We start from the raw sequence: 57,671 nt of genomic DNA, 5'->3' as shown, positions 1-57,671 counted from the left end.
TAATTGTGTTTGAGATTTTCTGGCGGTAGCGTCCTGCACCATTTCCAAAATCTTACTCAGCTTGCTATCTTTAAACAGTGCCGTAACTTTAACTTCGGACACGGTATTAAGATTAATCATTCCGGCAAAGATAGGTTCGCCTTTATATTTTGTATCCGGCTTGCTCTCGCCCGTGAGGGCAGCGGTGTTAAAAGAAGCAGTTTCCGAAATCAGTTCGCCATCCAAAGCTACTTTTTCGCCTGACTTTATCTGTATGGTTTCTCCTAACTCAATTTCGGAAGGACTAATCACTGATGTTTTTCCATCCCGGATAACCGTTACTTCATCCGGTCTGATATCAAGCAATGCCTTGATACTTGCTTTTGCTCTTCGCACAGCGGAATCCTGGAACCATTCTCCAATTGAATAAAACACCATTACGGCAACGCCTTCGGTGTACTCACCAATATAAAATGCGCCCAATGTTGCCACACTCATCAATACAAACTCATTAAAAACGTCTCCGCGTTTCGCTTTACGGAACCCCATTGCCAAAACCCCCCAGCCAGCCAGCAGGTAAGCTATGGCATTTACTATTAAAGCGTAAGGGTCAGGAAGTTTATAGTCAAAGGCATATTCCAGCACTAAAAGAGCCGCAAGGATTAATAGAGACGCTAGTAAATCCCAGTGCTCAATCCACCATGGCTTATCTGATGCGTCCTCAGAACCTTGATTGCGACCATCAACACCATGTTCATCACCGTGGTCATTGTGATTATGGCCCTCATGCCCGCTAGATTTCTGGTATATGCCCACTTTATCATGTGTGGTTTCAATCTCGGCATCTTTCTGTTCGAAGGGCATGCCTTTTTCTTTGTTGTTCATAATAACTGTAGATTATCAAGTGATACTAGTTTTCCTATGTTATTCATTTTTTGGTGCTTTTCGGGTCATCAAATACTACCTTTTCCGGCGGAAGTGCTAGTGGGCAGCTCCAATTCCGATTTTATCCTCCATATTTAGCTCCCGATTAACTTACTGGTGTCCAACATCTAAGCTACGGAATTCGCTACATCCAGGTGCGCTACCGTTTCGTAAAAGATCTTCATCGTTCCTATCTGACAAGAGCATAGCTTTACCGACAGCAGGTTTTATTTTTGATTAATTAAGCCAATATCTCCTTCTGTCATTTCATCTATAACGATACCTAGTACGCTATGGTTTAAATGCCCCCATAAAACTACCAATTAATAAATAAAAAAGAAAGCACACAGTTAAAAATCAACTTGATAACCGGGACGATAGCTGCAGATATTCAAAGGGTGTGCCAGTTAATTTTGATGCCGCTGAAATGTAATCTAACTAATAAAATCCTATCATACATGTAATTATAGACATATTAGCAATGCAAGGCTGTGGGAAAAAGTCCTTCCCGCAAGAAATAAGTTCAATTTTCCATACAGAAAAAACCAGGGCAATAGCAAGAAAGGTCTTGTCAAGAATTAGCTTGATAGATTACATTTTTGTTGAATCAAGCGCTTAGTTTCCGTAGTAACCGAAACTGTCGCTATCGTTTCATTGTTGATCTTCAGTTCATCTGGTGGAAGAATAACAAGCTCCTTATGTAGGATATCCTCCGTGGGTATTCTTTTATCATCTCAGGCATCGGATGGAACGTATAAGTATTCGGGAAGTACAAGCTATGGCGCAGATTGGTTAATGACAGACGTTTTTTGCGTGTTCAGAGCAGAAGCGCCTTATACTCTATTTGTATAATTAATTTAAATCCGTGAAACAGAAAATATCTAGCAGGGTGTATTTTGCATTTTCTCAAACAAATTAGTTTTGTAGTTGTCTTTAAAAGACTAATGATCAGTTTGGGTATGAAAAATTTAACAGCTGCTTTTTTTGCTACGCTTTCTCTTTTTGTTATGGGTGGATTCGACAGCATAGATAGTAGCCGCCCGCGAGCATTAAGGGTCGCAGAGTTGAGTTTACTACATTTTCTCCTTAGGCTAATCCCATATAACAGTGATCGTTTAAAGCCTTTTATTGCCTAAAAATACTGCGAAAACTTCGCGGACACAATCAAATTAATTTTTAACCACTAAATTCTGAAGTTATGAACACTGAAAATTCGAAAAAAGAGACGCACAAACATCCAGAACACCATGAGCACGAGGAACACCATCCTCACAAAGAGCATCATGAAGGACCAGAACATGCAGATGAAATGGAGCATCACAAAGAAAAAGAACACCATTCAGAGGCGGAACATCATGATGAGGACGAACATCACGATCCAAAGAAAAGTTGATATGTATATCTGGATTGGACTAGGCTTAGGGTCGAGTCCAATCCATTTTAACTCATTAGCAACAATGAGTTTTGCGAAACAAGATTGATCGTTATGTTTGTAAAATAGAGACAAAGCTTCAAATTCTAAAGAGCCTTCAGCTATTTTCATTAGGTTTACCACAGGCGGTTGTTCGTTTGATAAGTTGTCCAGGTATTTATTATTTAACGTTGTCCGGGTCCATAGATTTGACCTTCCCCCTAAAATTGCACACTTCTGGTTCATGCCGGTCAGGACATTGGACAGTGGTCATTTTCCGGTCTTTGGATTGCCGATCGGGGGCAACTTTATGATCAGTTTGCACTTGTTTCATATCTGTAGTCTTAACAAGAGAATGCTTGGGCTATTGGATAACCAAATTATTATTTATTGGGCAGAGTTATATTAGTTTTTTGTCTATGCCCTATATTAAAATGTTTTAACCATCCAGAAACCGGTCGCACCTTTGTTGTAGGTTGGCGATATCAACACAGTATTTTTGGATTTACCTTGAAATATTTTTTTGATTTTCGGATATAGCCAATATGAAGCCTTGGTTGACAGAACGCCAACACCAGCGCCAGCTATGACATCACTGAGCCAGTGCCGGTTGTTATACATCCTTAACACCCCCACCGAAACCGCGGCGGTATAGCCGGATATCGTATACCATAACGACTGTTCACCGTATTCCCTGCGAAGGAACTCTGCCGATGCAAACCCTTCGGCAGCGTGGCCGGAAGGAAATGCATTTGGGGTGCCGTCAGGTCTGGTCACGGCCGTGATCCGCTTAAGGCTTTGGGTGGTACCATTTAAGATGATGTTAGAAAGCAAATAAATGCCGCTCTGATCGGAAACGTTGTTTTTCCCCTTGACAGCCAGGCCATTTAGGACGAATACTGCTGCCCCGGGGGCAAATTGCAGGTAATCGTCTACTATGAATTGCCGATGGGGGTGTCCGCTGTAAAATTCATGTTTAGCTTCCTGGTCAAGCCTTGTGAGGGCGTTGTTGTCCAATTTTATAAAGCCATAGGCAATAGCTGCCCCTGGGATGATGAACGCCGATCCCGAGTAAGCCTTCTGGAATTTGTGCTTTGAGATTTTAGATTTCATTCCCGGCGTATCGGACTGTACCTTTATAGTATCAACGGCCTGCTGGGCAAAAGTGCTAACCGTAAATAATATTTGTAATATATACATAAAACACCGGAGGCAGTTTTTCATTTCTGTAGTTCTAAAGCGTCATTTATGTGGTCAATCATCTGGGTTTTCAATTTTATGCTCTTTCTGCATTTTGGTTTTCCACCTTAAATACCATTTGTGGTGATGGAGACTTAACAGAAAATAGACAGCCGCCGCCGCAACTACGGCAATGATCAGCATTTTCAGCCCAACTGCCACACCGATCCCTGCCGTGCACCATACCGTTGCCGCCGTGGTCAGTCCCTGCGAATTGCCAGTCTTGTCGTTTTTGTATATGATCCCTGCGCCAAGGAAACCTATTCCCACAAGGATATTGGCAATTATCCTTGATGCAGCGGCCGTATCGCCCATATGCTCACCGATCGCCGTGTAGAGCGTTGCCCCAAGGCATACCGCGGCATAGGTCCTGATGCCCGCACTGCTGCCATGTTTCTCGCGGTCAAAACCAATCCATGCGCCCAGGGCAAAAGCGATGATTAATCTCAGCACAACACTCAGTTCACTGTCAAGGTCCATTGAATTGATCAGTTCCATTCCTAGCCCTCCATTTCCTGGAACCATTCTATTGCCTGTTTTATAGCTTCATCCACGATGGAAAGCTCCTTGACCCTGCCCTCCTGTTTCAGCTGGTTGGCAATCTCGATCGCCTTTTCCCTCACCTTTGGTTCAAGCCCCTCCATTTCAAGGGGAAAATTCTTTGATGTCCATTTCATAATAACTATTTTAATTAATTAAATTATTGGTGCAAACTATTGTTGATGCGTCCAGTGATGATATCGATGTTCCTTTGTTTTCCGGCCTGAAGGCGCTGCTTACAGTAGGACGTAAAAAACCGGTGGCAGCTTAGAAATAGAAGCGTACTCTCGTCCCAACCTTCCCTTGTTGCAACACCACGAAGGGAGAGCTCCTCCCTAAGCTGGTCATCGGTCCTAAGGAATTCCTCGGTGCCCAGATTGTAGGTATCTGCGTCACAGAGGATTTCCTGTAGGAAAGTCTCAGGCCTGTGCGGAATTTTGGTGGCCAGTATACAGCCCTCAATCAGACCCACAATTTCCATCGCTGAACCATGTCCGTACATAAATTCCTCCATGATCGCAATGCTCTTTTGTTCATGCTCTTCGGGTACGGTAAACAGCTGGCCGGTATCATGGAACCAAGCGGAAGAAAAAAGAACAAAGATTTCCTTCTGGTCAAGGCCATAGTGGCCTCCGATCTCCATCGCCCTTGAGACAACGCTTTTTGTATGTTCAAGGTTGTGGTACATCAATGCAGGGTTACCGTTATGCTGGAAAAGCAGCGTAACGTATTTTGGGATCTCTTTGTACAACAGAGGAATATTTACCTTCATAATGTTTATAGCTACCAGTGTTTTACTAAATAGTGGCGAAGCTTAAATGCAATGGTCAGCAACAGCAGGGCTGCTACTACCACAAAGAAAACAATCCGTAAAATTTTCTTCCCCATTGAACGTGGCGGACTTACCTTCTCCCGTGGAACCAAAGGTTCCTTTTTGATATATTTTTTGTTGCGTTTGACAGGTATTTTATTTTTCATCTTTCAGAAGTTCTATTTTGAAATCAGCCCAGAGACAACGTTGATTGCAAAGGCCACGATAAAAGTGTTGAATGCAAAGGAAAGCAGTCCATGCATCCAGACCAGGCGCCTAATTCTCCTGGAGGTGATCTGTACATCGGAAACCTGGAAAGTCGTACCCACTACAAAAGCGAAATAGGCGAAATCAAGATAGTCCGGCTGCTTTTCCGCAGGAAATTCAAGCCCACCAGGTTTTTGGCTTCCACCCTTGACATCGTTGTCGATGTCGCAATAATAGAAATGCGCATATCGCAACGTAAAAACGGTATGCACCAGCCACCAGGAACCAACAACTGCCGTCAAGGGCACCAATACCAGCGCCGAAGGGCCATTATCACCAGCAAATCCCCGTAGCAGCAGCAGAATGGCAAAAAGACTGGCAAAAGCGGCCACCACCACAAAAAGGAACACTAGCGAACGGCTGGAATCCTGGGCATGGGCCTCATGCTTAACCTCTGATGGATGTGAACTGAGTATAGTGATCCATCCAAGGGCCAAGCTCGAAAAGAGGTACGACAGCCAGGTTGCCATCAGGCGCAACTCCAGTTCCATCCCTCCATTTGATATAAAGTTTGATATAATGAATGCCAATATTGCGATGCCCAAAGAGATATAGAGCTTGTGGTGGGCATCCATCCGATTGATCTTGGCGATTAACGTATAATTTTTTACTTTCATTTTTTAAATTTTAAATAAGCATGCCGTTTAACAAAAAAGCAAAAAGCCAGTAAAAAAGGCATGGTTAACGCTGTTTCCTTTCAGGGGCGGTTCCACCGGCAGTCCTTCGAATACCGTGGTAGCGTATCGGCACCAACTAACCCGCATAATGCCTCATTAGCTGATATCTGTATAGCCTAAAAAAAAGGTAGGCAGTTCCCAGTGCAATTGCTGCGCCCGAAAGTACCTCTTGCGGATAGTTCCAACCGTTATAGATACGATTGTATAAAAGCAGTGCGGCCCACAGCGCAAGCGCAACCTTCATGGGCCAATAGCTTCTTCGCAGGTACATCAATAGAAAGGCCCAAACACCCACAGCAATGCAAGGCATTGGAAGACAGCCATAGGCACTTCCCCTACCACCACTCCCTACCTTAAGCAACAAAGCAAGTGGACGCTGATAAAGAGGGCGAAGGTGCTCCAACTGGCTGTTTAGTGCAGTGATCAATACCAGTTGCATCACCAGCAGTAATATCAGGAATATTCCTGCACGGGCAAACCTTACCCTGTCACTGGCAAGGACAAACAGAACCATCGCACAGTAGAACGGTATCCAGAAATAAAGGCTTCCCACCTTTGCCATCAGCCCATCCAGCCAGGCGCTGCGATGGGTATTTGCCATTATAAGTAGCTGCCTGTCAGCCAATTCAAGGGCGTCTTCCCATTTATAAAAAGAAGAAAGATACAGGACAGCAATCCCGCAGAACACCACCAGCATTACTGTTACCGGAAGAGGCACCTTCAACATTGCCCTGTCACTTTTTTTTGTGGATATTTCCCGCTTATTCATGCCCTTTTGAGATCAACTGGTGAACTGGAGATAGATCAGAAAAACTGCTGATACCGCCATCAATAAAAAAGCAGCCACGCCAAGGATATTGGACCAGCGGCCATTAGTATAATCGCCCATTATCTTTTTGTTATTGGCAATGTGCAGCAATATTGCAATGATCACAGGGGAGGTCAGCCCATAGAGGATTGCGGTATACAGTAGGGCATCCACGGGACTGATGCCAATATAGTTCATCAATAGCCCGATGGTCACCGAAACGATGATCACTCCATAAAAGGGTTTTGCCTGATTGAATTTTTTGTCCAGGCTTCCCTTCCAGCCAAATGTTTCCGATATGATATAGGACAGGCTGCCGCTCAGCACCGGGATCGCCAAAAAGCCCGTACCGATCACTCCAAGGGCAAACAGCAGGTAGGATGCTTTTCCCGCGACAGGTTCCAGCGCCTTGGCAGCCTGTTCGACAGTATCGATCTGCCTGATGCCCTGACTGTAGAGTGCAGTACCGGTTGCAAGGATGGTAAAGAACATGATCAGGTTGGAAAGCAGCATACCAAGGTTCACGTCCAGTCCCATCTTTTTGATCAATAGGCCCATCATCCTGTTTTCCCGCTTCTTCTTTTCCTCGCTGCTCTTTTTTTCACCGTTAAGGGTAACTAAACGCTTGTTGACCATGATCTGCCGCTTTACGTCCTTGACGTCTTCAGCCTCCATGGCCGTCTGCCAAAAGAAAAGGTACGGGGATATTGTGGTGCCAAGGATGGCGACCAGCATACCAATAAAGTCCTTGTCCCATTTTATGGTTGGGATGAAGGTCGCCTTCATCACCTCACCCCAGTCCGGCTTGGTAAAAAAGGGCACGATAATATATAACAGCAGGGTAAGGCAGAGGTACTTGAGGACCGACACGAACTTTGAATAGGGCAGATAGATGATGAAAAACAGCAATATCACCGTAAATATGATGCTAAAGACCATGGCGTGTATCCCGGGGAATATCAGGTGTGCCACTGCACCCATGCCCGCGATGTCCGCCCCAATATTAAGGGTTATTGCAGGAACACTGAACAGGATCATCAGGTAGAGCACAGGTTTTGAGTAGTGCTGCCTGAGCGTGGTGGTGAGCCCCACCGAGGTGACAAGGCCGATCCTTGCACAGATCTCCTGGATCGCAGCCATTAAAGGGAACGTGATCAGCACCGTCCAGAGTGTGGCAAGTCCATATTTTGCACCCGCCTGGGAATAGGTCGCTATTCCAGAGGGATCATCATCACTGGCCCCGGTTACAATTCCGGGACCTAGGGCAGAAAATATTTTTTTGAGCCTTTTAAGCATTGCTTTTCCTTTTTGTTTTTACCGAAGTTTTTTTAAGTCCACCATCATAGGCCAAGAGGCGCAGCGCATTGAACACCACGATCAGCGTCGAGCCTTCGTGTGCGATAACCGCGGGACCGATGGTTGCTATGCCAAGTACGGTCAACGGGATGAGGGCCGCGACTACGCCAAGACTGATCCAAAGGTTTTGTTTGATGATACCCCTTGCCTTACGGCTAAGGCCGATCGCAAAGGGCAGGCTTTCCAGTTTATCGCCCATCAGTGCAATGTCCGCTGTTTCCAGCGCAACATCACTTCCAGCAGCGCCCATGGCAATCCCGACGGTACTCTTGGCCATTGCCGGTGCATCGTTCACCCCGTCTCCGACCATCGCCACCATCTTTTCCGACTTATCAAGTTTCTGCACCGCCTTCACCTTGTCCTCTGGCATCAGGTCGCCCCATGCCTCGGTGATCCCGATCTGTTTCGCCACCGCATCGGCAACCTTCTGGTTATCCCCGGTGAGCATGATCATCTTTTTGATGCCAAGCGCAGCAAGTTCCTTCAGTACGTTTTTTGCTTCCTTCCTTGGCACGTCCATCAGGGTCAATATCCCGATGAACTCCCCATCGCGTTTGACCAGCATGGAGGTATGCCCGCCCTTCTCGAATTCCTCGACCTGGGAGATAATTTCTGCCGGCACTTTGTCCTTTTCAAATAGTGCCTTGTTGCCGATCAGCACCTTCTTGCCGCCAACTTCCGCCTGCACGCCACGTCCGGTGATCCCCTTCACGTTTTTGGCGTCGGGAATGTTCTGTTTTTTCATACGTTCCCTGGCACCGTTTACGATTGCCTCGGCCAGCGGGTGATCGCTTAGCTGCTCGACCGCAACAGCTGTATTCAAAAGATCTTCTTCGGTTGTATCGCCCAGGGGCACAACATTGGTAAGTTCCGGCCTTCCCTCGGTCAAGGTACCTGTCTTATCAAATGCGATGGCATTGAGCGAACCGAGATCTTCCAGTGGCCTTCCGCCCTTGATCAGTACGCCAGCACGTGCAGCACGTGCCACTCCGCTGAGCACCGCACTTGGCGTAGAGATCGCCAGTGCACACGGGCTTGCGGCGACAAGCACCGACATTGCACGATAGAAGCTCTTTGCAAACGGTTCATCGATCACCAGAAATGCAAAGCAGAGCAGTGTCACCAGCACCAGTACGGAAGGAACAAAGTATTTCTCGAACCTGTCGGTAAAAAGCTGTGTCGGGGATTTCTGCTTTTCTGCCTCGTTCACCATTTTGATCAGCCTTGAGATGGTCGAATCCTTCGCCTCCCTGATCACCTTGACCTCTAGGGCAGAGGCGCCGTTGATCGTTCCGGCAAATACACGGTGCTGTGGCTTGATCGTCTTTTCGGCAGCATAGTCCCTTGAGGCATCGGGTACCGGCGACTTGTCCACCGGAACACTTTCCCCGGTGATTGGTGCCTGGTTCACGCTGCCCTCGCCTTTTACCACGACCCCATCGGCAGGGATCTTGCTGTTTGGTTTGATAACGATGACATCTCCCAGAACGAGTTCTGCAATACCGATCTCCGATTGCTTTCCTTCCCTTACCACCAGTGCAGTAGGTGGTGCAAGGGTGGTCAGGGCGGCAATTGATTTCCTGGCCTTGCCCATCGCATAATGTTCAAGTGCATGGCCCAGGCTGAAAAGGAACAACAACAGCGTACCTTCCATCCACGAGCCAAGGACAGCTGCGCCGATAGCGGCCACCAGCATTAGGAAATCGATCTCAAAACCGCCCTTTGCAATGGTCTGTACAGCTTCCTTTGCGGTATAGAACCCGCCAAAGAAATAGCCTGCAACATAGATCGCAATGCCCACCCACGAAGGAATGCCCTCTAGATAGGAAAGTCCGAAGCCCGTGCCCAGGAGCGCCCCGCAGATCAGCGAAAAGATCAGTTCTGTATTGGCACCGAAGATCCCGCCATGCGCATGTTCGTGCCCATCGCCTTCGGAATGTGCCTCAACCTTTGGGTCATTATGTTTATGTCCATCACCTTTCGAATGCGCCTCGGGCCTAGATTTCTTACCAGCCTCCAATTCCTTTTCATCTGTATTTTTAACGGTAGGTTTTTCGCCCACCCGCTCTTTTTTGGCATCCGACTGTTTATCGGTGGCTTTTTTCACTGGTTGTTTTTCTTCGTCTTTTTTCATAGCTGATATATTATGGGTTAGGATTTGCTCTGGTTGATCTGCCCTCTTTTGGCTTTGGTTTCTGGGGCCTATATTTCAGACCTCCATTTTTGAAAAGATAATACGCTGTCTGGTAGTTGGCAATCGCCTCATCGGACAGTGCGGCGGAGAGCTTTGCGGTCCGCTGACTGTTGGTAGCCTGGTCATAGACAAAGGTTTCGGTCGTTTTTTTCGGGCTAAGTATTACCAGGCTGTCGTTTTTCAGAAAGCCCAGTTTTTGATAGGTTGCCAGCAGCGCCCTTGGAACATAGCCCTTGTCCATGATATCCTGGCCGTAGTTGTTGCTTTCGTAGCTCCACCCCAAAAGCCCGAACAATGTGGGGTATAGGTCGATCTGTGAGCACATCTGGTCCAACTTCATTGCGGGATTGCCCTGCAGATTATAGATGATCGCCGGAACATGGTACTTGGCAATATCAATCTCATTTTTGCCCGCACTGCTGGCGCAATGGTCTCCAACAAATATAAAGACCGTATTTTTGAACCATGGCCTCTTGGCCGCACTGGCCAAAAATTCGCCGATGGCATGATCAGAATATTTCACCGCTCCCTCGCGTCCACTGCCCGAGGGGATATCGATCTTACCAGCTGGATAGGTAAAAGGCCGATGGTTGGAAGTGGTCATCACAAAGTCGTAGAAGCGTTCCCCCCTGAGGGCCCTGCTATCGGCATCCCTGATCACGCTGGAAAAAAGGTCACCATCGCTCACCCCCCAGGCATTCTCAAAGCTGACCTCGCTGTCCTTGAGCACGGTCCTGTTGGTGTTATAGCTGTCACCAGCCGTAATCCTTCCGCCACGATCGACAATGTCAAATCCATTGCTGCCGAAATACTGGTTCATGTTGTCAAAATAACCGTCCCCACCATAGAAAAAGGAAGTTTGATAGCCCTGTTGGCGAAATATGCTACCAATGGTACTCAGCCCATCGTTGTTCTTCCTCCTAACGATACTGTTGCCAGGTGTCGGTGGAACGGCCAGGCTAAGCGCCTCCATCCCGCGGACCGTGCGGGTTCCGGTAGCGTACATACGCGAGAACACGATACCATTTCCGGCCAGGGAGTCCAGCACCGGCGTAATCCCCTGTTTGCTTCCGAACCGTGCCATGAAATCCGCGCTAAGGCTTTCCACCACGACCATGACCACATTGGGCCGCTGCGGGGTTCCTGAATGGGCGATCTTTCTTCTGATCGAAGTACCACTTTGCGTAAACTCGGTCCCTCCCCCACCAAGTTCATTCCTGATGAGCGAGAAGGCCTGCTGGACATCGACCATCGGATAAAACTGGTCATAGGCAAGCTCGTTGTTCCTGAAGGCGGAGAAAAAGGAATAGATACCTGCCTTTGAAAGTTCGCCCTGGTACCTGTTTGCAGTTTTTTCCGCCCAGGAATTGTCTATGGCAAAGCTATAGACGAAGATGAGCAGCACCAGAGGTGCAAAATGCAACAGGCGTTCCTTGAACCGGGTCCTGGAAACGAAGCTCTCGTGAAAATATCCCCTTCGCTTAAATACATAGATGGTCGAGATCGTGATGAGCAGTACCCCCGAGATCAGATAGGGCAAGGGATAGGACTGGTTGATATTGTTGACCACCTCAAAAGTATAGACCAGGTAGTCTACGGCAATGAAATTGAACCTGCTCTGGAATTCCTGCCAGAAGGTAAATTCCGCAAAAAAGGAGAATATCGATACCATGACCATCACCGAAACGATGAAGTAGCTACTGGCATAGTTGAAATAGGTCTTCACGGCCCGCTGTGGCAATACCAGCAGATAGGCAGAGTAAAAAAGCACAAGGAACAGCGCAACCCCCAGATCATACACAAAGCCCTTGGCGAATATACCCGCTAGCGCCAAAGGTGAAAGGTCAGCCTGATGGACCGAAAGGTACAGTACCAGGCGCATGACTAGGGATGCCAGCAGAAAAAAAAGCACAAAGGCATGCAGCATGGCGTACCTGCCCCTTAAATGGAATATGTCCATAAACCGGTTTTTAATTAAACAATAAAAAAAGAGGCATGCACCCCTAACCGGGCGCATACCGGCATAGCATTCAATCTATGCATTCACAATCGGCCATGTATGTCTAATGGCCTTCATGCTCTTCACTGTTTTTTAGTTTCGATAGCAAATCGTAAGCTCCCGTAAGTACCACTTTTCCCTTCAGCTCCATTCCTTTCGGCAATTTTACTTGGATATACCCTCCGTCACTGGTACCGGTAGTTACTTCCATGATCTCAAAATGAAAGGACTCACCTTCAGCTTCTTTTTCATTTTCTGATTCCTTTGCATCATGGGCATGTCCGGCTTCTTCTGCTGCACCGTCTTTATGTCCGTTCTCTTTTCCGGCTGCCTTTGCGATAAATATGTATTTCTTGTTCTGAAAATCTACCACTGCGCCTAATGGCAACGCCATTGCCTGGGTAGTGCCTGCTTCAATGTATGCTTTGAGATAGGTGCCCGGAATAAAGCCTTTGCTTCCTTTAGCGATTGCATGTACTGTTATGGTTTTGTCTGCTGCAATCTCTTTACCCACCAACTGAACAACTGCACGCTGCTGTACTGTGTCGCGGTCATTGGCAAGCACAAATCTTACCCCTTGACCAGGTTTTACCTTATCCACGTCTTTTTCGAATACCTTTAACTCAACGTGCAGGTTGGAATTGTCAACAATTTCAAACATGATATCATTCGGATTAACGAATTTGCCGTTGTTCACATTCACCTTGGTCACATAGCCACTAATGGGCGCATAGATATTGATCTCGCTCCTGATGTTTGTAGCTGTTAAGCTAGCTGCACTGATATTGATCAGGCGCAAACGCTGTTTCAATGCGTTTTCCTTCGCGTGGATGATCTGATACTGGGATTTTGACTGTTGCAGGGTCTTTTGTGAATTTACATTCTGACTGGCCAATGTCTGCTGACGTTTGTATTCTGAATCTGCAAGTTCTAGCTGGCTTTTACTTTCCAGGTAATCTTGCTGAAGTTGTACATATTCCTGATTTTGCAGTACGGCAATCACTTGTCCCTTGCTTACGTTGCTACCTTGTAAAAGTGGGGTAGATTTTACAATTCCTCCCATTTGAGTAGTCACACTCACTAAATTCTGGGGCGGAACATCTATAAAGCCGTTAACTTTCAATAGGCCGCTCAAGGATTTCATTTCCGGTGAGCCTAAAGTAACACCAATCGCCTTATATTGTGAAGCAGTGATTTCTACCGAATTTTCACTTTCCTCATGGGCTTCTTCTGCTGGAGCAGCTTCTGCTTTTCCTGCTTCTTTCTTATCTCCACCGCAGGCCGTCATAAAAATGGCCAATAACATTATTGAGGTGGTTTTAACTATATTTTGAATTGTCTTTCTCATTTCTGTATTGATTATAAACCCATAAGGTATTGAAGTGTGTAAACTGATTGGTTATACTGATTGATGGCCTGAAGGTAATTAAAGCGGATCTCCGAGTAAGTACGTAAAGCTTGCAGATATTCCACATAACCAATTTCTCCGTTCTGAAATGCGATCTGCGATTGCTTTAGGATCAGGTTTACATTGGGAAGGGCACTCTTTTTATAGTATTCAATGCTTCTAGCATTTTTCTGAAGATCTTGATACGCTTGTTTATATTGACCCTGAAGATTGGTTTCGAATAAGCCAAATTGGCTTTCGGCAACTTGCTTCTCTATCTTTGCCGCCTTTATCCGTGAGGAAAACGGCTTGAAGAAGATTGGAAGGGCAATGCCGGCCTGTACGCCCTGGAATCTCTTGCTTCCGCTAAAAAACTGGTCGCTGCCGTTTACATTTTGTGTCCCTATGATAGACTGGTTAAAGTAACCAACTGTAAAATCAGGTCCTGAACGCGCCTTTTCCAAACTAAGCGCTTTGTCTGCAATCACAACCTGTTGCTGCTGTAATGCAAGCAGCGGATTTGCGGATACGGCACCATCGAAGGCAGGCATGTTAAACTCCTCCTGTCGAAACTGACCCATGGTAACTTCAACCGCCTGCTGGGTATTGAGCAATCGTTGTAATTCTGCTGTGTAAGCAAGAATATCAGACCGGTTCTTACTCATCTGGTTCAAAACCTCATTGTATTGGGTTTCTGCTGTCGTGCTTTCCAATAGATTGGTTTCACCAGCCTGATATCTTAATCTGGCTGCTTTTACAAAGTTGCTGTATACCGAATCCTGGCTTTTATAGAGCTCTTGCAACGCAACGTAATAAGCTAGCTGAGTATAAGTGCTTTTAACCTGATAGCTCAGTTCCTTTTGGGTAACAGACAAATTGATCTCTGCACTTTTAATCCTTGCATCATAAAGACTCCGCTGGTTTCTGAACAATCCCGGGTTGGGGATGCTCTGGGAAATACTGAAATTATTGTCTCTCCTGATGCTATTGAACTGGCCATACTGGACGTCGATATTTGTTTTACCCAAATCCGTTGAACTCCCTCTTAAGGCTTGTTGCTGGCCAATTTGTAAACCAGATGTTCTTATCGCCTGGTTGTTCTTAACTGCTGTCTCGATCGCCTGGCCCATGGTGATGGGAATCCCAGGTGTCTGCGCTCTAGCAGCAGGACTGGAAAACAACAGACCAGATATGATTAATGCAGTAGCAACGGCGGGAACAGACTTGGTTTTGCCTTTCCACTTTTCAAAATAAGTATAGAGCACGGGTAGTACGATTAAGGTTAAAATGGTTGAGGTAAGAAGACCGCCGATGACAACGGTTGCAAGTGGCTTCTGAACTTCTGCGCCTGCGGCCGTAGAAATTGCCATAGGTAAAAACCCGAGAGATGCTACTGTAGCAGTCATCAAAACGGGCCTTAACCTCAGTTCAGTTCCTTTCAATACAATTTCGTTCAAAGTGTACCTACCCAATTTCTTGAGCCTGTTAAACTCTGTGATCAGTACAATCCCGTTAAGTACAGCAACGCCGAAAAGTGCGATAAATCCTACACCTGCAGAAATACTGAAGGGCATGCCACGCAGCAGCAAGGCAAAAATACCACCGATTGCTGCCATTGGAATAGCAGAGAAAATCAGCAGCGATTGTTTAACCGAGCCAAAAGAGAAATATAACAACAACAAGATCAATAGTAGCGCTACCGGTACTGCCACAGAAAGTCTTTTGGTTGCTTCCCTTAAGTTCTCGAACTGACCGCCATAGGTAATGTAGTAACCAGCCGGCAACTTGATCTGCTTTTCTATTTTACCTTGGATTTCCTCCACCACGCTGGCAATATCCCTTCCTCTAACATTTAGTCCTACAATGATACGTCGCTTGGTATCTTCACGCTGGATCTGGTTTGGCCCAATCTTGAATTCTACATCGGCTAGCTGTTCCAATGGAACCTGGTTTCCATTAGGCGTACTAACAAACACATTTTTTACATCATCTATTCCCTGGCGGTTCTCCTGGGATAAACGAACAACCATATCGTAACGCTGTTCACCTTCATATACCAGTCCGGCAGACTGTCCGGCAAAAGCAGCATTAAGTGCCTGATTGACCGTTTCTATACTCAGACCATATTGTGCAATACGATCCCGGTTAATCTTGACCACTATCTGAGGCAAACCTTCAGCCTGTTCCAGATAGACATCCTTGGCCCCTTCAACTGAGGAAACAATGCCACCTATCTTCTTAGAAAAGTCAGTCAGGGTGGTGAGGTCGTCCCCGAATATTTTAATACCGATATCCTGTCTAACGCCCGATATCAGCTCATTGGAACGTAGTTGAATGGGCTGGGAAAAGCCAAAACTTACGCCTGGGACTTCTTTCAGTGCATCACTCATCATTTCGGTAAGCTCTTCACGGGTCTTTGCACTTGTCCAATCTTTTTTGTCCTTTAAGATGATGGTCAAATCACAGGCTTCCATGGGCATCGGATCGGTTGGAATCTCCGCGGCACCAATTTTACCGACCACTTCTTTCACCTCTGGGAATTTCTTGACCAGAATAGCCGACGCCTGATTTACCTTGTCAATTGTCTGCGAAAGCGAACTTCCGGTCAACAACCTGGTCTCCACCGCAAAATCTCCTTCTTCAAGGTTGGGAATGAACTCTCCACCCATGCGGCTGAAGACAAACAAGCTAACTGCTAATAAAGCGACAGAGGTAAAGGTTACGGCTTTCCTCCAATTCAGGGCTCCTTTGATCATCGGATAGTAGTACTTATGAAAGAAGTCCATCATACGATCAGAGAAATTACGCTTATGTGTTGGGTTTTTGCTCAAAAACAAAGCAGACACCATTGGCACATAAGTCATAGAAAGTAAAAATGCACCCAGGATGGCAAAGGAAACGGTCTGTGCCATCGGGCCAAACATTTTACCTTCGATACCTACTAGGGCAAGTATTGGTAAGTAAACGATCAAGATAATGATCTCTCCGAATGCGGCGGCAGACCTGATTTTCACAGCAGACTCAAATACCTCCGCGTCCATTTCTTCCTGGGTCATCCTTCCACCTTTACGCATTCCCAGATGGTGCATGGTGGCTTCCACTATAATTACAGCGCCATCCACAATCAGTCCGAAATCTATCGCGCCAAGGCTCATCAGGTTTCCTGATACCCCAAAAAGGTTCATCATTGCTATAGCAAACAACATCGCCAGTGGAATCACCGAAGCGACAACCAGTCCAGCACGGAAGTTTCCGAGGAATAGCACCAATACAAAAATAACAATCAATGCTCCCTCAATCAGGTTTTTGGCTACTGTGCCAATTGCCCTGTCTACTAAGGCACTTCGGTCAAGGAATGGTTCTATCACAACGCCTTCCGGCAAAGTTTTACTGATCCTGTCAATCTTTATTTTTACCTGTTTTACTACATTATTTGCATTGGCCCCTTTCAGCATCATAACAATGCCTCCAACAGCCTCACCCTGGGCTTCAGGGGTGGCGCGGGTCAATGCACCATACCGGATAGAGCTGCCAATCTGTACATTGGCGATATCCCTGATGAGTACTGGTATACCACTTTCGTTATTTTTGACAACAATTTTCCGGATATCGTCTATATTTCCAACAAACCCTTCACTTCTGATAAAATAGGCTGTTGGTTTTTTGTCGATATAAGCGCCACCGGTATTTTGGTTATTTTGCTCTAATGAATTAAAGACATCGTTGATACTTAAATTAAAGCTTCTTAATTTATCGGGGTCCAGAGCGATTTCATACTGTTTTAACAAGCCTCCGAAACTATTTACCTCGGCAATTCCGGGTGTACCCAGCAGTTGCCTGCGGACAACCCAATCCTGTATGCTTCGCAGTTCACGGGCAGTGTATTTTTTTTCAAATCCGGGCTTGGCGTGAACCACATACTGGTAAATCTCACCTAATCCGGTAGAAATAGGTGATATCTCCGGGTTGCCTAAACCGTCCGGAATATTGTTTTTTGCTTCTGCCAACTTCTCGTTGACCTGCTGACGGGCCCAATAAATATCCACATCATCGTGAAAAACTATGGTTACCACCGATAAACCGAACCTTGATATGGAGCGAACTTGCTCTATTTCAGGGATGGTGGCCATGGTCTGTTCCACCGGATAGGAAATTAAACGTTCTACTTCCTGACTGGCAAGGGAAGGACTGAGGGTAATAACTTGTACCTGATTATTTGTAATATCAGGCACGGCATCTATAGGAAGTTGTTTTAGGGAATAGACACCCCATGCTATCAAAGCAAGGGTAAATAATCCTATAACAAGCTTATTGTGTATAGAAAACTGAATGATCTTTTTCAGCATTGAATTAAAATTACGTTAGATAAAAAACTGATTAATGCATAGGCAGGATACATTTCAAAAGAAATGATCCCCAGGCAAAAACATAATGATTTAACTAACCTAATTTGGGCGGCTGCCAAACAGAGATTTCGGCACCTATAGCTATTCCAAAAGCTTTCTGGGTATATTCTGCCAATGTCTGTTGTGGAACTTCAACCGATATGGATGTATCCTGAACAAAGGTAGGGACACTGCAACAGGCGCAGGTACAGAATGGAGAACAGCCATCCTTAACGGCGGTGTGGTCCTGGGTTGGGGAAGAAGTTTGAAAGCTGGCAGACTGCATGGGAACGGCAGCAGCAGAATCCATGCACGGAGCACACATCACCACTACTATCAATACCGAAACAAACCAGGTCAGAAACTTCACGTCCTATAATTTTTTGTAAATATAAAGCAAACTATTTTGATAATCCAATTATTATTTTAAGTTATTATTCAAAAATTACTTTTACGGGTGATTACCCATTGCGAATATCTAGGTATTTCTGGGTCAAATCATAATCCGAATAACCGCTTAAATGCCCAAAAATCGGAAAAAAAATTTGGGTGCGCCCCTACATTATATAGTAGGAATCCTGGCTGTTCTCCCCTAGCTCAACCTCCCTTCCAATCATTTCCATCAGGTTTTTCTCTATCGTTACCGATAAAGCGGTCATTGGGGTATCAGTTGGTGCATTCTCAAAGGGATCCTGCATGATGATCGCCGTGCGTTCGATGGCAATAAAAAGTACGGGCACCAGAAAGGTCAGCAGGATTTCAACTGCCTTAGTCTCGTCTTCCAGCCCAAAGGGCATGATGGTCATCAGCACATAGATCAGAAAATGGATCAGCACGCTATAAGACCTGGGAAATACCGTATTCTTGATTCGCTCGCATCTTCCCATCGAATCACAGAGCCTGCCAATGGTCGCATCGATCTGTACCTGTTTATTGGCATCAAGGGAAAATTGTTCACTTGCCACCGCGAGTTCCACGGCGTGGATGTTCAGCAGCAGGTTGGCACGGTTATCGCTCTTTAGCCCATGCACCTGGAAATAGTCTTCTACTTTCTTGGAAAAGGGCACCTTTCTCAGGCCCTGCGAAAGTGCAAAGCACCAGATCGCCTGCCTATATGCAAAAGCCTCCACGACTTTCCTACCCTCGGGGCTTTTAGGCATAAACTGCCCCAGCTGACGGACAAGCGTACGGCTATCGTTGACGATACCTCCCCATACCACCCTTGCCTCCCACCACCTCTCGTAGGACTGGGAGGTCCTGAATGTCAATAGCAGTGAAAGTGTGGTGCCAACAAATGCAGAAAGTGCCAGTGGAATATCGATCTGCTCCATAAACCCATAATGGTCGAACGTACCGGCAAGGATGGCATAAATGGCAATAAAGAAGATATCCCATTTGATCAGGCGGATAAAATAAAGTACCGAAATCTTTTTGTTGGTCAACATAGGCTATTTTTTTTAAAGCTAATAATTTTTTGAAAACATGCAGAAATTGCTTCGGATATAGTACTTTGCACACTATCCGTAAGGTAACTCGTAAGAAAAAAAGCTGAGCGATACTGCATACAGCAAAAGAAGTTTTATCTTTTTCTGTATTTTCATAGATTTGGAAAAAGCAAACTTAGCATGTCATTTTTCCTTAGCGAACTTCTTTTATCATTAAAAAGTACCTACCCAGAGCTTTCCTGCATTGCAGTCGATTTGGCGACTATTATCCTTACACTAGCATTAGCACGCAGAATATTCCGCTACATGGGTTTTTCGGCATCGCTTTAAATTGTCCTGCCCGACAATTTCCTGGATAGCCTAATCCCTTACCGATCCTGTCTGACTGAATATGGCACGTATCGACATATCCATAAATATCACTGCACTAAAGAAATACCAAGAATATGCATTATGATGCATTTAGGTAGCTGCTTGACATAAAAACAATAATAATCTACTAGGCCCATTCAACTGGAAAACCTCATTTTTTAGCCCCGGCATTTATCGCAAAGGGATGACGGCGGTTCTCGGGTTTGACATAAAGCCTGCGCCAACCAACAGTGTCTTGGCTTGTTGACCCTTCAGGATTAGGTGAGATTTGTTAAAATGGTGCGTACCCTACCTTCAGGATACACACCATAATACCAAAAAAATAACTCTGATTTTTTTTAGCTTAGGGAGTAGATTTCATTCGACAGAAGATTGTTATGGGAATTTGATCCTTTGCTATTTGGCCGGATGATCCTGAACCGTTTGCGCATAGGAAGCTGGATTTTTTTTGAAACCTGTCTTGCACATCGCCGAACAAAAACCGAATACCTTTCCCTTGTAGGCAGTTGTGTCCGCATAGCCTGCCGATAGGGACATGCCACAAACCGGATCCCTACCGTTATCGATCTTTATTTTGGCTGCCGCACTTTGAACACCTATTAGCGGTGCAATGGCACCATTATACATCGAACGCATTTCCTCTACGATATTTTTATCTGTGTTCTTTTCACTGCCACCTTTAACGGGTGGCCTAGGATCATACTCCAGATCCAGCATCACCATCTGTGTATACTTTTCGCCCATGATATCATTGATCACAGCCAGGCTCATGTCAATCCCGGCTGAAACTCCCGCACTTGTCCAGTATTTACCGCTTTTCACATAACGCCTATTCTCCGAAGATACCCCAAACCGATCCTTCAGTAGCTGCTTTGCGAACCAATGGGTAGTGGCCTTTTGGTCTTTCAATAGACCTGTCGCAGCTAGTATCCAGGCACCTGTGCACACACTTGTAGTGTACTTGGACTGCTTGTCGATTACTCTGATCCAGTTGAGCAGCGTGGTATCTTTTGTTGCCGTGAAGGTTTCATTCAATCCCCCAGGGATAACTAGAATATCCAATTGCTTCACATCGGCAATCGATGAATCACACTGTACCTTCATTCCATTTCCCGTAGTAATCAGCCCCTTATGCCGTCCCACAAAAAAGACCTTTATCCCCATGAGCTCGCTGAACAAATGATAAGGTCCCATTGCATCCAAAATGGCATAATTGTCGTAAAGCAGGATCCCAACGGTCTTAATGTTCACCTTAGGCTCGGGAAAGGCCATTGGCCGAGGTTGCGTCTGGCCCACCGTTATTGCTGCCGTATCTTCAGTCTTGCTTTTGCAGGCTGCAACCATCAATTGGATAGATGCAGCAAAAATCAGTTTTTTCATGGTTTAAAATTTAGCGATCAAGGTTGTTCCGTATGTTCTTGGTGTTCCCAAAAGGAATGTTCCGAATGAACCATAAGGGATATATTTTTTATCCGTAATATTCCGTGCCCAAAAATTAAGCTCAAAGTTTTTACTGGCCAACCCAGCTTTGGCATTGATCAGCGTGTGGGCAGGCTGGCTTAAGTCGTTCACAAAATCAAAATAATATCTGCCAAGATAACGGTACTCACCTCTTGCAAATACGGCAAGTTTCTGTTTGCTTTCTGCGAAATCATAAGTGTACTGCGCTGCCAACATTGAACTGATCGGAGGCGTATTGATGGGCTGACCGCCCCTGTAGTCTACCACCGCATTTGCATCGGCACTGTACAATAGCAGCGAAGCATAACGGGCGTAGGAGTAACTTGCATTCCAATCGATCTGGAAGCCCTTCAACGGTAGAGCAGTCACTTCCAGCTCCAGCCCTTTATTGTGCATTTCCCCTACGTTCAGGATCAGTGCATTCACTCCGTCCATGGCCGTACTGATCTGTTGGTTGTGCTGCTGAAGGTAGAATGCGGTCAGGTTCAATTTCAGCTTATTGTTAAAAAACATATTTTTCCAACCGATCTCCCAATTGTCCGAATATTCCGGCTCATAGGGAACCTGTGCAGGATCGGTCGCATTTGAATTTAACCCGCCGGCACGGAACCCGCGTGCGTAGCTACCGTAAAGCAGCATGTTATCCTTCAGTTTATAGCGCAGCACAAATTTTCGTGTCACTGCGCTAAAGTTTGCCTGATAGGCTTGGTTGGGGGTCAGCAAGATTGCAGGATCGGGATCTTTCTGGTAATTGGTGTACTGGTCAAGTCTTCGGCTTTCGTAATCATATCGGATCCCTGCTGTCAAATCCAGCTTTGCGCTGAACGAGTAGGTAGCCTGCCCAAAAAATGCATAGCCCCTATTGTTCTCCCTACCGATATTGGTACTGGTAAACGGAGCGCCAGAAGTTGGATCGAGCAGTAGATAATCGGGGCCAAAATAGGTCGGTGAATTGATATCATTATGCTGCAAAAATCCATATGCGCCGCCAACCCATTTTAATCTGCCAGCACTTGCCGATGGTGAGCTCAAGCGTAGTTCCTGGGCATAGACCTTTCGTTTTATGTTCGGAGCGGTACTAAGCGCATTCAGCGGACTGAAATCATAATCAACACCAGCCCCCTGGTAATACCCGTTGAACTTGGTATAGGACGATACAGAAGTGAAGTTGAAATCCTTGCCATAGTAATTGGCAGCCAGCGAGGTATTGAAATTTTTCCGGCGTTCCACATTGGTATTGTTCGTGTTCACCTGGTAAGGTTTGGAGTAGACTTCTTCGTAAGAGGTTACCCATGGAAAGCTCCCACGGTCATTGTCGTTTTCAGCTTTTACGTTCAGCGAAAGCGACCATTGGGCCGAAGGCAGATAGCGCAGGTTAAAGTTGCCAGAGTAATCTTCACGTCTATCGAAACCGCTTTGGGTAAACTCGTTGTAGTAGATCGCGCCACGATGATTATAGGTAAGTGAACCGCTGGCGAACAGCTTATCTTTGAAGATAGGTGATGAAAGTCCGGCTGTATAACGTTGCTGTCCGAAATTTCCGAACGTAATTTCGGCGTAGCCCGAAGCGATATTGGTGGGCTGCCTGGTTGTGATATTGACCACACCGCCAAAGGCATTGCGGCCGTAAAGTGTTCCCTGCGGCCCACGCAGAATTTCGATACTTTGTATATCATTGAATAAAGGTGGCGCAGAAAAGTAATCAGATTGATAAACCCCATCGACGTAGGTAGCTACCGCCTGTTCATTGGAAAACCCCATTACCCCGCGAATATTCAGGAAATTGGAACTGGTGCTGTTTCCATGTTCTACGGTAAATAGATTAGGTGCAATCGCCGTCAGGTTTGTAATATCCCATAAACGGTAGTCCCTGATCTGTTTTGCATCCAGAAAAGTTATTGCGCCCGGTATTTTTTGCACGCTTTCCTGACGCCTTTCCGATGACACCGCAACCTCATTTAGCTGCTGGTTGCTCTCTGTAAGCTTAAAATCGATGGCCAACGACTGGCCCTTGGCCAGGGCAATTGTTTTCAGCTGGGTTGCATAGCCAATGGCCGAAACGCTGATGGTGTATAGTCCCCCCCTGCTAATTTGTGGATGCCAAATCTGCCCTGGCCATCTGTTACGCTTCCATAATTGGTATTTAGCAGGACAACGGTTGCTTTTTCAATGGCCTGTGCGTCAGTTGTAACAATGGTGCCCTGTATGTTCCCGGACTGGGAAAAGGCCGGTAGGCTAAGTATAGTGATAATTAGGGTATATAAAAATTTCATGTGTTTTTGATTAAAGGTATTTGCCTGTTCTTGCCAGGTTCATGCACAGTGAATCATAAATTCCAATCGTTTGTTACGATAGGATTTAGGATCATAAAAAATTGAGGATGAATATTCCCGCTAAAAATTCCAATAGAAATCCATGCAGCAGAGCTGAACCATAGATTGAAATAGCAAGAATTTGGTTTTAAACCGTTTTGGGCGGTTGGAAGACAGCAGTAACCCTAGCCTTTGGCTTTTGTAGTAGATAAAAGCTCGGTGTCAGCTTAAGGTTTGTTTCAAATACTTGGGGCAGAAGGTTTGCATAAGCTGGCGCTGATGTCTCTACCATTCTTTTTAAAGTATCTTGCTGTTGTTTGTTTTTCTGTTCCAACTCTTTAAGCTTGATGTCCAAAAAACATTTTCCCTCGCAATGTAGATGGGGTTTGTCTTTGTTGGAACAAAGCACCGTAGAAATATATTCCTTATTGATAGAATAGGAAGAAAATAGCAGCAACTGATTGAAACTACTGGTTACAATTCCGAATAATAAAAAAATCGCTATAATTCTTTTAAATGCTGTCATTTCTGCAAATGTAGCCAATGCACTTTAATTTTGGTTCAATACTTGTATATTAAATTTTAGATTGCTAATCTATTTGCTGCCAAAGTGAAATCTTATTGAATTTGTTGGTAATTTTTTTCTTCAGGGACAGTCGCTTTATTGCATCATCAACATTGGTGCGTTGACTAAATATTTTGCTTTGCTAACCAACTTTGGAACTACCTATTTCTTACTAGAAATGGCAATTACTGCGGACTTGGTTCTGTTGAACCCCAAGTGTCAAGAGCAGGAAATAAATTCCTGGGATTTAACAAAATGATAGCCGCTATTCCGCTAAAAAAGAAACGTCACTTTATTATAAAAAGTGACGCTTCTAGGCGAGCATCGAAATCAGCCCCAAAACTCGTCTTCAGCAGCTTGGTCCTCTGAAAACAACCAAACCTGGACAATTTTCCCGTTAACCACTTCGAACAGATCAACCCCGTTCATATCAACTGTTCTCTCGCCAAGTTTAGCGGAAAAATGTACCTGGAATGAAACCAGGTCTCCATTAGCCATCAAAGCTCCGGTAGGATTGATAACCAATGAACCTTGGGTTGCGCCCATCATATCGCCCAACATTTTTCCGATGGCCTCAAGTCCTGCTTTTGTTCCCGAAAAGCGATGGTTTCCCGGTTGGTGCCATTTTGCATCTGGACTAAAATGTGAAAATGCCTTAGGAATATCTCCCTGAGAAAGGGCTACCGAATAGGCCGTTACTACTTCTATTGCTGTCATAATATTTGATTCAAATGATTGTCTGTTTTTTATTGGTTTAAAAAAATCTCTTGTTATCGCTTGCCCAATCTTCCAGAGAGGTCATTTTTACGGGAAGTTTCTCTAATACTTCGCTCATGTTAGGATTGAATTTTGACGGGTATTCAGTTGCGTTTTGCAAACTTTCGTAATAAGCAGCAACACTGTTTGCTCCCGCCTCTCCTACCATTGGCTTTAAAATATCACCAAATTCTTGGGGTTTTTGCGGATAATAAACGATTTCTTCTCCTACACCATTCGAAAATGCTGAGGCTAAATCATTCCCTTTTAGATTTTCCAATCCACTTATCTTGAAATTATCTGCTTTTAAATCTTCATTATAGATAGCTTCAACCACAAACGCACTTACATCTCTGGTAGCGATCCAACCAGTCGGCATCGCTTCTGGAGTAGGATAAGCCAGTTTCTTTTCATTTGTGATAAAAGGTGCACAGAATGGTCCCATCATATTTTCCATATAAATAGTTGGTTCGATAATCACGTAATCTACTCCGCTATCTTTCAAATAATCTTGGACATCCAATTTTAAGGCATCTAAGGGAGAACCAATTTTTTGTGATTCCAACCAAGCGCTTGTATTCCAAACCAATTTTTTTACACCGTTTACTTTAGCAGCATCAATAACATTTTTAGCATATTGCAAACCATCAAAAGGATTGGGTAATGATACTGGGATAATAAACGCAATAGCATCAATGCCTTTGGTAATTTCATTGATTTTATCGGCATCCGCTAAGTTTGCGAAAACAGGGGTTGCTCCAGCCTGAGTCAATTTCTCAAAACTATTTTCCGAGCTGGTTGCAGCAATTACTTCTGCACCTTTTTTCTTTGCTTCGCCTATAATATTAAATTGTTGTGAGCCTGTTGCTCCGAATACTAATATTTTCATTTTATATTTTATTTTGATAACAAACTTGCACAAAGGTATTCAAGCACTTACCTTTGCACAAGTACTTACCAAGAAGTTATGTACCTACCAAATGGTTAGAATTACTGATTATCAATGGAAAATAAAATAAAAATAAATCCACCATGCGACAACAGTTGTCCAGTTAGAGCTTCCTTATCGCTTCTTAGCGGCAAATGGACATTGATGATATTGTTTCAGATCAATGAAAATGTGGTGCGATATGGCGAACTAAAAAGAGCCGTAACCGGCATTAGCGAAAAAATGCTGATACAAGAACTGAATATGCTGGTAGAAAATAAACTGGTCAGCAAAAAAGTCTATCCGGAAATCCCTCCAAAAGTAGAATATACTTTAACTGAATTGGGATTGAAAACCTTGCCTATTGTAGATAAACTGGCCGAGTTTGGGCTTGAAAATTTAGTTTGACATCAATAGCATTTGAAGAATCAAATGCTATTTAGAATTAACTATAGTTATATTTTCAAAATAATAAAAAATGAAGACCCAGAAATTTCATAAAACAGAATGTGGGGTAGATTTTCTGATTAATATCTTGCCATCTGATGAAGTAAAAGAGGGCTACCTAAAAAAAGAAACTTACGATACAGATTATCTGGAAATCATCTTCTTCAGGAAAGGGAGTGGTCATATTATTCTGAATCATGATAAGATAACTATTGATGACAATAGTGTCATATTCATTTCACCATTCCAAAAACGGGAATGGAACCTTGATCCCGAGGGGCTGGATTTTATAGTCTTGGTTTTTCAGGAAGACTTTTTGAATGAATTTTTTTCCGATAAATTATTCACTTATCGCCTGTTGTACTTTTACCAATTGGCCTACCCTTTGAATATGCTACTCGACCAGCCACTTATCGGTCGGTATTATTCCCTTCTTGCTGAAATAAAACTGGAACTGATCATGACAAGACCTGACAGTGTACACATTATCCGTTCACTGATCTATTACCTGCTCCAAAAGCTCAACCGGGAATATGCGGAGAAACATCACTTGGCAATCGAAAAAAATCAGCATAACGATGCTTTTCAGTTCAAGCAATTGATAGAGACCCACATCAAAGAAAAGCAACGCATCAATGATTACACCGAGCTCCTAAACATTAACCGTATTGCACTCAACAAAGCGGTAAAAGAACAATTTAATGTCACCGCGTCACACTTGCTGAAACAGCGCCTACTTGTCGCCATTAAGGATTACCTTATCCATTCCAACCTCACAGTTGGGGAGATTGCATTTCAGCTCAACTTTTCCGAACCTAACCATTTGATGCGATTTTTCAAAAATCAGACTGGAATTACCACGACTGAATTCTTGTATGAATTTCAAAATGGTATCAACCCATAGTGTTTTGGTATAGAACAAGAGATTAAACCTATCTAACTTTGTTTCTAATTAGAAACAATAAAATACGATAGATATGAGCAAAAAAGCATTGATTTTAATCGACATCCAGAATGATTATTTCGGAGACGGAGCTATTGAATTGGTAAACCCTATAGAAGCGAGTTTAAACGCAGGTAAAGTATTGGAACATTTCCGAGCAAACAATTTACCAATTGCCCATATACAGCACGTATCGGCCAACCCAGAAGTAATGCCTATTTTTGTTGAGGGAACGAATGGCGTGAAAATCCACAAAAACGTGCAACCACTTGATGGAGAAAATGTTTTTCAGAAATTCTACCCAAATAGTTTTAGGGATACAGGACTTTTAGCTTATCTAAAAGAAAACGACGTAACAGAAGTGATCATTACCGGAATGATGACGCACATGTGTGTAGATGCAACTACACGTGCCGCATTTGACTTTGGCTATAAATGCACCGTTATCGGTGATGCCTGTGCATCAAGAGACTTGGAAATTAGCGGCAAAACGGTAAAAGCGGATGATGTGCACCATGCATTTTTAGCTGCGCTAGCATTTTTCTACGCAGAGATAAAAAGTAGTGGGGAATTTTTGTCTGCATAAAACTAAATTGAAAGTTAAAGAGCCTGGCTGAACGATTGTTAAGCCAGGCTCTTTTATTTATACGCTTTTCATCTGATGTTCAATGATGTATTGGGCTCTAAAATACAATAGAGCGGAAGAGGTTAACAAGCCAAGAGTTAATCCGTACCAAATTCCCTCCACACCAATATTAAGCTTAATTCCTAAAAGATAAGCTACGGGCAGACCCACAACCCAATAGGCAAAAAAAGTAATGGATGTTGGAATTTTCACATCGCCCATACCTCTCAATGTACCCAAGCCAACTACCTGTGTACCATCAAATAACTGAAAAATACCGGCTATAATCAATAATTGTGCGGCCAATGAAACAACATCTGGGTCATTGGTTATCAGATAGGGCAGATATTGGTTAAACAAAGTAAAAAAAACAGCAAAAAACAACATAAAAATTATCACCAAATGATAAGAAACCAGAGCAAATTTCTGGATTCTAAAATAATTTTGGCTCCCAAAATTATTACCAACTTTAATAGTAGCCGCCGAAGCTATGCCACTGGCCATCATATAGGTCATCGCTACGAAAGTGATTGCAGTCTGGTGCGCTGCCTGCTCTATTGCACCAATTTTACCGGCCATTAATGCTGCAACAGCAAATGCACCAATTTCAAAGATATATTGCATGGCAACAGGAATGCCAATTTTTACCATCCTTGAAATTCTTGAAAAATCTACAAACCGTAAAGAAAAATGCTGGATGTAGGCTTTAAAATTTCTTGATTTCATAATGTACCATCCCATTACCACCATCATCAATACCCTGTCGATCAAGGTTGCGATGCCTATTCCCTTCACTCCCATCGGATGGACTCCAAACATTCCCTTTACCAAAACCACGGCTAATACCAAGTTGAGCACATTTCCCCAGATGGTGATATTCATCGCTTGTTTGGTATAACCTAATCCCTCTGCAAATTGCTTTAATGTCTGGAATATCATTAAAGGCAAAATAGAAATGCCCAAAAGCAGCAGATATGGTTTTGCCCTTTCCACAACACGAGAATCTTGATCTACGTGATACATTGCAAACATGGAGCCGTAATACACCACTAGAAAAAGCAGAATGGCAGCTATTGTATTTATTCATAAACTATTGGAAAGCAGTTTAGCACATTCCTGATGGTTTGATTTTTCATTTTCCTGTGCAATTAATGGAGTTAAGCCGTAGGCTATACCCATTCCCAGCACCAATACCACCATGAAAACCGAATGAACAAGCGATACTGCTGCTAGGGATATCGTACCTGCATAATGTCCTACGATAATGGAATCTACTGCCAATACCAAGGTGTGTCCAAGCTGCGAAACTACAACAGGACCTGCCAGCATTATTGTACTTTGATAATAGGCTTTATTTGATTTGTATTTTTGTATCATGATAAATGATTTGTCCGCCCAAAGTTGATTAAGCTTAAAATACCTTTCTCGAGTATTTACCAAAAGGCTAAAAATTGAGCCAATTGGTCTTTATACTGCAAAACTAGCTATTCGCACATATCATCTTGCTACCAAAATCCCAAAGTACGCTACCATTTTGATAAACGATAGATAACCAAATTTTACAGCAATTACACAAAACAATTGTGGAGATTGTTGAAAAGATAAATGCAATCAGCAGAGAACTTTTACACTTCAAAGAAATTTCCAAGCTGATAACCGAAATTCACAAGCTTCATTTCCCAAAGATGAATTAGAAAGGAAATAACAATTTGAGAGATAAATTCCTGACTGAAATCATATTAGGTATCCCAAGAAATAGGAAAAAAAATCTTTGATTAAAAGGCTACATTAACTTATAATTGAGTAACCGACTTCTAATTATAGATATTACCTTTAAAAAAAGTTTAATATCAAAATAATAGCTATATTGTAATCAATAACAAATTGTTCTTTCAAACCTAGTCATATCATATCAAAATAACTGGTGCCCAATTTGGTGCCCACATTGAAATGATGATTATATAATTTCCACAACTTGCTCATTTTGTACCAATTGGATTAATAAGTCATTATCCCAGCGGGATCACAGAAAGCCCTTAACGAAAGTTGAGGGCTTTTTTGTCTCTTTTTTTTTTGTTATTAAGTAAAGCTTACCATTGCTTTAATCACTCCGTTTTTAGGAACTAACCAACTTGCAAATTCATCTTTTACACCATCAAAATCAACTTTATGTGTAATGTAATTAGTTGGATTAACCAAACCAGCTTTCATCGATTTAATCACATGCTCAAAATCTTCAATTGTGGCATTTCTACTACTCATTAATGTAGATTCACGTTTATGAAATTCAGGATGATTAAAAATTAAATCGCCTTTTTGCAAGCCAATTAATACAAATCTGGCGCCATGAGCCATATAATTAATGGCGTTATTAATCGCTTTTTGATTACCTGTTGCATCAATTACAACTGTAGGCATATCGCCATTGGTTATATCGCTCAGTTGAGCTAAAACATCATCAGCTAAGGCATTTACTACATAATCGACCTTTAGTTTATCTTTACAAAAAGCTAAACGGTTATCGTTAATATCTAAAGCAATTACTTTTGCACCAGCTATTCTGGCAAATTCCATTGTACCTAAACCAATCGGACCAGCGCCAATTACAAGTACAAATTCACCTGCCTGTATATCCGCCCTGCGTACACCATGAGCGCCAATGGCTAACGGCTCAACTAAGGCTAATTCATCATAACTTAGATCGTTACCGTGCAGTAAAGTTTTAGAAGGTACTGAAAGATATTCACGCATACCTCCATCTACATGTACGCCACAAACCTGCATTTTAACACAGCAGTTTGGTTTATTCATTCGGCATGCAATGCATTCGCCACAATTAAAATAGGGTATAAAAGTAACCTTCTCGCCTACTTTAAAATCATCATTTCCATCAACTTCAACCAATTCACCAGCTAATTCGTGTCCTAAAACTCTTGGATAGTTAAAGAAAGGTTGTGTACCTTCAAAAGCATGTAAGTCTGTGCCGCAAATACCAATACGTTTGATTTTGATGATCGCTTGACCTTTTTGTAGTTGAGGCTTTTCTGTTTCTGAATATTCGAAGGTTCCGGGCGTAGTGCAGGTAAGGGTTTTCATGTTATTAATTATTGAATGAGAGAAGGATTGAAGGATTGAATGAGGGGATTATTGAATGAGTGAATTATTGAATGATAGAATGTAGGAATTATGGAATGATTGAAGGATAGGATGATTGAATTTTGAATGTTGCTTATTATTCTCTCATTCAAAATTTAATCCTTAAAAATTATTTAAGCATTAGCTAATGCCCTGTCTAAGTGAACATAACCACCATCTACATGAATAATTTGTCCAGTTGTGTGACTTGATTTATTAGACATTAAAAAGGCAGCCATATTGGCAATTTCTTCCGCAGTTGTCATTCTATTTTCTAACGGAATTTTTGATGTAATTTCTGTTAATTTCTCTTGGGCATTTGGCAAAGTTTCAATCCAAGTTTCATAAGCTGGTGTCCAACATTCTGCTACCATTATGGCGTTAACACGAATACCATATTTCAGCAATTCAACTGCCCATTCTCTTGTTAAAGCATTTCTGCCACCATTTGCAGCGGCATAGGCCGATGTATTTCCTTGTCCGGTTTCGCCAGTTTTAGAAGTGATGTTAACAATTGCTCCTTTACTTTTAATTAACTCTGGTAAAGCGTAATGTGCCATTAAATAATAGTGAACTACATTTTTATGTAGCGAAGACATAAAATCTTCATAATTGCCGTTTTCTAAGCCAACACCATCATTTACGCCAGCATTATTTATCAAACCATCAATTCTTCCGAACTGAGCAATAATTTCTTTTACCACTTTTTCGCAATCTGCTGGTTCTGCCAACTCAGCCACAAACTGAAAGGCTTTACCTCCATTGGCGTTAATTGCATCGGTAACTTTTAAATTATCTTCTGCTTTGCGGCCAACAACAACGGCTACGGCTTCTTCTTTCGCAAAAAGCTCTGCCATTGCTTTTCCAATACCTTTTGCACCACCTGTGATGATGATTACTTTATCTTTTAAATTTAAATTCATAATATTTAATTATTGAATGAGAGAATGACTGAATGAGAGAATTTAGAAATCACGCTGTTTATTCATTCCTTCAAAACTCAATCCTTCTATCATTATTTTTATATCTTCTTTTCTTTCTTCTGGTATAACCTTTAGGCTTTCTATTTTTCCATTTTTCAAAACACCTTCAACTGTGGTTTGGTACGGTGCATAAAGCTTAAAATGTACATCCCAGTTTTTCGGCCATGCCGGAAATAAAATGATTTTTTTTCCATCGCATTGCATTAACATTTCTTGCAAACCTATCATTCCAGATCCGCCCCAATTATGATCTGGTGTCCAATCGAAACCTGGCCCCCAAAATGCTGGAAATCTTCTACCTGAATTTTGAAGTTTTAACTTCGTTAATCTAGCTGCTTCATCTGTTAAACCTAATCTAGCTGCAAAAATATTGTCTTGTTTCCAACCAACGTGACTTCTAAATTTCAAAACATCAGGATCTAACTGATAAGTATTTATGGCAGTATCTAAACCTGGTTTTCCAACTCCATATATCCCCCAAGGGTAAACCGGGTACAACTGCGGACTTTCGGTATTGTTAATACGCTCCCAAAGTTTAGCAGGTGAAATGGTTGGTTTTTTCCCATCCTCGCCATTAAATTCTCTAAAACTAATTGGCGGAATGGTTTTTAACATCGCTTGCCAATTCTTTTTCTGATCTTCAGAAGCTGATTTTAACGCTAATAATCTTTGTAAAACTGTTTGTAGAGCAGCGATTGTTGATGTAGAATTATAAGTCATTTTATACGTTTCGGCAGCCGAGCCCGGATACAAAACTAAATGACCATTGGCATCTAAAGCTTTGCTGCCCCTTTGTTTAGCTAAGTAAGTATAATGCTCTTTAAAAAAGTTTAGCGAACTTTCTATCAACGGCATGTATGCTGTAATGTCTTGCGCATTGTAGCGTTCCGTTTCCAAAATCATCATGCAAAATTCTAAAATGGTATCCCATTCATATTCGAGCCAAGCATTGTATTCCATGCCTTTATCGTAACCTTCTGGGCGTTTCCAACCATACTCTGCCGGATTGGGTAAGCCGAAATTTTCTATTTGTTCAGTGAAACTAGCACCAGCATGTCCCCAAGCATTTTTTGTCCTTAATTCTGCATTCGTTAAAATACGTTTGTAAAACTCAAATTGTGGTTTCATCATTTCGAAATCGCCACTTTTTAGCATTGGCCAATATACCAAGCGCTGGTTTTGAGCAGTATGTGTTCCTCCACCCCAATTTCTAAAATCAGGTGTGTAGTTTAAAGTCGTATCTGTTAATTGAGGATCAAAAGTAAATAAGCCACCATTAAATTTTGTTGGCCAATTACCTTTGGCATTTGCGCCTAGCATGTAGCGAAACAATTGGTAATTTTGACTTACTTGATTTGCTAAAGTATCAGCAGAATTGATGTAAATGAAACTTTTATTCCAATAGTTGTTCCACCAATTTTTAGTTGCTGCAAATGATTGCTGTGGATTGTAAACTGCTAAATCAACTAATTTTTCATCAGTGTTGCTGTCTAATGAAATTGTTATTTGATGAGATTTTGTGGGTTTTTCGCTTTTTATAACCCAAGATTTAAAAGGTGTGTTAAGATACTTGTCTGTATAATTTCCGCTAGCAAGCATGTTTTTACCTTGCATTATACCGCCAAACCTTAAATTTTTGAGAGGGTTATACATTGAAGATTTATAATTATCTAAACCTTGTTGTTTAACCACAACATCAAAAACTGTTTCATCTTTATTTTGATGTAAAAACGCTATCGAATTTCCTTTAAAAGCAATATCATCTTTATGGGTTTTAACAATTCCTTGTGGTGCCCACTTATAAGAATTTTGGTTATTTTCTTTGCCTTTTGTAATGCTGTCTTCGAAACGCCAGCTTTCATAACTAGCTTCTGCAATTAGTTTTTGGTTTGAATTAACTTCTAGATTTACAATAGGTTTAAACACATCAACCCAAATATTTACTTTAGTTTTGCCTGATGATATTTCTACATATCCATCTTTTAAAAGCAATTCTTGTTTAAAGTTTTTTCCTTCAAATGGATTTGGACTTAACTTCAGTCTTACCCTACCTAATTTTAATAAAGTGTTATTTTCATCGAACGTTCCACTCCGTGACAAATAGAGATAAATTTCTCCTTTTTCTACCCACACATTTACACCAATATCACCACCACCAACAGGCATAGACTCTGATGAATTTTTGCTTTGGGTTGTCCAGACTATATTTTTTTGCTGAGCATGTGTATTAATTGACCACAAAGACACAAAGACCACGAAGAAAAATCTAACTAATGTAAACCACGAATAAGCAAAGCATGCAATTAAAAATCTAGGCATATCAGTTTTAGACCATATAAGGAATTTAAGGAAGCATAAGATATAATTTCCCAAACTTTGTGTTCTTTGTGTTTCTGTGGTTTCCATTTTCACCAATTATCTGTTCTAAATGATGAAACTGGCAAACCATCGTTACCAAATAAATCGCCAACCACAAAATCTTTAAAAGCATAATGTACAGCTACCGGATTTTTAACTTCTTGGGCTGTTACAGTAACACTGCTTCCGGTTATTACCGCTTTTGCGGGGTAAAATTTTTGATCCTCGCCAGCTATTTCAAATAAGCTCAAATCTTTACCAAAAGAAGTTAATCCGTTAACAACATTTGTAAATTTAATGATTGCTTTATCTTTATCAATGGAAATTGATTCGTAATTTGGACTAGCGAAACCAAAACCTTTAATGCCGTAAGTTTGAGCTAAAGCCAAATACGCTAACCGCTCACCACCTTGTTTTTTATTTGCTGGATGAATACTTTTAAATTCGCCAACATCCATTAAAACAGCCATTCCGCTATTTGGAATTTTGGCCAATGATTTTCTTTGGGCATCTCTTAAATAGGCAGAATTGTATTCAGTTTTTGGCTTTTCGTGAAATGAAGCATAATTAAATGGCGCTATTTGAGCATAATAAAACGGAAATTCGCCATTATCCCATGCTTTTCTCCAGCTCGCAACCATTAGCGGAAATAAATCTAAATATTGTGCTGGTCGCTCATAATTCGATTCACCTTGATACCAGATAGCGCCACGAATTCCATATCCGATAACTGGATAAAGCATGCCGTTGTAAAGTGTTGTTGGAGTTCTGCTCACTTCCTTAATGGTATCAGTAGCTTTAGGTATAATGACTTCTGGAAATTCTTGTAAATCTTCTGGTGACATCCAAGCTTCTATAGTTGAACCTCCATAACTGTCATTAATTATCCCGATAGGTACATTTAACATTTCGTTTAATAAAGCGCCAAAATAATATCCAGTTGCACTAAAATTAGCTACAGTCTCTGGCCCAGCTAGTTTCCAATCTGATGGTTTACTATTCTCTTGCTTAGTGGTAATTGATGAACGAGGGACTGTATACAACCTAATGTTTGGATTTTTTGATTTTAAAATTGCTTCATTTGAGCCAATAACAGGTTGAGATTTAAAACCTTTCATCGGCATTTCCATATTAGATTGGCCACCACAAAACCAAACTTCGCCAATTAAAATATCTTTTAAAACGAGTAATTCTCCATCATTAAAACTGATTTCAAACGGTCCGCCAGCAACTGGTGTTGCTACTTTTATTTTAAATTTTCCTCTAGCATCAGCTGATGTTGTATATGTTTTTTTATTCCACGATGTGGTGATTTTTATAGCTGATGAAGGATTTGCCCAGCCCAAAAGTGCAACATTACTTTGCTGCTGCAACACCATATGGTCAGTAAAAATGGAAGCTGGTTTTACTTTCGCAAATGCACTTGTACATATGGCTATAGAAAAAAATAGAAGAAGTTTTAATTTCATTTTTTATTAATTATTAAAGTCCAATTTTGTCATTCCGAGGCACGAGGAATCTCATTTTTGAATTTCTTATTGAGATTCTTCACTTTGTTCAGAACGACAAAGCGTCATCTACTCAAAGGCAACCAAACCGACATTTCTGAATGACCTCTATTGCCCCATGCAAAATAAGGAACTAATTTAATTGCTGTATTTTCATTTGATTTTGAAATTGGATGATAAAGGGTATTTGCCCAATCCGTTTTCTGCCTCAATTTTGCTGCACCTTCTAAACTCATCATTTGTGCACCATCAATTGTAATGGCCACGGGTTTTAATGAAATTGATGAAGGAATAACCGCATTAAAGATGTTTTCCCCTTTAAAATCTTTAGATTCTAAACAATAAACAATTGGTCCTCTTTTAACGGCAATTTGATTTCTGTTTTCTTCTACTAGCGGATTTGATTCAATCAGCTGTGCTTCCATTGGTAAAATTAATTCTACAACATCACCAGCCTTCCACGTTCTATTCAATTCCGCATAAGTTCCAGATTTGGTAATAGCATTAATTTGCTTTCCATTTATCATGATTTTTGCATCTGAAGCCCATCCCGGGATCCGGAAAAACATGCTATATGCTTTTTTAACAGTTTCGTTTACGGTAACTTTTACATTTCCATCCCATGGGTAATTTGTAGCTTGATTAAGACTGATTTTTGACCCATCACTCAGTTGAGTTTTTATGTTATTTGCCCCGTATAAATTAAACCAAATACCCTTTTCAGCTATGCTGTAGGCATAATTGCTTACCTCTGCAATAGTGCGCACTACATTCGGCGGACAGCAATTCGATAAGCCAATATATGGAACCCGATCTTTGCTCCAACGTTGTTTAAATGGTAAATTATCGCTTTGCGCTAATGGGTTGGTGTATAAAAAGTTTTTGCCATTTAGGCTGATGCCCGATAATACGCTATTGTATAAAGCCAGTTCCATTACGTCTGCGTATTTTGCATCGCCTGTTACTTGAAGCATTCTGTAATTCCAAAGCACGTTACCGATATTTGCGCAAGTTTCATTGTGAGCTGTAAAATTTGGGAGTTGGTAATCCCTTCCAAATGCTTGATGAATTTTCTGTACCTCGCTCGGATTGTAAGATGTGCCATCCGGCGATGTACCATCATATAAAGATCCAAGACCACCTGTAATGTACATTTTTCGATTAGCTACATCATTCCACATCAAATTTAGAGCGTTCAATAAGCTATCATTTCCAGTTTCTGCATATAAATCGGCTACCCCAGCATATAAATAACTTGCTCTAACTGCATGGCCGGTTGCTTTTGTTTGCTGTAAAAAAGGAATTCGATCTTGGTTATCGTCTGTGCCATCGTCTATTTTACCCTTAATGGCGATGAGATGTTTGGCCAATTCTAAATATCTAGGTTCTTTGGTAGTTCTGTACATCTCGATAGTACCCATGTAATGCGATGGACAAATGGCGTTACGAGCTAATGTTGGTGATGCAGTTTTATAGAATTTGTATAAATATTCTGTCGCTTTTTTGGCTACATCCAATAAATTAGTTTTGCCTGTAGCGCGGTAATGGATGCAAGCAGCAGTCATTAAATGCCCAATGTTGTAAGCTTCGAAACTTAAACGATCTTGAAATTGGTTGTTAGAACCAGTTTTTCGTTGTTCAATTATGGCTTTAGTGTAGATATAACCATCTGCACGTTGTGATTTAGCAATTACTGCAATGGCTTTATCCATTGTTTCTAGCAATTTTGCATTTCCGGTTGAAGCGTATAAACTTGCCATCGCTTCCAATGTTTTGTAATAATCTCCATCATGAAAAGATGGTCCTTTATGCCTTCCTGTATCTAATCCTGCAGCAATCTCGAAATTTTTAAAAGCATGGCTGATTTTAGGGTCGTTATAAATCGCCCACATATTTGGCACCATCGCTTCGGTTGCTACTTTAAAACGATCTGCCCAAAAGCCATTTGTCCATTTAACGGCAGTCATATCTACACTTTTTAATTTAGCGTACGGACTGTTGGAGTTATTCGTTAAAGCATTTTGTTGGGCTTTAGAGGTTATTGTTAGAAAGAGTGAGATGAATAGTCCGAAAGTCCGTAAGTCGGGAAGTCGGAAAGTCCGAAAGTCGGGAAGTCGGAAAGTTGGGAAGTCCGAAAGTCGGAAAGTCAGATGTCCGAAAATATGGCGATTTAGCAGAGCAACGATAACCGACAAAAGGTAAACGAATTTAAGTCCGAGAATCAGGAAGATTGAAAGTCGGAAAGTAGAAAAATATGTCTTTGCGTTCTTCGTGTCTTTGCGGTTAGAGGAGAAAGGTCGGGAAGTTAGATGTCCGAAGATATTGCGTTTTAGTTGAGCAACCATAGCCGACAAAAGGTAAACGAATTTAAGTCCGAGAGTCGGGAAGATTGAAAGTCGGAAAGTAGAAAAATACATCTTTGCGTTCTTCGTGTCTTTGCGGTTAAAGGAGATAGGTCGGGAAGTTAGATGTCCGAAGATATGGCGATTTAGCAGAGCAACGAAAAACGAACAGCGGACAACCAGATTTTTAATTATTTTTCTCATCATTTCTTTTCAATTTTAAGTGTAACGGGGCCAAATAAACCAGCAGAATTTAATGGTTTACCTTCTAAACGAAATGGTGCAGTTGTATTTGTAATTCGTTTTTCTATAGGTAGTTTACTATCGCCAACTAAACGGTTAGCCCAAGTATTGGTCACTTGTATTTCGATTTTATTTTCGCCTTGTTTTAAGGCTTTGCTAACTTCCAATTCAAAAGGTGCAGTCCATAATGTACCACAATCAACACCATTTATCTTTACTTCAGCTATGCTAGAGAAAGCGCCTAAATCAATCCAAACTTTATCTTTATTTTCACCAACAAAGTTGAAGGTTTTCGTATAAATTGCTGTACCAGAATAATATTTGATAGTGCTATCTTGATTCAAAGTCCAATCTGTTAAAGTTTTAAATTCAACAGGTTTTGATGGACCACCATATTCAGGATTGAATTGAACTTGCCAATCGGATGAAATATTCAAACTATCCTTTTTGAAAGGTTTTCTTTTGTTAGAGAGGTTAGAAATAAAATAATAGGTGTCTTTAGAATCTAATATTATAAAAATAGATTGGTTAGAGTTAAGAACTAAATAAATCTCTGTCTCATTGTTATGTGAATTACTTATTTTATCGGGTTCAGAATATAAATCTGATACTGCATCATATATTTTTACCGATTTACCACCAATTCTCAAGGTTAGTTTGATTTCTCTTTTTCTCTTCTCTTGGTTAGATATAAAGTAAATCTCTTTAATTCCATTGCTTCTATGCGCATAAGCGATATTTTTTGCGTAATCATCGGTCTCGCGATTATTAATAATATCATAAAACTCTATATCCCTTTTCAGATTTAAAACATCAAAAGTTTCACCATCAAACGGAGCCTTAAAAATCTGTCCTAATCCTAGTTTTTTTGAATAATATAGCTTTCCGCCTTTTTTATAATTTTGAAATTCCAAACTCCAAATCTCATTAACCAACTTATTAAACTCAATATCAATAACTTTTTGTAAACCAATTTGATATAATGGTTTTTCTCCAATAATAATCGTTGCTCCATTTTTTACCAGTTCAAGCAATTTCTTTACTACTTGATAACTCATGTATTGGTAATTTGGGTTCATTTTCATATCACCCGGAATAACCAAAATCTTATAGCTTGCGCCACTTTCAAAAACAACTTCTTTATTGATAACTTTTGCTGTGCTTAAAACATCTGGATTAAAACTATCATAAGCATAACCACGTAACGGGTTTACCCAATTCTCTGGATCTGCCATGTTAGCTGAGTGAGAAACACCTGAGGGAATTGACCTCAAAGGTTCGCCTACATTAGCTAATCTTTTCTTTTCCGCTTCTACTACATCTGGACCAAATAAACCGGGTAAGGTTGTAACCAATCGATCTGGCAAAACCGAGCGACGAGGCAATTCTTCTCCTATAAAAACTGCGATATCTACCACAGGTTTGCCTTGTTGTAATAATTCCTGTGTTCTGGTTGCATAATCAACCCAAGCTTTACTGGCTTTCCACCAAGTTTGGTCACGCTGAAAGTATAAACCGACGCCGTCTAAAGTCATTCCGGGTTTACGATCCATCCAAGGGTTATGCGTAAAAACATGGTAAGACAGTTTGTTAATGCCTAAAGCATAATTTCTGTCTTGCAAGGTTTTCATGTTCATCGGACTTTCATTCCAGTCCATTCTTACTGTTGTAAAAGCCTCAGCTTGGATAATGTTTTTGCCATAAATATGAGCGCCAGAAATGGCATCCAGCATATCGTTAGGTTTATCATGGGTAGGACTATTTAACCAAAATTCGCCCATTGGCACGTCCACCGTTTTATAATGCAATAAACCATCGCTCATCATGGTTGGCGCAATACTTTCGGCAGTAAAGGTCACCCCTTTTTCTTTGGCCAAGGCAGCTAATGTTTTGTAAAATTTATCAACCACTAATTCAGAAATGGTTTTACGTACATCGTACAAAAAGCTTTCAGAAACTGATGCACTTTGCACAGGCAAACCTGTCATGATGGGCAAATATGGCGTTAAATCATAACCTCTGCGTTTTAAAAACTCGGCTTTAAAATTAGCCGACCAATTTTGGCTTCCGCATTCCCAACTATCCACATGAAAAACGCTTAAAACTTTGGCGGCTATTTCTGGTCCACCGTGTTTTAATGCTTCGCCATACCAGCTATCAAATTGCAGTTTAACAGCTGCAGGATTAAATTTATCACTCTCCAACCCTATTCCGCCACCACCAGTGGCATTGGTTTGACCAGTTGAAGTATGCCCGATTCTTAAAATGGTCCAACTTCCTGCAGGAGCTTTCCAATCTAAACTGCCATCAGCTTTTAATTTTCCCGTTAGGTTGACGATTTTATTGAGCGGCACACATACATTAGTTGGCAATTGCTCATTTGTAGTTCTTTTGCTGATGCGCCAAATCAAACCATTTTTGCCTTCGTATTGGTTGATATTGGCTTCGGCAAACAATTCTAGGTTCAACAATTTTAAAGAAGGTTTCCATTTGGCCGCATCTAAATCTTCGGATCCTGGCTCTGAGCCAGCTTTATCGTACACAAAACGGAAAAATTTAGCGGTAGTTGGCACGATGGAATGTGTAACATCCTGATCAGTATCTTGCCAACCATGGCGTGGCGGTTCTAATCTGCCAATTGATCTAAAAATTTTACCATCATTGCTTACTTCTATCTTTAATCGCTGAGCTTGGTAATTGTTACCGCTTACTTTAATCTTTATGGTGCGACAAGTAAATGGTTTTTCGAATTCATATTGAAGAAAAAGTGGTTCGTTTGATCCAAAGTTTTGTTTGTTACCTGGTTTAATCAAACCACTTGCATCAGTTCCATTACTAGTGGTAACTTTAGGACTTATAGTTTGTGTAGATTGGTTTGTTCCTATAGGTGATGGATAAGCATAAACAGCTATATCTTTATAATAACCTTCTTTTGTTTCTGGTTGAGGTAATTTTAGTTTATTATTTGATGCATTGACAGTTATCTTTGATGAAACTACCTTTTGCATAGATAAATTTGGTGTAATCCATGGTCCGCCAGCCAAAGCAAAACCATCGCTTACATGCATTCCAAGTTTTAAATCCAAACGTTTGGCTTCATCCATGGCAAACTTCACCATTTGCCACCACTCAGGCGTTAATTGCTCAACTGGTTTTTCATATAATGATGGATTTGAAGATTTGCCACCTTTGATAGTCATCAAATAAGCCCCGCCAATTCCATTATTTTTCATGGCCTCCAGATCTGCCGTAATGCCTTTTTTAGAAACCCCTCCTTGTACCCAATACCAAAACACCCAAGGTTTAGCATTTTCATTTTGTTGCGCATTAAGTTTGAGGCTAAAAGCACAGAGCAGAAAAAATAGAAGTATTTTACTAAACGTTGATTTCATTATTTATTGTTTTTAGTCATCGGATGAATATTTCATAACGTCTATATTCATCCGATGACTAATTGATTTCTAATTATTTATGAGCGATTTTGTATCCTTTTAATCCAAAATAAAGGATGATTAAATAACAAACCAAAGGTATACTGTAACCAATCTGTATATTGTCTCCATAATGATCTATTAGCGAACCCATTGCATAAGGTAAAATTGCACCTCCTACAATAGACATAATTAACCATGATGATCCAGGTTTTGTATCTTCTCCAATGCCTTGAATACCCAACCCGAAAATAGTTGGAAACATAATAGACATAAAAAAACCTAAAGCACCTAATGCATAAACCACATATGCACCGCTACCAAATATGGCTATAATGCTTAACAGAATAGAGATAATGGCATAGATAGATAACAATTTATTGGAACTTATAAATTGCAACATAGCAGTACCTGCAAAGCGACCCACAGTGAATAAAAAACCATAAATAGCTAAATAATAGGCTGCAGTTTTTTCATCAAAACCACCACCTTGTTGTGCCATTCTTATGAAAAAACTGGTTACACAAACCTGCGCACCCACGTAAAAAAACTGAGCAATTACTGCCCAACGCAAATGGCTGTGGCGCAAGGCACCAAAAAAGCTCCCTTTTGCTTCTCCATCAATGCTTTTAGTTTTCACCTCTGGCAATCTGCTGAAGTAAAACAATACTGCAATTGCTAACAAAACGATGCCTAAAATAATGTAAGGCATTTTAACTGATGCAGCTTCTTCCATAAAATAAGCTGTTCTTGTTGCATCTGGCATTGCGATTAATTCTTCTTTAGTATAAGATTTTCCCGACAGGATAAATAAAGAACCTACAATTGGCGCAATCATAGCTGCCAAACCATTAAATGAGGCCGCCAAGTTTAATCTGTTAGTTGCTTTAGCTGGGTCTCCTAAAACCGCTGCATAAGGATTGGCTGATGTTTCTAAAATTGTTAAACCGCAACCAATGATAAATAAAGCGATTAGAAAAGTTATGTACGATAGTGAATTAGCAGCCGGAACGAACAAAAAAGCGCCACAAGCAAAAACTAGTAAACCAGTAATCATACTTGCTTTATAACCAAATCTTTTTAAAATCATTCCTGCCGGGATGGCCATTAAAAAGTAAGCAAGAAATACAGATGTATCAATTAGCGTAGATTGACTGTTGCTTAGGTTACAAGCTTTTTTTAAATGGGGAATTAAAATGGAGTCCAAGTTGTGTGCCATCCCCCAAAGGAAAAATAGACTGATAACGAGGATAAATGGTAACAAATACTGCTTGCTAGATGAATTTTCATCTGCAGTAATAATTTCGGGTTGGTTGCTGTGGTTCATATTTTGGTTCATTAGTGTTATTGGTTTCCCGAAAAATCGAGATTTCGCTTTGCTCAACATTTTCCTATTGGTTCATTGGATCATTGGTTCATTAGTTTGGTAGTTAGCCAAGTGAACTATCAAACTAATGAACTATTTCTTCTTAACCACTAAAAGATGGTCGCATACTAAAACCACTTCACCGTGTTGGTTAATGATTTCTACATGTTCGGTTATAGTTCCATATTCTGGTCGTTTACTTTCTGCCATTTCTGAGATAGTTACTTCAGAATGGATGGTATCTCCAATAAAAACTGGTTTTACAAAACGTAATTTATCGTAGCCTTTAGACATCGCTTCCGGATTAATTTCTGATGCCGTCAAGCCAATGCCAATCGCAAAAATCATTGTTCCATGAGCAATACGTTGTTTAAATGGTTGTGTTGCACACCAAGCTGCATCCATATGGTGCGGAAAAAAATCTCCGGTATGACCAGCATGCACTACAAAATCAGTTTCTGTAATGGTTCTGCCTAAGGTTACACGTTTTTCGTTTAATTGGTAATCTTCGAAAAATATTGATTTGAAATACATATTCTTTTTATTTACGCTTTGTCATTCTGACGAAGGAAGAATCTCTTTTAAATGCAGCTTCTACTATTCTTATTATGACATATATTTTATTCTGTCTTGAGATCCTTCTCCGCTGCGGCGGATCTGGATGACAAGTCTATCTAATTTTAACTAATTTTTATCCCTCCATTATCACTCGATTGATAGGCACTTTCTACAACAGCCATGGTATCAATCACATCTTCTACACTGGTGTTTAGAACTTCTTCTGAACCTTCATTATATCGCATTAAGTTAGACATGGTGCCAATAAAAGCTTCTGGAAACCACGAGCCTTCTAATTGTACCGTTTGCCATTCGGGCGATTTGCCTTCTTCAACAATACAATATTCAAAAACATCTGGCACACCATGCGGATAATCCATCAGTAACCCAATTTTAGCAATAATACCACCCTTTGTTCCCTCCCATTTAATGTAACTCTCTTGGTGTTTAGCGCCAAAATCATGGTCGTGGTTGGTGTTAATTAACGCATGTAGAGTATCGCCATAATCAAATAAAATCGTACTGCGAGATGATGATAAACTCTTAGCAGGATGTTTTAAGGTTTTAGCCAAAACACTTTTAGGGTTACCCAAAAATGAACGAATTAAATCTACATAATGGATGCTGTGGTATTGAATTTCCAAACGTGGATGCACAATTACATGAGGGAAAATCTCCCAAGGTGTTTTAATTGTCACCCTAACTTCCATATCGTAAATTTCACCAATTAAACCAGCATCAATTAAATATTTAGCCGCACTTACAAATGGCGCATAACGCAATTGAAAGTTAATTGCAGCCTTTAATTTTTTTGCTCTGCACAGTTCTAAAATTTCTTTTGCTTGCTCAAAATCATCGCCCATAGGCTTCTGAATTAAAACAGCACTCCCGTTCGGTAACTGATTTAAGGTTTCGAGATACTGCTCTGGCATTATGGTTAAATCGTAAACCACGTTTGCAGGAGCCAACGCAACAGCTTCGGCAACAGAATTGTAAACGTTGGGAATGTCAAAATCGGCGGCTACTTTTTCTGCTCGAGCTTTTGTTCTGTTCACAATGCCATGCACTTTAAAACCAGCAATTTTATAAGCCGGTAAATGGGCATCGGTTACAATTCCGCCCGCACCAATAATAATTATCGGTTGTTTGGTTAATGGCAACTCTGGTTTATATTTGATATCGATACTCATTATTCTAGCTCATTAATTTTTTCTTGCGCTATCTCTATTAATTCTTCAGAGGTTGTATTAGAATTAACCGCATTTAAAACCATTTCATCAATTATTTTGGCAATATTACTCCAATTCTCTTTTTGAGGAAGTGTATTTGCAACTTCATGTAGCGCTTCTAATTTATTGTAAAAAGGTATGGTTTTTTTAATTTCTTCATCATTCCAAGTAGAAGTTCTACAGCCAATCCCTCCTGTTAAGGTTAATAATTTATCATTAGTTGCATTTATCGCAAAGCGGATAAAATCATAAGCCAACTCTTTATTTTTACTGCCAGAGGCGATGGTATAGAGCCAATAAACATTTAGAGAAGCTGATTTAGAGCAAGCTGTTGAAGGCAATAAATCAATATCAATTTTACCTTTTACTTTCGAATTTTCATCAACTTCACACATTGCTGCAAAGCCAAACCAATTGATCATCATGGCGGCTTCACCATTCATAAATGCCAAACCAGCTGCTACCGATTCGAAATCAGCAGAATTTGGATGAACTAAATTTTTATCTTTTACAAAGCTTCTGTAAAATTCCAAGCCATCTATTGCTGCGGTTGTATTGATGTTTATTTCGCCATCTTCATCAAGCAAAGTTCCGCCTCTGGTCCATAATTGCAAACAAAAATCAAAAACTGTATTGTGTCCATCTGGGTAGCAGGCAAAAATACTTCCGTATAAATTTTGCGCAGGGCGATGGAAAAACTCAGCTATATTTCTAAAATCATCCCACGTTTGTGGAACTTTTAATTCCTTGCCATATTTAGTTCGATAATTATCTTGTTCTTGTTGATCCTCAAAAAGATCTTTTCTATAAATTAAACATTCTGGTCCATCGTGAAAAGGTAAGCCTACAACTTTACCATCAAAGTTTTGAAGCGTTAAAAGGGATTTGCTCCATCCCTTTGGGTAACTTTCTGGTGGATTTTGATCAATTTTATCATTTAATATTTCAAAAGCACTGTTAACAAAGCCTTCGTAAATCCAGTCTGTATTAATATGGGCGATATCAAAATCACCATTTGCCAAACCATTGTTGATGATTGTACTTTCATGTAATTCATGTAAATCCATCACCACCATTTCCAACTTCAATTTACATTCAGAAAACTGGCAATATTTGTCCCAAAAAAGCTGCATAGCAGTTTCAAAAGGCGCAAATTTGCGAACAGCAATTCTAAATATCTCAGTTGAATTAGGCATTTGCAATTGATTTTAAGTTAAACTCGGTAATGATTTTTTCATTGTCTTGACCTAATTTTGGTGACCCTTTTGAAGACGTTAATAATTCGCCATCAATTCGGATCGGACAACGTGTGGTTTCATATTTATAGCCATCAATCATTTCTACTTCTTGTATCATATCTAAAACCTTAAAGCCATCATGAGCCATTAATTGCTGCCAATTTAAAACATCGGCGCACCAAATATCAGCTGGCTCTAATTTCGACAGCCACTTCCCTGTAGTTTCAGTTACAAGATGATCAGCTAAAATAGATTTAATTTCATCCCGTTCGTAGTAAGCTTCTGCTTGCTCGGTATAATTAAGTAATGCATCGCAAGCTAATAATTTACCTAAAACAGGAATTGAACCCATCGCTAAAGCTAAATATCCATCTTGCGTTTGGTAAATTCCATAAGGTGCTCCTAAATAAGCATTTGCGTTATTTTTAGCAGATCTTTCTGGCAACTCTCCACCATCATTCATAAAGGTAGTGATGGTTTCGAACTGAAAATCATAAGCTGATTCGAGCATGCTCACCTGAACAAAAGCACCTTGATTATTAATTGCTCTGCGGTATAAACTAGCCAGCAAACCTTGCGTTAAATGTGCCCCTGTAAGCATATCAACAATGGATAAACCCATAGCAACAGGACCGCTATCGGCATTGCCAGTTAAAGCTGTTAGGCCGGTAACAGATTGTAAAAGCAAATCCTGGCCAGGTTTATTTTTCCATGTACTTTCTTCGTTACCAAAACCAGAAATTTCACCGTAAATAATATTTGGATTAATTGCTGAAACTGAAAGGTAATCAAAACCTAAACGTTTCATTACTCCCGGACGGAAATTATGAATCATGACATCTGCTTTTTTAAGCAGTTCGCGAACCATTTCGCAGTCATCTTCGTTTTTCAAATCTACCTCAAAACTTTCTTTATTTCTATTGATTGCATGAAAAACAGATGACTCACCATTCATAATTAAATTAGAAGTATAAAGCGTACGACAAATATCGCCAATGCCCAATCGTTCTATTTTAATCACACGAGCGCCCATGTCTGCTAAGCGCAGACTTGCAGATGGCCCCGAAAGGAACTGACTAAAATCAATAACTAAATAATCTTCAAGCGGTTTCATATTTTATTTTTTTTCTCAACTCGTCTTGCTGAATTTTTTTCAGCATCATTCCTGCATTAAAGACCCTGAAATAAATTCAGGGTGATGACTCGTTTTTAGTTTCTTAGTTCATGTCTCCATGCACCAATATCTATTCTTTATTCAAATTGTCAAATTAATAGCATGTTGTTTATCAAATTTGACAATTGATTACATTATTTTAATTCAAACTCCAAATCTATCGAAGCAGTATTTATTCCTAGTGCTGGTGCCGATTTAGCTGAAGGTAATTTTTCGCCATTCAACCTTATCGGACTAACCGTTGTATTCATTTTTTTTCCGTTAGGTAAATTTAAAGTCTGCTCAATTTTAAGATTTTGATAAACGTCTAAATTGGTTGCCTGTTGATAATTTAAAACTGCCGCACACCAAATCCCTTCAGCCTCTAATAAACTTAACCAATGTTCAGTATTGTGTTTTTTAAATGTTTCTCCTAATCTTACAATCAGTTGGTCTCTATTTTCAAAAGCATCTTGAGTTTCTTTAAATAAATCAGAAATATCGCAACTGATAATTGAACAAATCTTATTTAAATCGCCCATGGCTAAAGAAATGGAACCATTATTAGTTTCATACATTCCGTAAGGCGCACTTAAGTAAGCGTGTGCACTGCCTTTTGCTGCGCTGCGTTCTGGCAATTTGCCGCCATCGTTTAAATATGTAGTTAATACTTCAAACTGTACATCTAAAATAGATTCCAGTAAACTCACTTCAACCAAAACGCTCTTGTTGGTTTTTGCTCTTTTAATTAAGGCTGCCATTAACCCTTGCGCTAAATGGTTGCCGCACATAATATCAGAAACTGATAAACCAAATGGAACAGGACCATCAATAGCGCTACCGGATAAAAATGCTAGACCAGAAACAGATTGAACTAGCAAATCTTGACCTGGTTTATTTCTCCATGGACCTTCATTTCCATATCCAGTAACCATACCGTAAATAATTTTAGGGTTAATGCCTTGAACTGCTGTATAATCTAAACCGATTTTTTCCATTACCCCTGGTCTAAAATTATGCACCATAATATCAGCTTTGCTGATTAGTATTTTTAACTTTTGTAAATCATCGGCATTTTTTAAATCTGCCGCATAACTTTCCTTATTGCGGTTAATGGTGTGAAAAAGCAAACTATCATCATCTACAAACAGGTTTTTGATAGCTAATTGTCTGCAGGCATCGCCAGTTTTTGGTCTTTCAATTTTGATTACCCTTGCACCAAGATCTGCTAATTTTAAACCAGCAGAAGGCCCAGCCAAAAACTGACAAAACTCTAAAACTAAAACTCCTTCTAACGGTCTGTTCATGCTAATGTTAAAGTTTTAGATTTTTTGTATAACTCATTCATTTCGGCTAACACCTGATTTTCATCTCCACCTTTCATCAGATAATCTCTTACCACATCGCCGGCATGATCTTGAAAAAACATAGAGCCATGGTAACGCGGACGAAGAAATGCCCTTTGTAAAGCAGGTAAAGTATTTGTGAAATAATCAGCACTTTGCCTATTTACTTCCTCGTTTTGCCAAGCAGTTAAATGTCCCGGTTGTCCTCCACTTTCGAAATATAAAGATGATTGACAAGCTGGTGAACCCACAAACTTCGCATATTCAACGGCAATCTGTAAATTTTCACATTTTGATGAAATAGCTAAACCTGTTCCACCTAAAGTGCTGCGCAAATTGGTTTTGCCATCTAAAGAGATCATATCATGAAAATTCAAAAGCTTACGAGCATAGCCGATTCTTGAATAATTGGAGTAGCCATAAGCAAAGGGACAATAAGCAATTTCATCACTTTTTGTCATTGCCTCATAAATCTGAATTGGGTTTCTATTGAAATTAGCTTCATTTATTTTTGTGGCCAATTGGCGATACATTTTTAATGCTTTGATGCCAATTTCTGGAGAAATTACAACATCATTTGCTTGACATGGATCTTCGCCTAGAGAGCAGCACAAAGTATAAAAGTTCATCAACACATCTATCGGGATACCTGCAAAAGCGACTAAACCTTTATCGGCCAATGCCAGCAAATCATCAAATGATTTTGGTAATGCTAAACCGCTTTGTGCCAATAAATCTGGGCGACTAGCCGCTACTGGTGTGGCAGCATCAATTGGCAATGCCCATTGCTGGTTATTGAAATTGTAACTTTCATAAGATGCACCTACGGAATTTTGCGCTTGATCTTTTAAATAATCCGCAGGTAAATATTCATCCAAAGGAATAATTGATTTGGTTTTTGAAGCAAAGCCAGCCCAAGGATGATCGATTACCAATAAATCAAATCGCTCTGCTAATTCTTGGATTGAGAAATCTGCAAATTGCTGCAAGCTTCGTTTCTCCCAAGTTATTTCTACACCAGGATTTAGCTCAGCAAATCGCTGTGCTGTTGCCACCATTGGCAACAAACCTCTGCTGTGGTTCCAAGTAATTCCTTTTAAAACTAAATTTTTACTCACTTTCTATATATTTTTACCACACAGAAACATAGCACTTTCCTTATAACTATGTTTCTATGTGATTAATCCTTATTTCGTTGTTATCAAAACCGATGAACTTTGTAATCCATCTGCCGTTGCTGTAATTTTAATTTTACCCGCTTTTTCTTTTGCTTGAATAATTGCCAAGCACAATCCGTTAAAAGCTTTTCGGTAATTTGCTTTAAATGGCTCTAAACTTGCCTGATATCCATTGTCTACACCTGCAATAAAACCCTCGCCCTCTATTTTAAAATTCACTAAATTATCAGCGTTTGGCACCAAATTTCCGTCTTTATCTAAAACACGAACCGTGATAAAAGATAAATCTTTACCATCAGCTTTAATGTTGTTACGATCAGCAATTAATTCTATTCTAGATGCAATACCTGCCGTTTTTATTTCTCTACTTAAAACTTCTTTTCCGCCTTTGCGAGATATGGCTTTTAAAGTTCCAGCTTCGAAAGGCACATTCCACATTACATGCATCTCTTCGCCTTGTTTACTTTTTTTACCTAATGATTTACCATTTAAGAACAGCTCAACTTCATCGGCATTATTGTAATAAGCCCAAACTTCTACAGACTTGCCTTTTTCCCAATTCCAATGTGGTAAAATATGTAACACTGGCTTGTTAGTCCACTCGCTTTGGTATAAATAATAACTGTCTTTCGGGAAACCAGCTAAATCAACAATTCCGAAATATGAACTTCTGGCGGGCCAAGGATAAGGTAAAGGCTCACCTAAATAATCGAAACCAGTCCACACGAAAATACCCGAAACGTGATCATATTTTTTAGCTTCTTTTAGGGTTTCTTCATGTGTTGAACCCCAGTAAGCAGAAACATTATCGTAAGCAGAAGCGGCAAATTCTTTATTGCCTTCGGTAAATTTGGTTTTGCCATCTTTCGGCCAGCGGCGAATGGTATCGGCAGTATCATAAAAACCTCTAGTTTGCAAAGCTGATGTAGTTTCTGTACCTAAAAACTTAACATTTGGATAGTTGATAGGAAAATCTTTATACTTTTTATGGTTATAATTTAAGCCATAAAGATCTAAAGCATCGGCTTGATAAATGAAATTTTTCTCGGCTACGGTTTCCGTTAAAGCAGAAATTACAGGTCGGGTTCGATCTAAATTTTTAACAATTGAAACCAATTCTTTTGTCAATGCAATTCCTGTGCTATCAAACTGCTCTCTAATTTCGTTACCAATGCTCCATAAAATGATTGATGGATGGTTGATATCACGTTTAACCATCGCCTCTAAATCTCTCTTGTGCCATTCTGGAAAATCTAAATGGTAATCGAATTTGTTTTTACGCTTTGCCCACATGTCAAAAGCCTCATCAATTACCAAAAAACCCATTTTATCGCATAAATCTAAAAACTCTGGTGCTGGCGGATTATGTGCTGTTCTTATGGCATTCACACCCATATTTTTCATGATCTCCAATTGGCGCTCCATTGCTCTGGTGTTTACAGCTGCTCCTAAAGCGCCTAAATCATGATGCAAACAAACACCTTGAATTTTCATGAATTTTCCATTTAAAGAAAAACCCTTTTGCGCATCAAAACTAAACGAACGTACTCCGAATAAGGCTGATTGACGATCTATCACTTTTCCACCTTGTGAAATCTCAGTAACCAGTTTGTATTGGTTTGGAGCATTTACCGACCAGAGAATTGGATTATTGAAGCTTAAAGTTGTTGAAATATCCTTATTTAATGTGGTTAATTTTAAACTGGTGGCGTTGCCCTTTTTAACAAATTTGCCATTCTCATCATAAATAGAGTTAGATAAAGTTACAGTTTGATCCTTGTTAGATTTATTAAAGATGTTAGCCTTAATCTTTACAGCAACAGTTTTCTGATCTGATGAAAGTTCTGGATTTACGCTCAAACCCCAATGTGAAACAGCTATTCTTGCAGTAGATGTCAACCACACGTTTCTGTAAATACCCGAACCCGAATACCAGCGAGAATCTGGTTGAGCAGAATTATCAACTTTTACAGCAATGGTATTTTTGCCAGGTTTTAAGTGTTTGCTTAACTCATAAGTAAAAGAAATATAGCCAAATGGACGCTTGCCTAAAAATGCACCGTTAATATATACTTCAGAATTTTTGTAAACTCCATCAAATTCAATTGTTATAATTCTATCCTTAAAATTAGCAGGGGCGATAAAATCTTTTCTGTACCATGCAATTCCGGTAGGTAAACCGCCACCTTCCGGTTTAGCTGGATTTTTTTCATCAAATTTACCTTCAATACTCCAATCGTGTGGCAGAGTTAATTTGCGCCATTTGGTATCACTAAATACCGTACTTTTTGCATTTGGTTCATCACCTAAAAAGAATTTCCAATCTTTATTAAAGCTCGCTCTAACTCTTGTTTGTGCCTGAACAGAACAATGTATAGCCAATAAAACTATCAATCCAAAGAGTTTCGTGAAGACACGAACTTTGGCATTAGAACTATTTTTATATGTTAAATTATAATTCATTACTCTCCTACAAAATTCATTTTACTTTTTCCTAAATCTTTTGAAGTTGCCACCGCAATTCCCCTTTGATCTTTTTTATTTACCGCACAATAAAAATGATAAACTATGCCTTTGTGCTTTAAAACGAAAGATTTATGCGCATACAATTCATCGTACTTTTCTGATGATTGGATGAGGTTTTCACCATTCCAATCTGTCCAATTCACTAAATTCTTTGATGCGGCAAAGCGATTAAATGCTCCTTTTCTATCCTCCCAAAAAGCACCAAAATAAAACATCACGTACGTTTTACCTATTTTTTGGATCACTCCATCTCCGGTTATCCCAACTGGGTGATGAACTACTGGATCTTTTTGAAATCTTTTCCAAGTTACCATATCATCAGAAACTGCCATTCCAATACGCTCGTACCAACGTGTTTTTTTATTGTCCTTTAACGAATCGCCAACGGCATTATAATACATCGCAAAGCGATGACCGGTTAAGCGCTCTTTATCTTCGATAATTGAACTTTTAAAGAGTTTATTTCTATTTTCCCACCATCTTACATCAGCATCTGCTGAAGTTAAAACTGGCTTGGCAATTCTTGTCCACTCGTGTGCAAACCATGGATTTTGATTAGTATAAGCCATCCCAATTGATAATGGTTCTGTCTCATATCCTTTTTCCTTACCTCCGAAATAAGACATCCAATATTTACCATCAAATTTGCTCAATTGATAGCTCCCACCCCATTTGGTGTTTGTTAAAGCATTGTACCCTGCTTTTTGATTGTCATCCCATTTTCCATCATCACCAAAAGAAAGTTGTTTCCCTAAATTTTCCCAATTTAATAAATCTTTACTTTTAGCTAGCCACGTTTCGTAACCTCTGCCGCTATAAATTAGATAAGTCATGTACCAATATTTTCCTTTACGAAAAATTGTTGGACAATCCATTTTATGATCATTATCTTTTGGCACCATTACCAAACCATATTTATAAGGTGTTTTTACTTCCTGATAAATACTTTCCATCTCGGTTTGCGAAACGGATTTAGCGTTCTGTGCATTTAAATTTAATGCATAAACAACCAGAAAAAGCATTAGGGCTATCTTTTTCATTTATATTGAACATTAAATTTGTAATAACCCGAGCCAATGGCAACTTTCGAATATCCATCTTCTGTTGCTAGGTTGGTAAAACTAGCATTGTATTCTTCAGTTAAAATTGAATTTGGAAACGAAGGAATACATACAGTCGCCGTTGTATTTGCTGGAATGTCAACTTCTAACGTTAAATTATGAGCAGTTTTGTTCCATTTCGTAGCAATTTTGCCATAGGGCGAATTATAACTTGTATTTGCAGAAGTCAAATCGCCAACAATTTGTGGCTCAATTTTAATTTTATTCCAAGCAACAGCGCCTTCATCTTGCTTAATACCGCCAACGCCACTGTAAAACCACTCCATCAAATGCCCTAACATAAAATGATTATTAGAAACACTTGGTAAAGCTGCCCAGCTTTCTGTTAAGGCGGTTGCTCCTTTAGCAATCTGCATGCCGTAACCAGGTTTATCACTTCTGCTATTCATGTCGAAAATCACATCAGATCTTCCTTGATCCTCCAAAACCCTTAATAAATAACGATAACCAATATCGCCAGCGGTTAAACTATTGTCTCTATTTCTAATGTCTTTTACAATGTTTTCAACTACAGCTTTTTTATCTGCCTCATTTACTAAACCCAAATAAATTGCCATCGCATTTGCAGTTTGGCTCCCACTTGCATATTGTTTAGTTTCTGCATTGAAAAACTGATCATTAAATGCTTTTTTAACTTCTAAAGCTAAGTTTTCATAAGCTTCAGCATCCTGAGATTTACCAATTTTTATTGCAATTTTTGCTAATGTTTTTAAATCATGATAATAAATTGCTGTAGCCGTAACGCCAATTGGTGTTAACTGAGAAATGCCTGGTGCATTTGGCCCTAAATCATACCAATCGCCCAAACCTTGACTTAAAATATGGTTTTTTGCCTTAGTTTTTAAATAGCTGATGTAGCGTTGCATCATTGGATAATAATCTACCATTGCTTGTTGATCTCCATACCATATATATAAATACCAAGGCAACAAAATGCTACTACTTCCCCATTCTGGCGAGTCGCGAAACATATCCCCACCCCATTCAAATTTTACATATTCTGGAGCAATTTCAGGAATTAAGCCATCTGCAGTTTGTGAGTTCTTCATATCCCGCAAAGCTTTTTTAAATAATGGAGCAACATTGTAATTGTAACTTACCGAACTGCCCATTAAATGCAATTGCTCTAGCCAGCCCAGTTTTTCGCGGTGCGGACAATCGGTAAAAACGCTCATCATGTTGCTTTTGATAGACCAATTGATTAAATCAAATGTTTTATTTAACAACTCATTTGAGCTATTAAAATTTCCAACTGTTGTTGCAGCGTTGCGAATATGTAATGCATTTAAATCTTCTATTACAGCTAATTTTGATGGATTATTTTTGCCTCTCGGTATTCCGCCTTTAACTTGTAAAAACCTAAAACCGGTGTACATAAATTTTGGTCGCCAAGTTTCTATCCCATCTCCTTTTAAAATGTAGGAGAAATATGATGGTCCACCAATATTTTTCTGGGTAACAGACCCATCTTCTTTTAACAATTCTGCTGGTGTAATTTTAATGGTATCGCCTTTTTTACCACTAACTTTAAGTTCTACAATTGCTGATGAGTTTTGACCTAAATCATAAACCCAATCTTTATTTGCTAACTCAATTGTACTTTTGGCATCAAAACGATCAAATATTTTAATTGGTTCTTCTTTTTGAGCGTTTAGTTCTGGTCCATCAACTGGCAAAGCCGATTTCCAATTGCGATCATTAAATTGAGGTAAATCCCAACCTTTTTGTTCTAAGTTGGCATTGTAATCCTCGCCACCAAAAATACTAGAGAATGTAACTGGCGATAGAGCTGTTTTCCAACTTGAATTAGATACAATATCAGAATTTGTTCCATCTGCATACTGTATTGATAATCTACAAATCATTTTAGGATAACCAAAAGCAACTTTTAATTTTCTATACCTTCCAGAAACTGGCGGAATGTAATAAAATCCATTTCCTAACATTACGCCTAAAACATTTTCACCTATTTTTAGCGATTTTGTGAGATCATAAGTTACGTATAAAGCTTCTTTGTCATACTTAGTCCAGCCGGGTGCTAAAAAATCATCTCCAACTCTTTGGCCGTTTAAACTACATTCGAATTGGCCTAAGCCAGAAATGTATAGAGTAGCATTTTCTATTTTTTTATTTATAACAAGCCTTTTTCTGAATATTGGTAAAGTGTTATTCTGTTTAAAAGTATCCTTTTTGCCATCAACAGGAAGGATATTTACATTGCTATCTGCAATTTTCTCGTAAGCAATCCACTGCGCATTTTTCCAATCAGCTTTGGTTAATAAACCCATTTGCCAAAAAGCAATGGGGCTCCAAGCAGATTGATTATGGTTATCCCACACCTTAACTTTCCAATAATATTTTTGTGTAGATATAAGTTTGGCGCCATTATAAGTAACATTTACAGATTGGTTAGCAGCTGTTTTTTTGCTATCCCAAACATTGCCTTTATCAAGTTGTAGATCTTTTAAATTATCGGCTACCAAAATTTGAAAATGCGTTTGTAGAGTGTTTCTTGTTTGAGACTGCATTTTCCAACTTAACATAGGTTTAGCAACATCAATAGACAATGAATTGGTTTTATATTCGCAAGTTAATGCCTCAACTTTTAGTTGCTGAGCAAAAGCTATATTTGCAATTAAAATCAAGAAGAAAGCGGCTACAAATCTGTTCATTATCATTAAATTAGCCCTTGAGCTAAATAAAATCGCCCTGCGATAAAAAATTTAAGTTTTACATTTGGTTTACGAATGCGAAAAATCATTTCAGCATTAATTCAAATATAAATTATTTTTTTAAATATGAAAATTATTATCTCTAAAAAATTACTTTCATCGAAAAATAAGAAATTAATAAGCATTTTGTATGTTTGAAGAAGTAACAATTCTAAATTTTTGGTACAATGAACGAAAACGAATCAAAATATCAAGCACCAGCTCTCGATAAAGGTCTTGATATACTAGAATACCTTTCTGCACAATCTATTCCGCTTTCACAGTCTGAAATTGCAATTGGCATTGATAAAACCCCGAACGAAATTTATCGAATGCTGATGAGTTTAGAAAGCAGAGGTTACATTATTAGAGATGAAGTTTCGGGAAAATATCGCCTTTCGTTAAAGCTTTTTTACCTCTCACACCGTCACTCACCTGTAGATGAGTTGAGAAAAGCAGCCCAATTTCCGTTAGAGGAATTAGCTGATACAGTTAGACAATCTTGCCATTTAAGCATCATGTATATGAACCAGGTGATGGTAATTATTCATGCTAAAAGTCCCGGGCCAATTGCGCTTTCTATTGAAGAAGGTAATTTGTTCCCTTTACCTTTAACTGCATCTGGTAAGGTTTTATTGGCCTATATGAATGAGGCAGAAAGAAATACTATTTTAAAGAACAATCAGATCTTTAAAAAGTATGCTAAACCTAAAAAGGATGAATTTTTAGCTTCATTGGCAGATATAAAAGATACTGGATCTTACATTAAACCAAGCGATTTAGCAGAAGGAGTTTCAGATATTTCTATCCCGATAGGTAAACACAGTACAAATGGAATTATTGCTTGTTTAACGATTTCGATGTTAAGCACTTTAAACATAAATAAAAACATCAAAAACGAAGAAATTTTAGCAGAAGCGAATAAATGCGTTAAAAAAATTGAACAGCGAATTGGAGTTTTGGGATTGTAAACCCCCAACCTAATCCCGTCATTTCGAAACAGGAACGAGGAGAAATCTGTTTTCTATTTACCACTGACAATTAAGGACAGTGATTAAGAACTTTGAGATTTCTCCCTGCGATTCTAAATGACGATTATTTTATGCAGGTGAGACACCAGCCGATAGTCTTCTCCTCGAACCTACCTTCATCCCGTCATTTCCAACGAGTTTTTCACGAGGAGAAATCTGTTGCCTATTTTACCACTGACAACTAAGGACGGTAATTAAGAACTTTGAGATTTCTCCCTGCGGCTCGAAATGACGGTTATTTTCGGCAAGTGAGACACCAGCCGATAGTCCCCCCCCGCCAACCTGCCTTAATCCCGTCATTTCGAACGAGTTTTTCACGAGGAGAAATCTGTTGCCTATTTTACCACTGACAACTAAGGACGGTAATTAAGAACTTTGAGATT

41 protein-coding genes and 1 pseudogene (1 of these 42 cut by a window edge) are annotated in these 57,671 nt (G+C 40.2%); 5 read left to right on the top strand and 37 right to left on the bottom strand.

Annotated features, from left to right (window positions below):
- Window positions 1-864 carry the beginning of a heavy metal translocating P-type ATPase gene (locus AC07XU_RS11210; RefSeq protein ID WP_494943739.1) on the bottom strand. The gene continues 1,170 nt to the left of window position 1, outside the view, so the window shows 864 of its 2,034 coding nt (coding positions 1-864); it begins with the start codon at window positions 862-864; its stop codon lies off the left edge, out of view.
- A gap of 1,237 nt (window positions 865-2,101) precedes the next feature.
- Between AC07XU_RS11210 and AC07XU_RS11205 the strand changes: the two genes are divergently transcribed.
- A complete protein-coding gene (locus AC07XU_RS11205; protein WP_494943738.1) occupies window positions 2,102-2,296 on the top strand; it encodes a hypothetical protein in 195 nt (64 codons plus the stop codon).
- Between the two features lie 447 nt (window positions 2,297-2,743).
- Here the strand turns inward: AC07XU_RS11205 and AC07XU_RS11200 are convergent, their stop codons facing one another.
- The 19 genes from AC07XU_RS11200 to AC07XU_RS11110 all read right to left on the bottom strand — a co-directional run bounded on the left by AC07XU_RS11200 (window position 2,744) and on the right by AC07XU_RS11110 (window position 25,777).
- Window positions 2,744-3,538: a phosphatase PAP2 family protein gene (locus AC07XU_RS11200; protein WP_494943737.1), complete on the bottom strand. Its 795-nt coding sequence runs from the start codon at window positions 3,536-3,538 to the stop codon at window positions 2,744-2,746.
- Window positions 3,539-3,568: 30 nt separating this feature from the next.
- Window positions 3,569-4,051, bottom strand: a complete 483-nt coding sequence (locus tag AC07XU_RS11195) for an MgtC/SapB family protein (RefSeq protein ID WP_494943736.1) — start codon at window positions 4,049-4,051, stop codon at window positions 3,569-3,571.
- Window positions 4,052-4,053: 2 nt separating this feature from the next.
- A complete protein-coding gene (locus AC07XU_RS11190; protein WP_494943735.1) occupies window positions 4,054-4,230 on the bottom strand; it encodes a DUF2188 domain-containing protein in 177 nt (58 codons plus the stop codon).
- A gap of 23 nt (window positions 4,231-4,253) precedes the next feature.
- On the bottom strand, window positions 4,254-4,865 hold the full coding sequence (locus AC07XU_RS11185; RefSeq protein WP_494943734.1) for an HD domain-containing protein: 612 nt from the start codon (window positions 4,863-4,865) through the stop codon (window positions 4,254-4,256).
- An 11-nt stretch (window positions 4,866-4,876) separates the two neighbouring features.
- Window positions 4,877-5,071: a hypothetical protein gene (locus AC07XU_RS11180; protein ID WP_494943733.1), complete on the bottom strand. Its 195-nt coding sequence runs from the start codon at window positions 5,069-5,071 to the stop codon at window positions 4,877-4,879.
- 12 nt (window positions 5,072-5,083) lie between these two features.
- Window positions 5,084-5,788 (bottom strand): DUF1345 domain-containing protein, encoded by a 705-nt coding sequence (locus AC07XU_RS11175; protein ID WP_494943732.1) that lies wholly within the window; start codon window positions 5,786-5,788, stop codon window positions 5,084-5,086.
- A 136-nt stretch (window positions 5,789-5,924) separates the two neighbouring features.
- Window positions 5,925-6,617: a phosphatase PAP2 family protein gene (locus AC07XU_RS11170; RefSeq protein ID WP_494943731.1), complete on the bottom strand. Its 693-nt coding sequence runs from the start codon at window positions 6,615-6,617 to the stop codon at window positions 5,925-5,927.
- A gap of 12 nt (window positions 6,618-6,629) precedes the next feature.
- Window positions 6,630-7,952 carry an Nramp family divalent metal transporter gene (locus AC07XU_RS11165; protein ID WP_494943730.1) on the bottom strand — a complete coding sequence of 441 codons (1,323 nt, stop codon included), beginning with the start codon at window positions 7,950-7,952 and terminating at the stop codon, window positions 6,630-6,632.
- Entirely contained in the window at window positions 7,945-10,146 is a 2,202-nt protein-coding gene (locus tag AC07XU_RS11160) for a heavy metal translocating P-type ATPase (RefSeq protein WP_494943729.1), read from the bottom strand. Before AC07XU_RS11160 ends, AC07XU_RS11165 begins: the two co-directional genes overlap by 8 nt.
- Before the next feature lie 10 nt (window positions 10,147-10,156).
- Window positions 10,157-12,166: an LTA synthase family protein gene (locus tag AC07XU_RS11155; protein WP_494943728.1), complete on the bottom strand. Its 2,010-nt coding sequence runs from the start codon at window positions 12,164-12,166 to the stop codon at window positions 10,157-10,159.
- Between the two features lie 103 nt (window positions 12,167-12,269).
- Window positions 12,270-13,553, bottom strand: coding sequence for an efflux RND transporter periplasmic adaptor subunit (locus AC07XU_RS11150; protein ID WP_494943727.1), 1,284 nt, complete (start codon window positions 13,551-13,553; stop codon window positions 12,270-12,272).
- A gap of 11 nt (window positions 13,554-13,564) precedes the next feature.
- A complete protein-coding gene (locus AC07XU_RS11145) occupies window positions 13,565-17,938 on the bottom strand; it encodes a CusA/CzcA family heavy metal efflux RND transporter (protein WP_494943726.1) in 4,374 nt (1,457 codons plus the stop codon).
- Window positions 17,939-18,534: 596 nt separating this feature from the next.
- Window positions 18,535-19,422, bottom strand: a complete 888-nt coding sequence (locus AC07XU_RS11140) for a bestrophin family protein (protein ID WP_494943725.1) — start codon at window positions 19,420-19,422, stop codon at window positions 18,535-18,537.
- 768 nt (window positions 19,423-20,190) lie between these two features.
- The gene (locus AC07XU_RS11135) at window positions 20,191-21,174 is read right to left on the bottom strand and encodes a DJ-1/PfpI family protein (RefSeq protein WP_494943724.1); all 984 of its coding nucleotides are present in this window, start codon (window positions 21,172-21,174) and stop codon (window positions 20,191-20,193) included.
- A gap of 3 nt (window positions 21,175-21,177) precedes the next feature.
- A complete protein-coding gene (locus AC07XU_RS11130; protein ID WP_494943723.1) occupies window positions 21,178-23,256 on the bottom strand; it encodes a TonB-dependent receptor in 2,079 nt (692 codons plus the stop codon).
- A gap of 29 nt (window positions 23,257-23,285) precedes the next feature.
- Window positions 23,286-23,528 carry a carboxypeptidase regulatory-like domain-containing protein gene (locus AC07XU_RS11125; protein WP_494943722.1) on the bottom strand — a complete coding sequence of 81 codons (243 nt, stop codon included), beginning with the start codon at window positions 23,526-23,528 and terminating at the stop codon, window positions 23,286-23,288.
- A 187-nt stretch (window positions 23,529-23,715) separates the two neighbouring features.
- The gene (locus AC07XU_RS11120) at window positions 23,716-24,111 is read right to left on the bottom strand and encodes a hypothetical protein (RefSeq protein ID WP_494943721.1); all 396 of its coding nucleotides are present in this window, start codon (window positions 24,109-24,111) and stop codon (window positions 23,716-23,718) included.
- A 351-nt stretch (window positions 24,112-24,462) separates the two neighbouring features.
- Window positions 24,463-24,849, bottom strand: a complete 387-nt coding sequence (locus AC07XU_RS11115; RefSeq protein WP_494943720.1) for a nuclear transport factor 2 family protein — start codon at window positions 24,847-24,849, stop codon at window positions 24,463-24,465.
- 37 nt (window positions 24,850-24,886) lie between these two features.
- Entirely contained in the window at window positions 24,887-25,777 is an 891-nt protein-coding gene (locus AC07XU_RS11110; protein WP_494943719.1) for an SDR family oxidoreductase, read from the bottom strand.
- Between the two features lie 114 nt (window positions 25,778-25,891).
- Here AC07XU_RS11110 and AC07XU_RS11105 point away from each other — a divergent pair, with 114 nt between their 5' ends.
- The 3 genes from AC07XU_RS11105 to AC07XU_RS11095 all read left to right on the top strand — a co-directional run bounded on the left by AC07XU_RS11105 (window position 25,892) and on the right by AC07XU_RS11095 (window position 27,792).
- Window positions 25,892-26,224, top strand: a complete 333-nt coding sequence (locus AC07XU_RS11105; protein WP_494943718.1) for a winged helix-turn-helix transcriptional regulator — start codon at window positions 25,892-25,894, stop codon at window positions 26,222-26,224.
- A 70-nt stretch (window positions 26,225-26,294) separates the two neighbouring features.
- Window positions 26,295-27,167 carry a helix-turn-helix domain-containing protein gene (locus tag AC07XU_RS11100; protein WP_494943717.1) on the top strand — a complete coding sequence of 291 codons (873 nt, stop codon included), beginning with the start codon at window positions 26,295-26,297 and terminating at the stop codon, window positions 27,165-27,167.
- Between the two features lie 73 nt (window positions 27,168-27,240).
- The gene (locus AC07XU_RS11095; protein ID WP_494943716.1) at window positions 27,241-27,792 is read left to right on the top strand and encodes a cysteine hydrolase family protein; all 552 of its coding nucleotides are present in this window, start codon (window positions 27,241-27,243) and stop codon (window positions 27,790-27,792) included.
- Window positions 27,793-27,849: 57 nt separating this feature from the next.
- On the opposite strand, the pseudogene AC07XU_RS11090 reads toward AC07XU_RS11095, so the two are convergent.
- The 17 genes and pseudogenes from AC07XU_RS11090 to AC07XU_RS11010 all read right to left on the bottom strand — a co-directional run bounded on the left by AC07XU_RS11090 (window position 27,850) and on the right by AC07XU_RS11010 (window position 56,218).
- Window positions 27,850-29,160, bottom strand: a pseudogene (locus AC07XU_RS11090) (MATE family efflux transporter).
- A 750-nt stretch (window positions 29,161-29,910) separates the two neighbouring features.
- Window positions 29,911-30,927, bottom strand: a complete 1,017-nt coding sequence (locus tag AC07XU_RS11085) for a zinc-binding alcohol dehydrogenase family protein (protein ID WP_494943715.1) — start codon at window positions 30,925-30,927, stop codon at window positions 29,911-29,913.
- A 173-nt stretch (window positions 30,928-31,100) separates the two neighbouring features.
- A complete protein-coding gene (locus AC07XU_RS11080; RefSeq protein ID WP_494943714.1) occupies window positions 31,101-31,889 on the bottom strand; it encodes an SDR family oxidoreductase in 789 nt (262 codons plus the stop codon).
- A 42-nt stretch (window positions 31,890-31,931) separates the two neighbouring features.
- A complete protein-coding gene (locus AC07XU_RS11075; protein ID WP_494943713.1) occupies window positions 31,932-34,355 on the bottom strand; it encodes a DUF5703 domain-containing protein in 2,424 nt (807 codons plus the stop codon).
- 2 nt (window positions 34,356-34,357) lie between these two features.
- Window positions 34,358-35,776, bottom strand: a complete 1,419-nt coding sequence (locus AC07XU_RS11070; protein WP_494943712.1) for a sialate O-acetylesterase — start codon at window positions 35,774-35,776, stop codon at window positions 34,358-34,360.
- A 104-nt stretch (window positions 35,777-35,880) separates the two neighbouring features.
- On the bottom strand, window positions 35,881-37,875 hold the full coding sequence (locus tag AC07XU_RS11065; RefSeq protein ID WP_494943809.1) for an aceric acid hydrolase: 1,995 nt from the start codon (window positions 37,873-37,875) through the stop codon (window positions 35,881-35,883).
- A gap of 485 nt (window positions 37,876-38,360) precedes the next feature.
- Window positions 38,361-41,792 (bottom strand): glycosyl hydrolase, encoded by a 3,432-nt coding sequence (locus tag AC07XU_RS11060; protein WP_494943711.1) that lies wholly within the window; start codon window positions 41,790-41,792, stop codon window positions 38,361-38,363.
- 73 nt (window positions 41,793-41,865) lie between these two features.
- Complete coding sequence (fucP, locus tag AC07XU_RS11055; RefSeq protein WP_494943710.1) at window positions 41,866-43,158, bottom strand: L-fucose:H+ symporter permease; 1,293 nt, start codon at window positions 43,156-43,158, stop codon at window positions 41,866-41,868.
- A 132-nt stretch (window positions 43,159-43,290) separates the two neighbouring features.
- Window positions 43,291-43,731 carry a MaoC family dehydratase gene (locus AC07XU_RS11050; RefSeq protein WP_494943709.1) on the bottom strand — a complete coding sequence of 147 codons (441 nt, stop codon included), beginning with the start codon at window positions 43,729-43,731 and terminating at the stop codon, window positions 43,291-43,293.
- A 146-nt stretch (window positions 43,732-43,877) separates the two neighbouring features.
- Window positions 43,878-44,945 (bottom strand): Gfo/Idh/MocA family protein, encoded by a 1,068-nt coding sequence (locus AC07XU_RS11045; RefSeq protein WP_494943708.1) that lies wholly within the window; start codon window positions 44,943-44,945, stop codon window positions 43,878-43,880.
- A complete protein-coding gene (locus AC07XU_RS11040; RefSeq protein WP_494943707.1) occupies window positions 44,945-46,180 on the bottom strand; it encodes an extracellular solute-binding protein in 1,236 nt (411 codons plus the stop codon). The genes AC07XU_RS11045 and AC07XU_RS11040 overlap by 1 nt, the downstream gene beginning before the upstream one ends.
- Window positions 46,173-47,336 carry a CaiB/BaiF CoA transferase family protein gene (locus AC07XU_RS11035; protein WP_494943706.1) on the bottom strand — a complete coding sequence of 388 codons (1,164 nt, stop codon included), beginning with the start codon at window positions 47,334-47,336 and terminating at the stop codon, window positions 46,173-46,175. The genes AC07XU_RS11040 and AC07XU_RS11035 overlap by 8 nt, the downstream gene beginning before the upstream one ends.
- 194 nt (window positions 47,337-47,530) lie before the next feature.
- Window positions 47,531-48,682 (bottom strand): CaiB/BaiF CoA transferase family protein, encoded by a 1,152-nt coding sequence (locus AC07XU_RS11030; RefSeq protein ID WP_494943705.1) that lies wholly within the window; start codon window positions 48,680-48,682, stop codon window positions 47,531-47,533.
- A complete protein-coding gene (locus AC07XU_RS11025; RefSeq protein ID WP_494943704.1) occupies window positions 48,679-49,839 on the bottom strand; it encodes an ABC transporter substrate-binding protein in 1,161 nt (386 codons plus the stop codon). The genes AC07XU_RS11030 and AC07XU_RS11025 overlap by 4 nt, the downstream gene beginning before the upstream one ends.
- Window positions 49,840-49,908: 69 nt before the next feature.
- Window positions 49,909-52,362, bottom strand: a complete 2,454-nt coding sequence (locus AC07XU_RS11020) for a glycoside hydrolase family 2 TIM barrel-domain containing protein (protein ID WP_494943703.1) — start codon at window positions 52,360-52,362, stop codon at window positions 49,909-49,911.
- Complete coding sequence (locus AC07XU_RS11015) at window positions 52,362-53,465, bottom strand: glycoside hydrolase family protein (protein WP_494943702.1); 1,104 nt, start codon at window positions 53,463-53,465, stop codon at window positions 52,362-52,364. The genes AC07XU_RS11020 and AC07XU_RS11015 overlap by 1 nt, the downstream gene beginning before the upstream one ends.
- Window positions 53,462-56,218, bottom strand: a complete 2,757-nt coding sequence (locus AC07XU_RS11010) for an alpha-L-rhamnosidase (protein ID WP_494943701.1) — start codon at window positions 56,216-56,218, stop codon at window positions 53,462-53,464. The genes AC07XU_RS11015 and AC07XU_RS11010 overlap by 4 nt, the downstream gene beginning before the upstream one ends.
- 227 nt (window positions 56,219-56,445) lie before the next feature.
- Between AC07XU_RS11010 and AC07XU_RS11005 the strand changes: the two genes are divergently transcribed.
- On the top strand, window positions 56,446-57,228 hold the full coding sequence (locus AC07XU_RS11005) for an IclR family transcriptional regulator (protein ID WP_494943700.1): 783 nt from the start codon (window positions 56,446-56,448) through the stop codon (window positions 57,226-57,228).
- Window positions 57,229-57,671: the final 443 nt, after the last annotated feature.

This window comes from Pedobacter sp. GW456-11-11-14-TSB4 (assembly GCF_059424425.1).
This window is presented reverse-complemented; position numbering and strand designations above follow the sequence as displayed.

Coding starts and splice junctions, on each gene's coding strand:
- AC07XU_RS11140 (WP_494943725.1), bottom strand. CDS start 19,422: ATGTTGACCAACAAAAAGATTTCGGTACTTTATTTTATCCGCCTGATC.
- AC07XU_RS11105 (WP_494943718.1), top strand. CDS start 25,892: ATGGAAAATAAAATAAAAATAAATCCACCATGCGACAACAGTTGTCCA.
- AC07XU_RS11080 (WP_494943714.1), bottom strand. CDS start 31,889: ATGAATTTAAATTTAAAAGATAAAGTAATCATCATCACAGGTGGTGCA.
- AC07XU_RS11100 (WP_494943717.1), top strand. CDS start 26,295: ATGAAGACCCAGAAATTTCATAAAACAGAATGTGGGGTAGATTTTCTG.
- AC07XU_RS11060 (WP_494943711.1), bottom strand. CDS start 41,792: ATGAAATCAACGTTTAGTAAAATACTTCTATTTTTTCTGCTCTGTGCT.
- AC07XU_RS11040 (WP_494943707.1), bottom strand. CDS start 46,180: ATGCCTAATTCAACTGAGATATTTAGAATTGCTGTTCGCAAATTTGCG.
- AC07XU_RS11075 (WP_494943713.1), bottom strand. CDS start 34,355: ATGGAAACCACAGAAACACAAAGAACACAAAGTTTGGGAAATTATATC.
- AC07XU_RS11165 (WP_494943730.1), bottom strand. CDS start 7,952: ATGCTTAAAAGGCTCAAAAAAATATTTTCTGCCCTAGGTCCCGGAATT.
- AC07XU_RS11145 (WP_494943726.1), bottom strand. CDS start 17,938: ATGCTGAAAAAGATCATTCAGTTTTCTATACACAATAAGCTTGTTATA.
- AC07XU_RS11085 (WP_494943715.1), bottom strand. CDS start 30,927: ATGAAAACCCTTACCTGCACTACGCCCGGAACCTTCGAATATTCAGAA.
- AC07XU_RS11180 (WP_494943733.1), bottom strand. CDS start 5,071: ATGAAAAATAAAATACCTGTCAAACGCAACAAAAAATATATCAAAAAG.
- AC07XU_RS11195 (WP_494943736.1), bottom strand. CDS start 4,051: ATGGAACTGATCAATTCAATGGACCTTGACAGTGAACTGAGTGTTGTG.
- AC07XU_RS11160 (WP_494943729.1), bottom strand. CDS start 10,146: ATGAAAAAAGACGAAGAAAAACAACCAGTGAAAAAAGCCACCGATAAA.
- AC07XU_RS11050 (WP_494943709.1), bottom strand. CDS start 43,731: ATGTATTTCAAATCAATATTTTTCGAAGATTACCAATTAAACGAAAAA.
- AC07XU_RS11020 (WP_494943703.1), bottom strand. CDS start 52,362: ATGAATTATAATTTAACATATAAAAATAGTTCTAATGCCAAAGTTCGT.
- AC07XU_RS11015 (WP_494943702.1), bottom strand. CDS start 53,465: ATGAAAAAGATAGCCCTAATGCTTTTTCTGGTTGTTTATGCATTAAAT.
- AC07XU_RS11185 (WP_494943734.1), bottom strand. CDS start 4,865: ATGAAGGTAAATATTCCTCTGTTGTACAAAGAGATCCCAAAATACGTT.
- AC07XU_RS11045 (WP_494943708.1), bottom strand. CDS start 44,945: ATGAGTATCGATATCAAATATAAACCAGAGTTGCCATTAACCAAACAA.
- AC07XU_RS11170 (WP_494943731.1), bottom strand. CDS start 6,617: ATGAATAAGCGGGAAATATCCACAAAAAAAAGTGACAGGGCAATGTTG.
- AC07XU_RS11115 (WP_494943720.1), bottom strand. CDS start 24,849: ATGACAGCAATAGAAGTAGTAACGGCCTATTCGGTAGCCCTTTCTCAG.
- AC07XU_RS11030 (WP_494943705.1), bottom strand. CDS start 48,682: ATGAACAGACCGTTAGAAGGAGTTTTAGTTTTAGAGTTTTGTCAGTTT.
- AC07XU_RS11155 (WP_494943728.1), bottom strand. CDS start 12,166: ATGGACATATTCCATTTAAGGGGCAGGTACGCCATGCTGCATGCCTTT.
- AC07XU_RS11205 (WP_494943738.1), top strand. CDS start 2,102: ATGAACACTGAAAATTCGAAAAAAGAGACGCACAAACATCCAGAACAC.
- AC07XU_RS11070 (WP_494943712.1), bottom strand. CDS start 35,776: ATGAAATTAAAACTTCTTCTATTTTTTTCTATAGCCATATGTACAAGT.
- AC07XU_RS11035 (WP_494943706.1), bottom strand. CDS start 47,336: ATGAAACCGCTTGAAGATTATTTAGTTATTGATTTTAGTCAGTTCCTT.
- AC07XU_RS11095 (WP_494943716.1), top strand. CDS start 27,241: ATGAGCAAAAAAGCATTGATTTTAATCGACATCCAGAATGATTATTTC.
- fucP (WP_494943710.1), bottom strand. CDS start 43,158: ATGAACCACAGCAACCAACCCGAAATTATTACTGCAGATGAAAATTCA.
- AC07XU_RS11010 (WP_494943701.1), bottom strand. CDS start 56,218: ATGAACAGATTTGTAGCCGCTTTCTTCTTGATTTTAATTGCAAATATA.
- AC07XU_RS11110 (WP_494943719.1), bottom strand. CDS start 25,777: ATGAAAATATTAGTATTCGGAGCAACAGGCTCACAACAATTTAATATT.
- AC07XU_RS11200 (WP_494943737.1), bottom strand. CDS start 3,538: ATGAAAAACTGCCTCCGGTGTTTTATGTATATATTACAAATATTATTT.
- AC07XU_RS11175 (WP_494943732.1), bottom strand. CDS start 5,788: ATGAAAGTAAAAAATTATACGTTAATCGCCAAGATCAATCGGATGGAT.
- AC07XU_RS11135 (WP_494943724.1), bottom strand. CDS start 21,174: ATGAAAAAACTGATTTTTGCTGCATCTATCCAATTGATGGTTGCAGCC.
- AC07XU_RS11150 (WP_494943727.1), bottom strand. CDS start 13,553: ATGAGAAAGACAATTCAAAATATAGTTAAAACCACCTCAATAATGTTA.
- AC07XU_RS11125 (WP_494943722.1), bottom strand. CDS start 23,528: ATGAAATTTTTATATACCCTAATTATCACTATACTTAGCCTACCGGCC.
- AC07XU_RS11190 (WP_494943735.1), bottom strand. CDS start 4,230: ATGAAATGGACATCAAAGAATTTTCCCCTTGAAATGGAGGGGCTTGAA.
- AC07XU_RS11005 (WP_494943700.1), top strand. CDS start 56,446: ATGAACGAAAACGAATCAAAATATCAAGCACCAGCTCTCGATAAAGGT.